Source organism: Streptomyces sp. NPDC031274, assembly GCF_055570235.1.
In genome coordinates this window covers 1-56,214 of the sequence record NZ_JBVIHP010000034.1, presented here as the reverse complement: position 1 = coordinate 56,214, position 56,214 = coordinate 1, and the positions used below count along the sequence as shown (strand labels likewise).

The window sequence follows — 56,214 nt, the reverse complement described above, 5'->3', positions numbered from 1 at the left end:
CACGGGCGCGGCCACGAAGAAGACCGCCGCCAAGAAGGCAGTGGCGAAGAAGGCGGCAGCCAAGAAAGCCGTCGCGAAGAAGGCGGTCGACATGGTCGCCGGCGCAGGCAAGAAGACAGCGGCCGAGGAGGACTCCGCCAAGGAGCCCGCCACGGCGAAGAAGGCCTCCGCGGCGAAGAAGGCTCCCGCGGCGAAGAAGGCGGCTGCCAAGAAGGGCACGGCCAAGAAGAGCACGGCCAAGAAGACGGCTGCGACAGCGGCCGAGGGTGCGGCTCAGGCCGCGGAGACGACGGGAGCCACGACAGTGGTCACGAAGAAGACTCCGGGCACGGCGACGGCAGCGAAGAAGCCGACGGCGGTGCCCAAGGCGCGTATCGCCGCCGCAGAGCCCGGTGAGCTCGCCGTACGGCCCGGCGAGGACCCCTGGACCCCGGAGGAGGTCGCGGAGGCCCGTGCGGAGCTCCAGAGCGAGGCGCTGCGGCTCGGAGCCGAGATCTCCGCCTCCGAGGACGCCCTGGCGGGTCTGATGCGCGACTCCGGGGACGGCGCGGGCGACGACGACGCGGACACCGGCACGAAGAACATCACGCGGGAGCACGAGATGTCCCTGGCCGCCAACGCGCGCGAGATGCTCGAGCAGACCGAGCGCGTCCTGGAGCGGCTGGACGCGGGAACGTACGGCATCTGCGAGAACTGCGGTAATCCCATCGGCAAGGCGCGGATGCAGGCGTTCCCGCGCGCGACCCTGTGCATGGACTGCAAGCAGAAGGAGGAGCGCCGCTACTGAAGGCGGCCTGACCACCTGCCACCGTACGTGTGTGCCGTACTCTCGTCCCCAGTCAGGTACCTAGGTTGAGGGACTCACGTGGCAGAGGCGGAGCGCATCATCGGTACGCCGGACATCCCTGAGGCGGCTGGGCAGGACGAGGCCGGCGAGCAGGCGTCGCCGGACGAGCAGCGGCCCAAGGGCAAGCGCAAGATCCTCGTCCTGTTCGCGGTCGCCGTGCTGGCGTACGCCCTGGACCTCGTCAGCAAGATGATCGTCGTCGCGAAGCTCGAGCACCACGCGCCGATCGAGATCATCGGCGACTGGCTCCAGTTCAACGCCATCCGGAACGCGGGCGCCGCCTTCGGGATCGGCGAGGCCTTCACCGTGATCTTCACCTGCATCGCGGCGGCCGTGATCGTGGTGATCGCCCGCCTGGCCCGCAAGCTCTACAGCCTGCCCTGGGCGATCGCCCTCGGCATGCTGCTCGGCGGCGCCCTGGGGAACCTCACCGACCGGATCTTCCGCGCCCCCGGAGTGTTCGAGGGAGCGGTGGTCGACTTCATCGCGCCGAAGGGCTTCGCGGTGTTCAACCTCGCGGACTCGGCGATCGTGTGCGGCGGCTTCCTGATCGTGATCCTGTCGTTCCGCGGTCTGGACCCGGACGGCACCGTCCACAAGGACTGACCAGGGGCTGACCAGGGCCTGAGCGGTGGCGGAGCCTCCCGCGGGGGCTCTCGTGGTGCGGGAGTGTCGGTGGCCTCCTGCATACTCAATGGGTGAGCACGATTCCCGAGATCCGTACCCTGCCCGTGCCGGACGGCCTGGAGGGCGAGCGCGTCGACGCCGCCATCTCGCGCATGTTCGGTTTTTCCCGCACGAAGGCCGCCGAGCTTGCGGCGGCAGGCAAGGTGATGGTCGACGGCAGCGTGGTCGGCAAGTCCGAGCGCGTGCACGGCGGCGCCTGGCTGGAGGTGGAGATGCCGCAGGCGCCCGCTCCGGTGCAGATCGTCGCCGAGCCCGTCGAGGGCATGGAGATCATCCATGACGACGACGACATCCTCGTGATCGTCAAGCCGGTGGGCGTGGCCGCGCACCCGAGCCCCGGCTGGACCGGCACCACGGTGATCGGCGGCCTCGCGGCCGCCGGGTATCGCATCTCGACCTCCGGAGCCGCCGAGCGCCAGGGCATCGTGCACCGCCTCGACGTGGGCACGTCCGGTCTCATGGCCGTCGCCAAGTCGGAGCGCGCGTACACCTCCCTGAAGCGGCAGTTCAAGGAGCGCACGGTCGACAAGCGCTACAACGCGCTGGTGCAGGGCCACCCCGACCCGATGAGCGGCACGATCGACGCCCCCATCGGACGCCACCCGCAGCACGACTACAAGTGGGCGGTCACGGCCGAGGGCAAGCCCTCCGTCACGCACTACGACCTCATCGAGGCGTTCCGCGCGGCCTCACTGCTCGACATCAAGCTGGAGACGGGGCGCACGCACCAGATCCGCGTGCACATGGCGGCCCACCGCCACCCGTGCGTCGGCGACCTGACGTACGGCGCCGATCCCACCATCGCCAAGCGGCTCGGCCTCACGCGCCAGTGGCTGCACGCGGTGCGGCTCGGCTTCGAGCACCCCGGCGACGGGCAGTGGGTGGAGTTCGAGAGCACGTACCCCGACGACCTTCAGCAGGCGCTCGACCGGGTGCGGGCAGAGAGTTCATGAGCGCGCGGTTCACCTGCCGGATCGCGGTCGGGGCCGACGACCTTGAGGCCTGCTTCCGGGTCCGCAAGGAAGTCTTCGTGGTCGAGCAGCAGGTCCCCGAGGACCTGGAGTACGACGCGTACGACGCCGACGCGGTGCACGTCCTCGCGGTCCGCGACGACGGCCTCCCGCTGGGCACGGGCCGTCTGCTCACCGGCGCGGCGGCCGCGGCCAAGAACGGCGGGGACAGCGAGGTGGGCGCGCTCGGCCGCCTCGCGGTGACACGGGAGGCGCGCGGACTGGGCGTCGGCGCGGCCCTGGTGCGGGCGATCGAGGACGCGGCACGCGCGCGTGGCCTCACCGCAGTCGACCTGCACGCACAGACGCAGGCCCTGGGGTTCTACGAACGCCTTGGCTACGTGGTCTACGGCCCCGAGTTCCCGGACGCGGGCATCCCGCACCGGGCGATGCGCAAGCCACTGGGCTGAGCGCCGGACAGCGGCAGCGGTGCCGGAGGGGCATCGGCCCGGTTCGTCGGAACGCGTGGCAGGGTTGAGGTCTTGATCGTCTGAGTCCCGGACCTTCTCGAACTGACCGACACCGCCGGAGGCCGCACCGTGGATCAACTGGCGCTGCTGCTCATTCTGCTGCTCGGCGCCGTGGTGACGGTGCCTCTCGGCGAGCGGCTCGGGCTGCCCGCGCCCGTCCTCATGACGCTGGCCGGGATCGTCCTCGCCTTCGTGAGCTGGGTCCCGAACGTCGAGCTTCCCCCCGACTACATCCTTCCGCTGGTCCTTCCGCCCCTGCTGTACGCGTCCGTCCAGCGCACCTCCTGGCGGCAGTTCGCCGCCAACAGACGCCCCATCTTCCTGCTCGCCGTCGCCCTCGTCTTCGTGACGACCGCGGCGGTCGCCGCGATCGCGAACTCGGTCGTCCCCGGGCTGCCGCTCGCCGCCGCCGTGGCGCTCGGCGCGCTCGTGGCGCCGCCCGACCCGGTCGCCGCGACCGCCGTGGCCGGGTCGCTCGGGCTGCCGCGGCGGCTCGTGTCGATCCTGGAGGGGGAGGGCCTCTTCAACGACGTCACGGCGATCGTGCTCTACCACGTGGCGATCGCGGCGGCCGTCAGCGGGACGTTCTCCTGGCCGTCGGCGGTGGGGCAGCTCGTGCTCTCCGCGGTGGTCGCCGTCGCCATGGGGATCGCGCTGGGCTGGATCACCAACAAGCTCATGGGGATCCTCGGCGAGGCCACCCTGCAGACCGGCCTGACGCTGCTCGTCCCGTTCGTGAGCTACGTCCTCGCCGAGGAGCTGATGGGCTCCGGCGTGCTCGCCGTACTGACCACCGCGCTCTACCTCGCGGAGCACGCCGCCGACGCCGACGACGTCCTCGGGCGGATCACCGGGCAGACGTTCTGGAGAATCGTCGACACACTGGTCACCGGCGTCGCCTTCGGGCTCATCGGGCTCGAACTGCACAACGTCTTCGGCACGGCGAGCGGCCGTGAGTGGCAGATGGTCGGCTGGGGCGCGGCGGTCGTCGCGGTCGTCGTCGGCGTACGACTGCTGTGGCTGCTGCCCGCGACCTATCTCGCCAAGCGGCTGCACAAGCTGCGCGACATCGACGAGGAGATCCCGACGACCTGGCGCGAGACCGTGGTCATGTGGTGGTCCGGGATGCGCGGCGTGGCGTCCGTCGCCCTCGCCCTCGCCATTCCGCTGAAGACGGACAACGGCGATCCTTTCCCGGCCCGGGACGAGATCATCTTCATCGCCTTCTGCGTCATCATGGCGACCCTCGTCGTCCAGGGGCTCACCCTGCCCTGGCTGGTGAAGAAGCTCGGGGTACGCGCGGACACCGACGTCGAGCGGGCCATCGAGCGGGATCTCGCCATCCGGGCGGCCAAGGCGGCCAAGCGCCGCCTCAAGGAGATCGAAGAGGTCGAGGAGCTGCCCGAGGACCTCTCGGAGCGGCTGCTGCGCGGGGCCTTCGACATCGGCGCCAGGATCAGCCCCGACATCGTCGACGACGAACGGCGCGAGCGGTACTCCAAGCGCGCCGTCCGTCTCAAGGCGGTCCAGCGCATCCAGCGCGACATGATGTCGGCCGCCCGCCACGAGATCCTCGCCGCGCGCAGCGAACCCGGCGCCGACCCCGAGATCGTCGACCGGGTCCTGCACCACCTCGACGTACGCAGCCTGCGGTCCTGACGGCTGACAGCTGACGGAGGGGCGCGGCTCAGCCCCGGCCGGTGCGCGGCACGACAGGCCGGGGCGGATGCGGCTGCTCGTCCTCCGGCGGCAGTTCGGCCCAGGCCGTGTTGACCCGCGGCAGCGCGTAGGCGTGGCGCTCGCTCAGCCAGCGGATCAGATGCTCGCGCACCGTGACCCGCACCGTCCAGATGTCGTCCGCGTCCTTGGCGGTGACCAGGGCGCGCACCTGGATCGTGTTCGGCGTCGTGTCCGTGACCGCGAGGCCCCAGTCCCTGCCGTCCCAGGCGGCGCACTCGCGCAGGACGTCCTGGAGCTTCTCGCGCATCTCGGCGATGGGCGCCGTGTGGTCGAGCTGGAAGAAGACCGTGCCGGTCATCTGGGAGCCGCCGCGCGACCAGTTCTCGAAGGGCTTCGAGACGAAGTACGACACCGGCATGGTGATCCGGCGCTCGTCCCAGGTGCGTACGGCCAGGAAGGTCAGGGTGATCTCGTCCACGGTGCCCCACTCGCCGTCCACGACGACCGTGTCGCCGATCCGCACCATGTCGCCGAAGGCGATCTGCAGCCCCGCGAAGAGATTGGAGAGCGTGGACTGGGCGGCGACGCCCGCGACGATGCCGAGCAGCCCCGCGGACGCGAGCAGTGACGTTCCGGCGGCCTGCATGGCGGGGAAGGTGAGCAGCATCGCTCCGACGGCCACGACGCCGACGATCGCGGTGACCACCCGCTGGATGAGCGTGACCTGGGTACGCACCCGGCGGACCCGGGCGGGATCGCGGTGGGCATTGGCGTAGCGCGCGTACGTGGACTCGACGATGGCCGTCGCGATGCGGACGAGGAGCCAGGCCACGGACCCGATGAGCACCAGGGTCAGAGTCTGCCCGATGCCCGACGAATGCTCTTTGGCGATCTGCGCCTGTTCGAAGGAGCCGCGCAGCAGGGCGGCACAGAGGACAAGTTGGAAGGGGAGTCGGCCGCGGCGCAGCAGACCCCACAGGGGGTTGTCGGGGTGGCGGTCGTCGGCCCGGCGCAGCAGCACATCGGCCAGCCACACCACGGCCAGCGTGATCACGACCGAGCCGCCGACCACGATCAACGGACGCAGTACGTTCTCCATGCCCCCGAGGGTAAGTGGCACGATGGCCTCATGAACATCATGCTTTTCCACTCGACGTACGGGCTTGTGCCCGCGGTGCACGCGGCGGCCGACCGGCTGCGCGCCGAGGGGCACGAGGTGTGGACACCCGATCTGTTCGACGGGCGCACTTTCGGCACCGTCGAGGAAGGCATGGCCTTCAAGGACGAGCTCGGCAAGGAAGAGCTCCTCAAGCGGGCGATCCTGGCCGCCGCGCCCTACTCCGAGCGGGGTCTCGTCTACGCCGGATTCTCGTTCGGCGCCGCCACCGCCCAGACCCTCGCCCTCGGCGACGACAAGGCGCGCGGTCTTCTGCTCCTGCACGGCACGTCCGACATCGCGGAGAACACGACGGTGGACGAGCTGCCGGTGCAGCTGCACGTCGCCGAGCCGGACCAGTTCGAGACGGACGACTGGCTGAGTGCGTGGTACCTGCAGATGGGACGGGCCGGCGCCGACGTCGAGGTGTACCGCTACGCGGGGGCGGGTCACATCTACACCGACCCCGACCTGGACGACTACGACGCCGAGGCGGCGGAGTCGACATGGCGGACGGCGATCGGCTTCCTGGAGTCCCTCTAGACCCCTCTAGCCCCCCTCTAGACCCGTCTGGGCATCTCCGGGCCCCTTCGGCCCTCTGGGACCGTAGAACGCCAAGAGCGGGCGGACCGTGAAAGGTTCGCCCGCTCTTCGGCTGAGTGCTTCGGCTGAGTGCTTCGGCCGGGTGCTTCAGCTAAGTGCTTCAGCCCTTCAGCGCCGCGGCGATGGCCGTCTTGTAGTCCTCGACCGTCGAAGGGGCGTTCTTCTTGTCGGGGCCGGTCAGCTTCTTGCCGTCCATGACGAAGGAGGGAGTGCCCTCGACGCCGTCCTTGTTGTCGTCGAACATCTTCGACATCTCAAGGGCCCAGCGGTCGTACGTGCCGTCCTTGACGTCCTTCGCGAAGGTCTTGCTCTTCTTGAGCTCGGGGACCTCGTTCGCGATCTTGGTCAGGAGCGCGTCGTCCTTGAACTTGTCCTCCGTCTCGGAGGGGTGGTTCTCCTTGGAGAACATGGCCTTCTTGTAGTCCAGGAAGGCCTGGTCGCTCACGTTCAGGGCGGCACCGAGCGCGCTGAGCGCGTTCTTGGAACCCTCACCGGTGAGGTTGCGGTCGAGGAACGTGGCACCGACGAACTGGATCTTGTACTTGCCGTCCTTCAGGTCCTTCTCGACCGTCGGGCCCACCGTCTGCTCGAAGCTGGCGCAGACCGGGCAGCGCGCGTCCTCGTAGACCTTGAGGGTCTTCTTGGCGCTGTCCTTGCCGATGACGACGGTCGTGCCGTCCTTGCCCGAGGTGTTCGCGGGCTTGACCAGCTTCTCGTCGGCGGCGGCTTCCCAGTGGCCGGGCTTGTTGGACTGCATGACGGCGTAGCCGATGCCGCCCGCGATCGCCAGGACCGCGACGACGGAGACGCCGACGATCAACGTCCGCTTCCGCTTCTGCCGCTTGCGCTCGGCTTCCTGCTGGGCGCGGATCCGCTCGCGGGCCGCCGACTTGGCCGCCTGGCTGTTGCGCTTGCTCATGATGATGTTCTCCGTAGGGGTGACATACGTGGGGACGGTCGCGCTCAGGCGAAGACGGCCGAGCAGGGCGGTCCACGCCGTCCCACGAAATGCACGAGAAGCCGCGAACGCGCGGTCCGTACCCGGCGCGCGGGGCGCGGGGCGCGGCGCACGGGCCGCATGCTGACGCTCACCGCGGCGACCGCGATGAGCAGCGGTCGGAAGGTGCACGCGGCCATGGCGCGCAGGACCTGGGCCAGGGCGCGCTCGCCGCGCCGCAGCCAGGCCGCCGCGAGCAGACCGACCCCGATGTGCGCGCCGAGCAGCAGCCAGGCGGCGCTCGGCTCGGCGTCGGCGAGCAGTACGGCGGCACGGTGACCGTCGCCGGTCATCCGGGCCAGCGGCGTGCCGACGCTGCCGCCGCCGCACAGCACGTCGAAGCCGACGGAGCGCAGCGGACCCGCGACGGGACCGCCCGCCTGGCCGTAACAGACGTGCTGCCCCGTGGTGAACACCGTGTCGGCGGCCAGTTCGAGGGGGATGAGCAGGGCGGCGATCCGGCCGTAGCCGCGCTCGCGCCCCGCCAGGGCGTAGGCGATGACGAAGACCGCGCCGGTGATCACGGCGACGGTGGTCAGCGGCAGCGGGGCGCGGGACAGCAGGACGTGCGACGCGGCGGAGAGCGTCACGACGAGCGTCGTGAAGAGGGCCGCGCGCACGGCTCTGAGCTGGGTTCCGGATATGTCCATCGCGCAGCCGAGTCTGTCATGTGGGCCCATAAGGCATCCCTAAAGGGTGCCTATGAGTTACACGATGGCCTGCAGACCCGGAATCCGACCGTTACGGAACAGGTCGACGAAGATCTGGTGGTCCTTGCGGGCGCGCGCCCCGTACTCATGGGCGAAGTCCACGAGCAGGTCCCCGAAGCCCTCCTCGTCCGCCGCGATGGCGGCGTCGATCGCGCGCTCCGTGGAGAACGGCACCAGGTCGGAGTGGCCGCTCTCGTCGTCAGCGGCGGCGTGCATCGTGGCGGTGGCGCGGCCCAGGTCGGCGATGACCGCGGCGATCTCGTCCCAGTCGTCGATGTCCGACCAGTCCAGGTCCACGGCGTACGGAGAGACCTCGGCGACCAGCTGGCCCGCGCCGTCCAGCTCGGTCCAGCCGAGCCAGGGGTCGGCGTGCGCCTGGAGCGCGCGCTGCGAGATGACCGTGCGGTGGCCCTCGTGCTGGAAGTAGTCACGGACCGCGCCGTCGGTGATGTGCCGCGAGACGGCCGGGGTCTGGGCCTGCTTGAGGTAGATCACGACGTCGTTCTCCAGGGCGTCGCTGTTGCCCTCGAGCAGGATGTTGTACGAGGGAAGCCCCGCGGAGCCGATGCCGATGCCGCGGCGCCCGACGACGTCCTTCACGCGGTACGAGTCGGGGCGGGTGAGCGAGGACTCGGGGAGCGTCTCCAGATAGCCGTCGAAGGCGGCGAGCACCTTGTAGCGGGTGGCCGCGTCGAGCTCGATCGAGCCGCCGCCCGGAGCGAAGCGGCGCTCGAAGTCGCGGATCTCCGTCATGGACTCCAGGAGCCCGAAGCGGGTCAGCGAGCGCGCGTCGCGCAGCGCGTCCAGGAGCGGGCCCTGGGCGGTGTCCAGGGTGAAGGGCGGCACCTCGTCGCTCTTGGCGCCGGTCGCCAGGTCGTGGATGCGCTCGCGGTACGCCGCCGCGTAGATCCGCACCAGGTCGGTGATCTGCTCGTCGCTGAGCGCCTTCGTGTACCCGATCAGGGCCACGGAGGCGGCGAAGCGCTTCAGGTCCCAGGTGAAGGGGCCGACGTACGCCTCGTCGAAGTCGTTCACGTTGAAGATCAGACGGCCCTGGGCGTCCATGTACGTGCCGAAGTTCTCCGCGTGCAGGTCGCCGTGAATCCACACCCGTCCCGTGCGCTCGTCCAGGTACGGACCGCCGTGCTGCTCGCGCTCCAGGTCCCCGTAGAAGAGGCAGGCCGTGCCGCGGTAGAACGCGAAGGCGGAGGCGGCCATCTTCCGGAACTTCACCTTGAAGGCGGCGGGGTCCGCGGCGAGCAGCTCGCCGAACGCGGTGTCGAAGACGGAGAGGATCTGCTCGCCGCGCTGATCAGCGGTGGGCTGCGGTTCCGACATCGCGGGGTGCCTCCTGGTACAGGTCGTGCATGACATGTGGGACGGGTGTTCAGAACATTTGGGACAGGCGTTCCGCTCTGTCCAACGCACGACGGTACCCCCGAGTGCCCGTCGCTCGTCAGTGCTCCGGACAGCCTTCCACGCTTGTCAGTGCTCAGGATTAGACTTCCACGCTGTCCCCCCAGACTGCCCGCAGCCTGTCACCGTTCGTTCTCCGGAGGCCTTCCACCGTGACCAAGCCGCCCTTTACGCACCTCCATGTCCACACCCAGTACTCGCTGCTGGACGGTGCCGCGCGGCTGAAGGACATGTTCAACGCCTGTAATGAGATGGGCATGACGCACATCGCCATGTCCGACCACGGCAACCTCCACGGGGCGTACGACTTCTTCCACTCCGCGCAGAAGGCGGGCGTCACGCCGATCATCGGCATCGAGGCGTATGTGGCGCCGGAGTCCCGCCGCAACAAGCGGAAGGTCAAGTGGGGTCAGCCGCACCAGAAGCGCGACGACGTGTCCGGTTCGGGTGGTTACACGCACAAGACGATCTGGGCGTCGAACAGCACCGGCCTGCACAACCTCTTCAAGCTCTCCTCGGACGCGTATGCCGAAGGCTGGCTCCAGAAGTGGCCGCGCATGGACAAGGAGACGATCTCCCAGTGGTCGGAGGGGCTCATCGCCTCCACCGGCTGCCCTTCCGGGGAGCTCCAGACCCGTCTGCGCCTCGGTCAGTACGACGAGGCCCGCAAGGCGGCGGGCGAGTACCAGGAGATCTTCGGCAAGGACCGCTACTTCCTGGAGCTGATGGACCACGGCATCGAGATCGAGCGCCGGGTCCGCGACGACCTCCTGAAGATCGGCAAGGAGCTGGGGATCCCGCCCCTGGTCACGAACGACTCGCACTACACGTACGCCCACGAGTCGACCGCGCACGACGCCCTGCTCTGCATCCAGACCGGCAAGAACCTCTCGGACCCGGACCGCTTCCGCTTCGACGGCACCGGCTATTACCTGAAGTCCACGGACGAGATGTACGCCGTCGACTCCTCGGACGCCTGGCAGGAGGGGTGCCGGAACACGCTTCTGGTGGCCGAGCAGATCGACACCACCGGGATGTTCGAGAAGCGCGACCTCATGCCCAAGTTCGAGATCCCGGACGGCTTCACCGAAGTCACCTGGTTCCAGGAGGAGGTCCGGGTCGGCATGGGCCGCCGCTACCCGGGCGGTGTCCCCGAGGACCGGCAGAAGCAGGCCGAGTACGAGATGGACATCATCATCCAGATGGGCTTCCCGGGGTACTTCCTCGTGGTCGCCGACTTCATCATGTGGGCCAAGAACAACGGCATCGCGGTGGGCCCGGGCCGAGGCTCGGCGGCCGGCTCGATCGTCGCGTACGCCATGGGCATCACCGACCTCGACCCCATCACGCACGGCCTGATCTTCGAGCGGTTCCTCAACCCCGAGCGCGTCTCCATGCCCGATGTCGACATCGACTTCGACGAGCGCAGGCGCGTGGAAGTCATCCGGTACGTGACCGAGAAGTACGGCGCCGACAAGGTCGCCATGATCGGCACGTACGGAAAGATCAAGGCGAAGAACGCCATCAAGGACTCCGCGCGCGTGCTCGGATATCCGTACGCGATGGGCGACCGCCTCACCAAGGCGATGCCCGCCGACGTCCTGGGCAAGGGCATCGACCTCTCCGGCATCACCGACACCAAGCACCCTCGTTACAGCGAGGCGGGCGAGATCCGGGGGATGTACGAGAACGAACCGGACGTGAAGAAGGTCATCGACACCGCCAAGGGCGTCGAGGGCCTGGTCCGGCAGATGGGTGTGCACGCGGCCGGCGTGATCATGTCCAGCGAGCCGATCGTCGACCACGCGCCGCTCTGGACGCGGCACACGGACGGCGTGACCATCACGCAGTGGGACTACCCCCAGTGCGAGTCGCTCGGCCTGCTCAAGATGGACTTCCTGGGCCTGCGCAACCTCACCATCATGGACGACGCCGTCAAGATGGTGCGGGCGGGCAAGGGCATCGACCTGGAGATGCTCTCGCTCCCGCTGGACGACCCCAAGACCTTCGAACTGCTCTGCCGCGGTGACACGCTGGGCGTCTTCCAGTTCGACGGCGGACCGATGCGTTCGCTGCTCCGCCAGATGCAGCCCGACAACTTCGAGGACATTTCCGCCGTCTCGGCCCTCTACCGGCCGGGCCCGATGGGCATGAACTCGCACATCAACTACGCGGAGCGCAAGAACGGCCGCCAGGAGATCACGCCGATCCACCCGGAGCTCGAAGAGCCCCTGAAGGAGACGCTCGGCCTGACCTACGGCCTCATCGTGTACCAGGAGCAGGTGCAGAAGGCCGCGCAGATCATCGCCGGTTACTCCCTCGGTGAAGCCGACATCCTGCGCCGCGTGATGGGCAAGAAGAAGCCCGACGAGCTGGCGAAGAACTTCGTCCTCTTCCAGGAGGGCGCGAAGAAGAACGGCTTCTCCGACGCCGCGATCCAGGCCCTGTGGGACGTCCTGGTCCCCTTCGCCGGATACGCGTTCAACAAGGCGCACTCATCGGCGTACGGCCTCGTCACGTACTGGACCGCCTACCTCAAGGCGAACTACCCCGCCGAGTACATGGCCGCGCTGCTCACCTCGGTGAAGGACGACAAGGACAAGTCGGCCATCTACCTCAACGAGTGCCGGCGCATGGGCATCAAGGTCCTTCCGCCCAACGTGAACGAGTCCGTGCACAACTTCGCCGCCCAGGGCGACGACGTGATCCTCTTCGGCCTTGAGGCGGTCCGCAACGTCGGTACGAACGTGGTCGAGTCGATCGTCCGCTCGCGCAAGGCCAAGGGGAAGTTCGCCTCCTTCCCCGACTACCTCGACAAGGTCGAGGCCGCCGCCTGCAACAAGCGCACCACGGAGTCGCTGATCAAGGCGGGCGCCTTCGACACCATGGGGCACACGCGCAAGGGACTCACCGCCCAGTACGAACCCATGATCGACAACGTGGTGCAGGTCAAGCGCAAGGAAGCGGAGGGGCAGTTCGACCTCTTCGGCGGCATGGGCGACGAGGGCGGCGGCGACGAGCCGGGCTTCGGGCTCGACGTGGAGTTCTCCACCGACGAGTGGGAGAAGACGTATCTGCTCGCCCAGGAGCGGGAGATGCTCGGTCTCTACGTCTCCGACCACCCGCTCTTCGGCCTGGAGCACGTCCTTTCCGACAAGGCCGACGCGGGCATCGGACAGCTCACCGGCGGTGACTACTCGGACGGCTCGATCGTCACCATCGGCGGCATCATCTCCGGCCTCCAGCGCAAGATGACCAAGCAGGGCAACGCCTGGGCGATCGCGACCGTCGAGGACCTCGCGGGCTCCATCGAGTGCATGTTCTTCCCGGCGACGTATCAGCTGGTGTCGACGCAACTCGTCGAGGACGCCGTGGTGTTCGTCAAGGGCCGCCTCGACAAGCGCGAGGACGTGCCGCGCCTGGTCTCGATGGAGATGCAGGTCCCCGACCTGTCGAACGCGGGTACCAACGCGCCCGTCCTGATCACCATCCCGACCGTGCGGGTGACCCCGCCGATGGTCAGCCGCCTCGGCGAGATCCTCAGTCACCACCGGGGCAACAGCGAGGTGCGGATCAAGCTCCAGGGCGCGCAGAAGACGACGGTGCTGCGGCTCGACCGCCACCGCGTGCAGCCGGATCCCGCCCTTTTCGGGGACCTGAAGGTGCTGCTCGGCGCGTCCTGTCTGGCCGGATAGGTCCAGGCTCGGCGCGGGCCCCCGGTCCGGGCCCGGTTCACGCTTGACGAAAGGGGCGCACCCGGAAGTCCGGGTGCGCCCCTTCACGCATATACGCCTGTGCGCGCGTCAGTTGTGGCCGAAGCGACGCTGATGCTTGCGGGCGACCTCGGCCGGGCTGCCCTGGGACTGAACCGCGGACTGGACCCGCTGCTCGGCCTGCTCCGCAGACGACTTGGCCTGCTCCTGCGCCTGCTCCGCGGCCGAGGCGCGGTTCTGGTCGTCGCCCTGCTTGCGGTTCTTGTTCTTGGCCATAGTGATCTTCCTCCTGAAGGAAATCTGGGGGCCAGGACGCGACCAGATTCACATATGCCGACAAGCTGCGCATTTCAGAGAATTACCGTGCGTAATAAGCCCTGTCACGGCCCTGTCGTAGCCCTGTGGAAGAGAGAAGTCGCGCTGCGCCACGCCGAAGATCGAGTTCCGGCCGTTAACCTCCGCAGGGTCGGGCAGACTCGAAGGAAACCCGAACCATTGCTTCCAGGGAATCTCCAGGGAAAGAGGGTGGATCGCGTGGACCGTTGCATCGTCCTGGTGGACGCCGGGTATCTGCTGGGTGCCGCCGCGAGTCTCCTCGCGGGCGAGCCGTCCCGGTCCCGGATCACCGTCGATCACACCGCCCTGATCCAGGGCATCCGTGAACGCGCCGAATCCGACACCGAGCGCCCCCTGCTGCGGATCTACTGGTTCGACGGCGCCCCCGACCGCGTACCGCAGCCCGAGCACCGAAGGCTGCGGGTCATGCCGCGCGTGACGGTCCGGCTCGGCGCGCTGACCCGGAGCGACGGACGGTGGGCGCAGAAGGGCGTCGACGCCGCCATGCACGCCGAGCTGACGGAGCTGGCCCGCAACCGCGCCTGCTCGGACATCGTGCTCGTCACCGGCGACGGGGATCTGCTGCCCGGCATGATGGCCGCCAAGGAACACGGCGTCGCCGTCCACCTGTGGGCCGTGCAGGCCGCCGACGGGGACTACAACCAGTCCGAGGACCTCGTGGCCGAGGCCGACGAGCGCCGCGTCCTCGACCGGACCTGGATCACCAAGGCGGTGCGCCCCAAGGAGCTCACCGGTGTCTGCGCGCCCTCTCCGATTCCGCGCCCCGAGATCGCCGCGATCCTCTCCGCGCCCCTGCCGGAGTCCGCCCTCGCGGCCAGCGCCCAGCGGGCCGCCGACGAGGCCGCGGGCGTGCACCACGGCCAGCACGGTCAGCACGCCGAGGCGGGGACCAACGGCGACAGCGGCAGCGCCCACCCCATCCCCCCGGGCAAGGGCGTGCCCACCCCCAAGGACCTGGCCGCCCTGCGCGGACCCGGCACACAGGCCGCACAGCACCCCACCAACGCCACGCTGCGCTGGTCATCGGACAAGGGCTGGGTCGAGCGCCCCGGCGGCGCCGCGGAGAGCCCTGAGGCCGCGGCCCTGCCGACGCTCGCCCAGGTGACGACGGCCGAGCAGCGCTGGGCCGACCGTGAGGAGGACATCACCACCGTCGGCGGTGACCCCTTTGAGGTCGGACAGGTGTTCGCGCGCCGCTGGATGGCCCGCCTGCCCGAACAGCACGACCTGCGGAAGCTCTCGACGATGTACCCGCGCATCCCGCACCGCGTCGACGGCGAGCTCCTGCGGTACGCGGCCCGCTTCGGCCTGCTCGCCCACAAGGACGACCAGATCGACGAACACGACCGGTACGCGATCAGGGCGGGCTTCTGGCGCGAGATCGACGTCCACACGGCGGTCGAGCACGCGCCGGTGGGCGACCGCTCCGGCGAGTGACCGAACGGATATGCGGGCGGGTGACGGAACGCGGGCGCGGATGACCGGGCAGATGACTGATACGGGGCGTACGGGGCGCCCCGGGCGTCGTAGTGGGCACCGGACCCCGTAGTCTCGTCCTTCGTGAGTACGCGCTCGGCACAGGCAGTCCGACAGGGGCTCCGACAGGGTCACGGCAGCGATGCCGTCTGCGCGGTGCGCGACCTCGTCAAGACGTATCCCGCCGCCCGTGGCAGGCGCGGCAGGCCCGCGACCCCCGAGGTGCGCGCCACCGACGGGATCAGCCTGGAGGTCAGGCGCGGCGAGATCTTCGGCCTCCTCGGACCCAACGGCGCCGGCAAGTCCACCCTCGTACGCCAGCTGACCGGCCTGATGCGGCCCGACAGCGGCAGCGTCGAGATCCTCGGGCACGACATCCTGCGCCACCCCGAGCGGGCCGCGCGGATCCTCGCGTATCTGGGCCAGGAGTCCACCGCGCTCGACGAGCTGACCGTCTCGCTCGCCGTCGAGACGACCGCGCGGCTGCGCGGCCTCGACGTGCGTGCGGCGCGGGCCGAGCGGGACGGCGTACTCGAAGAGCTCGCGCTCACCCCGCTCGCCTCGCGGCCCCTGAAGAAGCTCTCCGGCGGGCAGCGCAGGCTCGCCTGCTTCGCCACCGCACTGGTGGGGGAGCGGCCGCTGCTCGTCCTCGACGAGCCGACTACCGGCATGGACCCCATCGCGCGGCGCGCCGTCTGGGGCGCCGTCGACCGGCGCAGGGCCGAGCGCGGCACGACGGTGCTGCTGGTCACCCACAACGTCATCGAGGCCGAGACGGTCATGGACCGCGTCGCCGTCCTCGACCACGGCAAGGTCATCGCCTGCGACAGCCCCGTGGGGCTGAAGGAGCAGGTCGCTGGCGAGGTGCGGGTGGAGCTCGTCTGGCGGGAGCGGGCGCCGCTCGATGTCCCCGAGGTCGCCGCGCTGCGGTCGTCCGCCGTGGAGTCCGGGCGGCGGTGGTCCCTGCGGCTCGCCCCGGACGAGGCGCGGGCCGCTGTCGCGGCGGTCACCGGCGGGGCCGCCTTCGCCGCGTTGGACGACTTCACCTTGGCCACGCCCAGCCTGGAGGATGTGTACCTCGCCTTGGGCGGGAACGGGGAAGGGCTGGTGAAGGGGTGACCCTTTCTGCGGCTCGGTGGGGGCGGTCCCGGTCCGCCGCTTCGCGGCGGATGTATCCCGCCCACTCACCCGTCCGCCCCGCGTCGAGCAGTGGGCGTAGTGACACGAACATCAGCAGGAAGGGCGTCCGATGAGTGCGGTTCCTCTGGAAGCCGCGGTGCGGACCGACGACCGAGAGCGGCAGGCCGACGCCGCCGCGCCCCTGGGGCCCCGTGCGCGGCTGTTTCCCGCCCTCGCGGCCGTCTACCGGGCCCAGCTGTCCCGGGCGCGGGTCGCGCGGATTCCGCTGCTCTTCGTGGCGACCTTCCAGTCCGTCGGGATCATGATCCTGATGCGGGGCGTCGTCGACGGGGGCGGTGAGGCGCGTGCCGTCGTCGCCGGGTCCTCCGTGCTCGTCGTCGCGTTCGTCGCGCTCAACCTGCTCGCGCAGTACTTCGGGCAGCTGCGGGCCGACGGCGGCCTCGACCACTACGCCACGCTGCCCGTGCCGCCCGCCGCGGTGGTCCTGGGCGCCGCGGCCGCCTACGCCTCGTTCACCGTGCCGGGCACGCTCGTCACCGCGGTGGTCGGGTGCGGCCTCTTCGGGCTCCCGCTGGGGCACCTGTGGGTGCTCGTCGCGGTGATCCCGCTGGCCGGTGCCGCGCTCGCTGGGCTCGGTGCCGCCCTGGGACTGCTCGCACCCCGGCCCGAACTGGCCACACTTCTCGGCCAGTTGGGCATGTCGGCGGCGCTGCTCCTCGGGGTGCTCCCGGCCGAGCGGATGCCGGGCATCCTGCAGTACGCGCGTGATCTGCTCCCTTCGACGTACGGCGTCGAGGCGTTCGCCCGTACCTTCGGGCCGCATCCGGACTGGGCGGTCGTCGCCCTGGACCTCGCGGTCTGCGCGGGGGTCGGCGTCGCCTCGCTGGCCATCGCCACCTGGGCCTACCGCCGTGCGGCCGTGCGGTGACGCGGCGCTCGGTGACAAGGTGACGCGGCGCTCGGTGACAAGGTGACGCGGCGCTCGGTGACAAGAGGGGCGCGCGGCGTCTCCTTGAGGGGTGGCGGTCGGGCGACGGGTGGGCCTGGCACCATGTGTGGGTGACTGCACCGCTGACGCCCTCCCAGCCGCCCCACGACCAGCCCCCGCACGACGCCTGGCAGCAAGCCGCTCAGCCGTCCGGAGCCGTTCCCACGTCGGTGCATGAGGAGGACGGTCCTGGTATGAAGACCGAAGTGCGGCAGGCCGCAGTGGTCATGGTCGCGATGGCGGTCTGTGGCCTCCTGCTCGGGCTCCTGTGGATGTGGCTCGCGCCACGGGTCCCGCTGATCGCGAACAACGAGGCGGTGTACCTCTACGACACCGAGGGCGAGCAGGCGATCGGGGTCGACGGAACGTTCACTTTGCTCGCACTCGCGTTCGGCGCGGTGAGTGGCGCCGTGGTGTTCCTGCTGCGCAAGCAGGGCGGGATTCCGCTGGTCGTCGGGCTGACGGCCGGGGGGCTGCTGGCGGCCGTGGTCGCCTGGCGCTTCGGGATCTTCCTCGGGCCGGAGACGGATGTCGTCGCCCACGCGAAGTCGGTGGGCAAGGGCGTCGCGTTCGACGCGCCCCTCGAGCTCAAGGCGAAGGGCGCGTTGCTGGCCTGGCCGGTGGCCGCGCTGCTCGTGCACCTGGGGCTCACCGCGCTCTTCGGGCCGCGTGACCCCGACCCCTACCCCCTGCCCTACGGGGACCCCGGCCGGGGCGACGGGGGCCCGGACTCCACAGGGGCGTGAGGAAGCCCCGGACGCCGGTCGGCGCCCGGGGACCGAGGCCGGACGTCAGGCGGGGCGCCTCCCGTGGTTGGCCTTGCCCTTCTTCACCCGCCACTTCCTCTTGCGCGTCTTCTTCGACATGAGGGTGTAACTAGTCGACCCGACGCCCCGCGTCGAGGGCCTATTCACGCCCGATCGGGGCCAGTACCGCGCCCGTGAGACGCGCCAGGTCGCCGGGGGCCAGCTCCACTTCCAGGCCCCTGCGGCCCGCCGACACGCAGATCGTGGCGTGCGCCGATGCCGAGTCGTCCAGGACGGTGCGCAGCTTCTTGCGCTGGCCGAGGGGGGAGATGCCGCCCCGTACGTACCCCGTGGTGCGCTCGGCGGCCGCGGGGTCGGCCATCACCGCGCGCTTGCCGCGGACCGCCGTGGCCAGGGCCTTGAGGTCCAGGGTGCCCGCCACGGGGACCACGGCCACCGTCAGCTCGCCGTCGACCTCGGCGACCAGGGTCTTGAAGACCCGGTCGGGGGAGACGCCCATGGCCTGCGCCGCCTCTTCGCCGTACGAGGGGTGTGCGGGGTCGTGTTCGTACGCGTGGACGGTGTAGTCGGCGCCCGCCGCCGTGAGGGCGACCGTCGCGGGAGTGCCGCCCGCGCCCGACTGCTTCTGCTGTTTCTGCTTCTTCGCCACAGCGCTCGCGCCTTACGTCAGTTGAGACTGGTCGTGCCGCGCGTGAGGTCCGTCGCGGGCAACGACGGCAGATTACGGATGATCGCGGTCTCGGCGCGAAGGACTTTCAGCTCCTCGTGCAGGCGCGAAGCCGTGTCCGGCGCCTCCAGGAGCCGCTGCTTGGTGGGGGTGTCGAGGACGGCCGCGGCCGCGACCAGATACGACACCACGGACGGGTCGTCCGGCAGCTCGGCGCCGGTGGAGAGGGACCGTTCGCGCGCCCCCGCGAGGCGCTTCTGGTAGGCGCGGAACGCCCGCAGGACGCCTTCGGCCAGCGCTCCGGCCTCCTCGCCCGGATCCTCGGGCAGCTCCTCGACCTCCGCGGTCAGGAAGGCCCCGGACGCTTCGACCGAGTGCAGGCGTACGCGTGAGGTGCCGGTGGCGAGGACCTCGAAGCCGCCGTCGGCGCGCTCCCTGATCGTCGCCGCGTCGGCCACGCAGCCCACCGCGTGGAAGGCCTTGAGCGGGTCCTCGCCGAAGCCGGCGGTCGGCCCCTGCTCGGGCTGCGTGGTGGGGTCGGGGAGGCCGGGGGCGCTGGGCGCCACCTCGAGGCCGTCACGGATCGCGACGACCGCGAAGAGGCGCTGCTCCTCTTCGGGAGTCTTGAGCAGGTCGCGCATCATGGCGCGATAACGCTCCTCGAACACGTTCAGCGGGAGGACGAGCCCCGGGAACAGCACCGAGTTGAGCGGGAAGAGCGGAAGCCGGACGGTGGTCACGAGCCTGAAGCCTAATGGTCCTCGGAGCGCGCACGTCCGCGACCGGTGCGCAGCGGGGTCCTGGAGGCCACCTCGATGCGTACGCCGTCGCGCAGTTCCAGGAACTGGCCGAGCGGATCGTCGGACATGCGGTCCCAGGGGAAGGACGTCGCGTGGGGCCCGATGAGGTGCAGTTGTTCCAGGGCGTCGCTCCATCGCTCGAGGCGTACGAGGACGTACGTGAGGAGGTTGCGGACCTCGGCGGGCCAGGGATCCCCGGCCTCGTACTCCCGCGACGCGGCGATCCCGAGGTCGGCCGCCGCGTCCAGGCGCTCGCGCGGCACGCTCCCCGACGCGCTGGTGAGATACGCGAAAGCGGCCCGCGCGGGCAGCGCCTGGATCAGCGAGCCCGGCAGCGCGTCCCGCGCGGCCCGCTCGGCGAAGTCGAAGCACTGGCGGTGCGATCCGTACCAGTCGGCTGACAGGTACTGGAGTGCGGAGGCGTGGCAGCCGTAGTGGTGCGAGGCGCGGTGCACCGCCTCGGCCCGGATCGAGTCGAAGACCGACTGCGGGGCATGCGTGCCGCGCGCGTGGTCCAGGGCGATCCGCCAGGGCACGGGGTCGCGCGGGTCCGCGTCGGCGGCGGCGGTGATCAGGGGCGCTGTCTGGCGAAGCAGCTCGGCGCGGGCGGGCGACTCCCAGCCGCGGACGACCGCGAGTTCCGCCTTGACGAGCAGCGCGTCCGGATCGTGCGGCGCGGCGGACTGCCAGTCGTCGAACCACTCGGAGCGGGAGCGGGCGAAGGCGGCGAGGCGCGTCGTGTAGCGGTCGCGGTTCTCCCACTCGTTGCCCTCGCGGGTCATGGCGAGCAGCTTGGCCGCGGGGTCGTAGTCGCCGCGGCCCGCGGCGACGAGCGCGGGGCCGAGCCGGTCGTCGGGGGCGTCGAGGAGCACGTCGTCGTCGGGGGCGAGGCCGGTCGCCAGGAGCGGGGTGTTCCTGACCATGCGGGCGGTGCGGATCAGGGCGTGCAGGAATGCCATCGTGTGGATATTGAAAGCCGCAGGTCGGGGCAGGTGCCAGAGGGCGGCCGGTGAAGCTTTCGTATCGGCCGTTAGGTTGCCTGACGTATGGTCAAGGGCAGGTAAAATCTCCGCCCCGGGAATCCCTGGCCCGGGAATCCCTGCCCCGTGGATCGCTGACCGGGGGATCCCTGACCCCGGGGATCGGTCCCCGCGCCCCCTCAGTTCCTCCGCAGAAGTCGCGTCGCCCCCGCCGCGACCGTCGTCGCAAGGACCCACCCCAGCAGGATGAGGATCGCCGCGAACCACTGCCAGCCGCCGCGCAGCTGCCAGTAACTGTCCTGGCCGAGGTCGATGACCGGGAGCAGCAGGTCGAGGGAGAAGAGCGCGGGGTTCCAGTTCGGATGCTCGCCCGGCTTGATCGCCGGATGGTCGGAGTGCGAGAAGGCGACCGCGCTCACCGCCCAGAGCACCGCCATCCACAGGGCGGCCCGTCCAGGACGGTAGCCGTAGGCCACCGTCCAGTCCTGCGCGAAGCCCCAGAGCTTGGCCGCCAGGGGGAGGGTCTCGCGGCGTCGGCGCTGCTTGGCGAGCAGGACCTCGCGGGCGTCGGCGTCCTCGCCGCCGTTGCGCAGGACGGTCGCCAGCTTCTCGTACGGTTCGGGGTTGTACTCGGCGGTCGCGGCCGCCACCCAGGCCAGCCGCCGGGAGAGCGGGAAACTGCCCTGCGGGACGAGGTTCTCGTAGCTGAAGCCGCCCATCTGGAGGCCGCCGGGACCCGGCCAGCTGGTCGACTTGTCGATGAGGTTGACGACCTTCATGCCGGACAGGATGACCTTGCCGCGCTGCGGGGCCTCACCGAGGAAACGCAGCTCGGGGGTCTGGACGCGGCGCAGCGACACCTCCTGGTCGTTCTCCAGGACGAAGCGCGCCTGGGCCAGGTCGACGGCGTCACCGAAGCGCCCGTCGTCGAGCCGGATGCCGCCCTGGCACTCGAAGCGCTGGACGCGGGTGCCGCGCGGGGGAGTCGTGCCGCTGGTCATGGGGGGATCGCCGAGCGCGGCGGGCGTCATGTAGAGCGTGCGTTCCACGGTCATCTGCGGGGCGTTCAGCGCCCGCTGGCCGTACGGATTGGCGAGCTTGCTGCCGCGCAGGCTGAGGGAGACGCCGACCTTCGCGCCGCGCAGGCTCAGCTGGCCGTGCGACTCCATCATCTCGGCCTGCAGGTCCTGCCCGACCGAGAGCCCGTCGCCCATGATCGAGTTGCCGCGCCGGTCGCGGTAGATCACGGCCTGGTTGATCAGCAGGTCGGTGCCGATCTGGGCGTCCGTGAGCCGCATGCCGTTGTGGATCCGGCAGCGCGGCAGATGCAGATCGCCCTCCGTGTGCACGCGGGCCGCCTCCACGCGCGGGATCGAGCAGTTGACCAGGCGCAGGGTGGTGAACTTGGCCTCCGGGACGAGTACTTCCTTCTCGAAGCGGCAGTGCTTCAGCTCGGCGTAGGGAACGACCTCGCCGCCCGCCAGATCGAGCACGTCCGTGATCTGGAGGCCCGAGAGCTTCAGCGACGAGACCCGGCCCGAGAGCGCGGGCGGCCCTTCGAGGAGCAGCCAGCACACGATGCGCGCGCGCACGCTGCGTTCCGGGCCCCAGGGGTGGCCGCCGTGCGGATCGTCCGCCATCGCGTCCCCCGACCTGAGGTCATAGACGCTGCCGTTGCGGAAGGCCTGCCACATGCCGATCTCGGCGGCGGTCAGTCCGTCCGGCGGGTCACCGATGCCGGTGTCGTCGACCACTGCTGTTGCCCTCCCCGTACTGCGGTCCCGTACCGCGTTCTCGTACTGCGATGCGCGCTGGTCTCGTACACCTGTTTCATGCCCGCTCAGTGACGGGCTGAACGCTAGTGGTGAACGGGGTCTTACGGAAAGCGAGAGGCGACGCGGAGCGTTTCAAGTACGGCGGTGGTGGGTGACGCGCGGATCCATATCAGCCAGTGATACGGGCGTCCGGCCCGGAATCGGGGTCTGAGAGAATTGGGCACGTGATCTCCCGAATCGATCTGCGCGGCGACGCCCTCCCCGAGGGTCCCGCCCTGCGCGCCCTGCTGCCCCGTGCCGACTTCGACGTAGCGGCCGCCCTGGAAAAGGTGCGGCCCATCTGCGAGGACGTGCATCATCGTGGCGACGCGGCGCTGATCGAATACGCGGAGAAGTTCGACGGAGTGCGCCTGACGCAGGTCCGTGTCCCGGCGGCCGCCATCGCCGAAGCCCTCGCAGGCCTCGACCCCGTCGTGCGCGAGGCCCTCGAGGAATCGATCCGGCGCGCCCGCATCGTCCACCGCGAGCAGCGCCGCGCCCCGCACACGACCCAGGTCGTGCCCGGCGGCTCGGTCACCGAGAAGTGGGTGCCGGTCGAGCGCGTGGGGCTCTACGCACCGGGCGGACGCTCCGTCTACCCGTCCTCCGTGATCATGAACGCCGTCCCGGCACAGGAGGCCGGCGTCGAGTCGATGGCGCTCGCTTCCCCGCCGCAGAAGGACTTCGGCGGACTCCCGCACCCGACGATCCTCGCCGCCTGCGCCCTCCTCGGCATCGACGAGGTGTACGCGGTGGGCGGCGCCCAGGCCGTCGCGATGTTCGCGTACGGCACCGAGACCTGCGCCCCGGCCAACATGGTCACCGGGCCCGGCAACATCTGGGTCGCGGCCGCCAAGCGCTACTTCACGGGACGCATCGGCATCGACACCGAAGCGGGCCCGACCGAGATCGCGGTCCTCGCCGACGACACGGCCGACGCCGTGCACGTCGCGTCCGACCTGATCAGCCAGGCCGAGCACGACCCGCTCGCGGCCGCCGTCCTCGTCACCGACTCCCTGGCTCTGGCCGACGCGGTCGCCAAGGAGCTCGAGCCGCAGGTCGCGGCGACCAAGCACGTCGAGGACCGGATCGTCCCCGCCCTGAAGGGCAGGCAGTCCGCGATCGTCCTGGTCGACGGCCTGGAAGAGGGCCTGCGCGTCGTCGACGCGTACGGCGCCGAGCACCTGGAGATCCAGACCGCCGACGCCACGGCGGTCGCCGACCGGGTGAAGAACGCGGGTGCGATCTTCGTCGGCCCGTGGGCCCCCGTCTCGCTCGGCGACTACTGCGCGGGCTCCAACCACGTGCTCCCGACCGGCGGTTGCGCCTGCCACTCCTCGGGGCTCAGCGTCCAGTCCTTCCTGCGCGGCATCCACATCGTCGACTACACGCGCGACGCGCTCGCCGAGGTCGCCCACCACGTGGTGACGCTCGCCGAGGCCGAGGACCTGCCCGCGCACGGTGCGGCCGTCAAGGCGAGGTTCGGATGGAAGGTGCCGGAAACCAAGTGACCAACATCGACGACCTTCCCGTACGCGACGAACTGCGCGGCAAGTCCCCCTACGGCGCGCCCCAGCTCGACGTACCCGTGCGCCTGAACACGAACGAGAACCCCTACCCGCTCCCCGAGCCGCTCGTCGAGCGCATCGCCGAGCGCGTCCGCGAGGCGGCCCGCGACCTCAACCGCTACCCCGACCGCGACGCGGTCGAGCTGCGCACCGAGCTCGCGCGCTACCTCACGGACACCGGCGGCCACGAGGTCACCCTCGCCAACGTCTGGGCGGCCAACGGCTCGAACGAAGTCATCCAGCAGCTGCTGCAGACCTTCGGCGGGCCAGGACGCACCGCCATCGGCTTCGAGCCCTCGTACTCGATGCACGGCCTCATCGCGCGCGGCACCGGCACGGGCTGGATCTCAGGCCCCCGCACGGACGACTTCACCATCGACGTCGGGGCGGCCACGAAGGCCGTCGCCGAGAATCAGCCCGACGTCGTCTTCATCACCACGCCCAACAACCCCACGGGCAACGCGGTATCGGCCGACACGGTGATCGCGCTCTACGAAGCCGCGCAGGCCGCGAAGCCGTCGATGGTCGTGATCGACGAGGCGTACGTCGAGTTCAGCCACGGCGACTCGCTGCTCCCGCTGCTCGCGGGACGGCCGAACCTCGTCGTCTCGCGCACCATGTCGAAGGCCTTCGGCGCGGCCGGGCTCCGCCTCGGCTACCTCGCGGCCGACCCGGCGGTCGTCGACGCCGTACAGCTCGTACGCCTGCCGTACCACCTGTCGGCCGTCACCCAGGCCACCGCGCTCGCCGCCCTCGAGCACACCGACACGCTCCTGAAGTACGTCGAGCAGCTGAAGAGCGAGCGCGACCGTCTGGTGAGCGAGCTGCGGGCGATCGGCTACGAAGTGACCGACTCCGACGCCAACTTCGTCCAGTTCGGGCGATTCGAAGACTCCCACGCGGTCTGGCAGCGGATCCTCGACCGGGGCGTCCTGGTCCGGGACAACGGAGTGCCCGGCTGGCTGCGCGTCAGCGCCGGAACCCCCGAAGAGAACGACGCGTTCCTCGATGCGGTACGCGAACTGAAGAAGGAGCAGCAGGCATGAGCCGCGTTGGACGGGTCGAACGCACCACGAAGGAGACGTCGGTCCTCGTCGAGATCGATCTCGACGGCACCGGCAAGGTCGAGGTGTCGACGGGTGTCGGCTTCTACGACCACATGCTCGACCAGCTCGGCCGCCACGGGCTCTTCGACCTCACGGTCAAGACCGAGGGCGACCTGCACATCGACACGCACCACACCATCGAGGACACCGCCCTCGCCCTGGGCGCCGCCTTCAAGCAGGCGCTCGGCGACAAGGTCGGCATCTACCGCTTCGGCAACTGCACGGTCCCGCTCGACGAGTCGCTCGCCCAGGTGACCGTCGACCTGAGCGGCCGCCCCTACCTCGTGCACACCGAGCCCGAGACCATGGCGCCGATGATCGGCACGTACGACACGACGATGACCCGGCACATCCTGGAGTCCTTCGTCGCGCAGGCCCAGATCGCCCTGCACGTCCACGTGCCCTACGGCCGCAACGCCCACCACATCGTGGAGTGCCAGTTCAAGGCCCTCGCCCGCGCGCTGCGCTACGCGTCCGAGCACGACCCGCGCGCCGCCGGGATTCTCCCCTCCACGAAGGGCGCGCTGTAAAGCCATGACCGGTCTCAACACCATCCTGATCGTCGTCGGTCTCTTCCTGATCGGCGGCATCATCTCCTTCGTCAAGCAGGGGATGCCCAAGAGCCTGATCACGCTGCTCTCCATCGGCGCGGCCATGTGCATCGTCGCGGGTGTCATGCGGCTCGACTACTGGAACTGAGGGGAGCTGATCCACGTATGACCGCTCCTAAGAAGGTGACCGCTCCCAAGAAGGTCGTCGTCTTCGACTACGGCTTCGGGAACGTCCGTTCCGCCGAGCGCGCCCTGGCGCGCGCGGGCGCGGAGGTCGAGATCACCCGTGACTACGACAAGGCCATGAACGCCGAAGGCCTCCTGGTCCCCGGTGTCGGCGCCTTCGCCGCCTGCATGCAGGGGCTCAAGGAGGCGCGCGGCGACTGGATCGTGGGCCGCAGGCTCGCGGGCGGCCGTCCCGTGATGGGCATCTGCGTCGGCATGCAGATCCTCTTCGCGCGCGGCATCGAGCACGACGTGGAGGCCGAGGGCCTCGACGAGTGGCCCGGCACCGTCGAGCCGCTGAAGGCCGACGTCGTCCCGCACATGGGCTGGAACACGGTCGCCGCGCCCGAGGGCTCGCAGCTGTTCGCGGGCCTCGACGCCGATGCCCGCTACTACTTCGTGCACTCGTACGCCGTTCAGCAGTGGGACTTCGAGGCGGGCAACCCCGCCTTCCGCGCGCCCAAGGTCGCCTGGACCACGCACGGCGAGCCGTTCGTGTCCGCCGTCGAGAACGGCGCGCTGTGGGCCACGCAGTTCCACCCCGAGAAGTCCGGCGACGCCGGCGCCCAGCTCCTCACCAACTGGATCGGAACCCTCTAGCGATGTCAGGGATTTCTGTGAGCAAGCTCGAACTCCTCCCCGCCGTCGACGTCCGCGACGGCCAGGCCGTACGCCTCGTGCACGGCGAGTCCGGATCGGAGACCTCCTACGGCTCCCCGCTGGAGGCCGCCCTCTCCTGGCAGCGGTCGGGCGCCGAGTGGCTGCACCTGGTCGACCTGGACGCCGCGTTCGGCACCGGGGACAACCGCGCGCTCATCGCCGAGGTCGCGGACGCCATGGACATCAAGGTCGAGCTGTCCGGCGGCATCCGCGACGACGCGTCCCTGGAGGCCGCGCTCGCCACCGGCTGCACGCGCGTGAACCTCGGTACGGCCGCCCTGGAGACCCCGGAGTGGGTCGCCAAGATCATCGCGTCGCACGGCGACAAGATCGCGGTGGGCCTCGACGTCCGCGGCACCACTCTCCGTGGCCGCGGCTGGACCCGCGACGGCGGCGACCTCTACGAGACCCTGGCGCGCCTCGACTCCGAGGGCTGCGCCCGCTACGTCGTCACCGACATCGCCAAGGACGGCACGCTGCAGGGCCCGAACCTGGAGCTCCTGCGCAACGTCTGCGCGGCCACGGACCGGCCGGTCGTCGCATCCGGCGGCGTCTCGTCGCTCGACGACCTGCGCGCGATCGCCGAACTCGTCCCGCAGGGCGTCGAGGGCTCCATCGTCGGCAAGGCGCTGTACGCGAAGGCCTTCACGCTGGAGGAAGCGCTGGAGGCTGTGTCGCGATGAGCGGTGTACGACGAGTGCAGAGCGGCAGCCCCTGGGAGGAGGCCTTCGGCTTCGCCCGCGCCGTCGAGGCGGGCGACCGGGTCGTGGTCGGCGGCACCACCTCCTTCAAGGGCGACATCCTGTACGGCGAGGGCGACCCCTACGAACAGGCGCGGGTCGCCATGGGCAACGCGCTCGAAGCCATCGGCGAGCTCGGGCTCGGTCCCGAGTCCGTGATCCGCACACGGATCTTTCTGACCCACGCGCGGGACGTCGACGAGGTGGGCCGGGCCCACAAGGAGATCTTCGGCTCCGTGCGTCCGGTGACGACCATCGCGGTCGTCTCCGGCTTCGTCGACCCGCGCATCCTGGTCGAAGTGGAACTGGAAGCCTTCCGAGGAGCCCCCGCATGACCCTCGCGGTACGCGTGATTCCCTGCCTGGACGTGGACAACGGCCGGGTCGTCAAGGGCGTCAACTTCCAGAACCTGCGCGACGCGGGCGACCCCGTCGAGATGGCCAAGGTGTACGACGCCGAGGGCGCCGACGAGCTCACCTTCCTGGACATCACCGCGTCCTCCGGCAACCGCGAGACGACGTACGACGTGGTCCGCCGCACCGCCGAGCAGGTCTTCATCCCGCTCACGGTGGGCGGCGGCGTCCGCACCGCCGACGACGTCGACAAGCTCCTTCGCGCCGGTGCCGACAAGGTGGGCGTGAACACGGCCGCCATCGCGCGCCCCGAGCTGATCCGCGAGATCGCGGAGCGGTTCGGGCGCCAGGTGCTCGTCCTCTCGGTCGACGCCCGGCGTACGTCTTCCGGCTCCTTCGAGGTCACGACCCACGGCGGCCGCAAGTCCGCCGGGATCGACGCCGTCGAATGGGCGCACCAGGCCGCGGAGTTGGGCGCGGGCGAGATCCTGCTCAACTCGATGGACGCGGACGGCACGAAGGACGGCTACGACATCGAGATGATCGCGGCGGTACGCCGTCACGTCACCGTCCCGGTCATCGCGTCCGGCGGCGCGGGCCGCCTCGACCACTTCCCGCCCGCGATCGCGGCGGGCGCGGACGCGGTGCTCGCCGCGTCGGTCTTCCACTTCGGGGATCTGCGGATCGGCGAGGTCAAGGACACGTTGCGGGGGGCGGGGCACCCGGTTCGGTAGGCCTGCTCTCTCTGCCGCCACGGCCTTCGGGCCGTGGCGGCATTGTCTTGTCGTGATCGTCTTGTCGAGATGCGAAAGATCTGTTGCGCAATTTTCATTGCGCAATTTTTCTTTCGTATCTACGGTGGCGGTATGGAGAATCCCCGCCGCATCACCGACCTCGGCACGCTCAAGGCATTGGGGCACCCGCTGCGTCTGAGGGTCTACGGCGCTCTGCGGGTCTCGGGCCCGTCGACGGCCTCGCAGCTCGCCTCGCAGGTCGACGAGGCGGTCTCGCTCGTCAGTTACCACCTGCGCAAGCTCGCGGAGCACGGCCTCATCGAGGAGGCCGATGTGCAGAGCGAGGACGCGCGGGAGCGGTGGTGGCAGGCGGCGCAGGACACGCTGAGCTTCCGGCACGAGGACTTCAAGGACTCACCGGAGGGGGCGGCCACGCACGCGGCCGTCGTACGCAGCCTGATCTCGTACCGCCAGGAGCAGTACGAGACCTACCTGGACCAGCAGGAGGCGTGGGGCGCCGAGTGGCGCATCGCGGCGGACCAGTCGGACTTCCTCGCCCGTCTGAACCCCGCCGAACTCACGCGGCTCAACGCCGAGATCCACGCCCTGGTCAGGACGTACGAGGAGCAGGGCAAGGCCGCCGAGGCGGCGGGCGACACCGAGGGGCGCGAGAACGTCGCGCTGCATCTGGCCAGTTTTCCGTTCCGGATCTGAGAGGGCTTCCCGCCATGACCGCCACCGCCTTACCCACGGCCCCTGCCGTCGAGAGACCCGCGCACCGGGACGGCAACGTCCTGCGCTGGCTGAGCGCCTACACCGCCTCGATGATCGGCGACAGCGTCTACTTCGTCGCGCTCTCCTGGGCCGCGGCCCGTAGCGGCAGCCCCGCGCAGGCCGGTCTCGTCCTCGCCGTCGGCTCTGTGCCCCGCGCCGTGCTCATGCTGGGCGGCGGCGTGATCGCCGACCGCTTCGGGCCCCGCCGTGTGGTCATCGGGAGCGACGCGGTGCGCTGCGCGGTGATCCTCGCCGTGGCGGTGCTGCTCCTCGTCGCGACCCCCGGCATCTGGCTCCTGGTGCTCGTCGCCCTGGTCTTCGGCGCCGTCGACGCGCTGTTCCTGCCGAGCGTCGGCGCCCTGCCGCCGCGCATCACGGCCCCGGGGCAGCTCGGCCGGGTGCAGGGCATGCGGGGATTCGCGCAGCGCGTCGCCACGGTCGCCGCCGCACCGGTGGGCGGCCTCGCGGTGGCCGTGGGCGGGCCCGCGGCAGGGTTCGGTGTGGCGGGGGTGCTCTTCGCCGTCTCACTGGTGCTCCTGATGGCCGTACGCGTCCGGGAACCGGCCCCGGACGAGGAGGCGGGGACGGGTGAGAGCGCCCGGCGTCAACTCGTGGACGGGCTGCGGTACATCCGAGGACACCGGGTGCTCACCCCGCTGCTCCTGGTGGCCGCCGTGATGGAGCTGGGCTTCGCCGGACCCGCCAACATCGGCGTCGTGCTGCTCGCCGACGAGCGTGGCTGGGGCGCCGCCGGCATGGCGTGGACGGTGGGCGGCTTCGGCGTCGGCGCGGGCGCGGCGGCGCTGCTGCTCGCCGTGCGCGGGCGGGTGGCGCGGGCCGGAGCCGTGCAGTCCTGGGGAGTGGTGGTCGGCTCCGTGGCGCTGGCCGCGATCGGCTTCGCGCCGTCGGTGGGCGCCGCCGCGGTGGCCGGACTCTGCGTGGGCCTGTGCACCGGACTCGGAGGCGCGCTGATCGGAGCCCTTGTGCAGACCGTCACCGCGCCCGCCTACCTGGGGCGCGTCACCTCCGTGGCGACGCTGTTCACCGTGGGCATCGCCCCCATGACCTACCCCGTCGTCGGCGCGGCGATCGGCGCCTGGGGCATCGAGCCGGTCTTCGCGGCGAGCGCGGCGGTGAGTGCGGCGGGCGGGGTGCTCGGCCTCTGCTCCCGCGCCCTGCGCCAGGCCGAGCTGCCGCGCTGAGGCGACTACCCCGCGGACGCGTCCTGCATCAGCTGCACCAAGTTCCCCACCGTGTCGTCAAGCACCGCGGTGATCACAGGACCCTGCTCCTCGGGCCCCTGGGTGAACCGGACCCCGAGGCCGGTGAGCCGCTCGTGCTCGGCCCGCACATCGTCCACCCCGAAGACGATGCACGGGATCCCCGCCTCGTGCAGCGCCTTGCGGTAGGGCTCCGCGATGGGGCCCTCGCCCGGCTCCAGGAGCAGCTCCACATCGCCCTGACCGCCCGCCGCCCCGACGGTGACGAAGACCTGGCCGCCCACCATGTCCACGTGGTGCCGGGTCTCGAAGCCCAGGACGTCCCGGTAGAAGGCATGGGCTCTGGCCACGTCGTCGACGTACACGCCGGTCATGGCGATCTTGATCATCAGAGGCCCAGTTGCTTCGTCTCGTGCAGCCGGGCGATCGCGTCCTTGTCGCCGTCCAGTTCGACGTTGGCCGCGTCCTGCCGCCCGTGCGCGAACATCAGCAGCTCGGAGGGCTCTCCGGTGACCGTCACCACCGGCGTGCCGCGGTGCGCCACCGCCGTCTGGCCGTCGGGGCGCCGCAGGACCACGCCCACCGGCGCCTTGCGGCCCACCAGGCGGGCCATCCGTTCCAGGCGGGACCACAGGGCGTCCGCGAAGACCGGGTCGAGCTCGCGCGGCGTCCAGTCCGGCTGAGCGCGGCGCACGTCCTCGGTGTGGATGTAGAACTCGACGGCGTTCGACGCCTCGTCGATCTGCTTGAGGGCGAAGGGCGAGAAGCGCGGCGGTCCCGTCCTGATCAGCTGGATCAGTTCCTCGTACGGTTTCGCGGCGAACTCGGCCTGGACGCGCTCCAGGCGCGAGGCCAGCTGCTTGATCAGCAGCCCGCCCGCGGCGTCCGCGCGGCGCTCGCGGACCACCACGTGGGCCGCGAGATCACGGGTGTTCCAGCCCTCGCAGAGGGTGGGGGCATCGGGGCCCTCCGCCTCCAACAGGTCGGCGAGGAGAAGTCGTTCACGCTTGGCATGGGTCGACATGCGCTCCAGCCTACGGCTCGCCGACCGGCCCGCCCAGTGGACACGGCCCGGCCGCGTTCCCGAGGCGCGGCACAATGGGCCCATGACCGCCACGCCTCCGCCCAGCAGCCTCGACCCCGAGATCGCCGCCCGCATCAAGCGCGGCGCCGACGGACTCGTCCCCGCCATCGCCCAGCAGTACGACACCGGTGAGGTGCTCATGCTGGGCTGGATGGACGACGAGGCGCTGCATCGCACGCTCACCACGGGGCGCTGTACCTACTGGTCGCGCAGCCGCCAGGAGTACTGGGTCAAGGGCGACACGTCCGGGCACTTCCAGTACGTGAAGTCCGTCGCCCTCGACTGCGACGCGGACACCGTCCTGGTCCAGGTCGACCAGGTCGGCGCCGCCTGTCACACGGGCACGCGCACGTGCTTCGACGCCGACTCCCTGCCGGTCACCTTCACCGGCACAGGAATCACGGACACAGAGGCCACGGACACAGGAGTCACGGACGCAGGAATCACCGGCACCGGAGCGTGATCGTCTCGCCGTCCCGCAGCACGATGCGGGACGGGTCGCCGGCCTGCGGGCGCCCGCCGACAGCGGCGCCACACCTCTCCCGTACGCCGCTCACGCCCCACTCGGTCATGAACTGCCCCAGAGTGAAGTCCCGCCACCGCTCCGACTCCACATGCAGGGTGCCGGTCGTGTCGTGCGTGTGCAGCGGGCTGTAGCGGGGCTTGGGGCCCGAGCGGTCGATGCCGATGTCCGCGGGGACCGTGACGGGGCGGCCGCCGGAGTACACCTTCAGGGTGGTGTGGATGTGCATGTCCATCGCCTCGTTGTCGAGCATCTGGAGGCCCGCGGCCCGCACCCTCTCGGGTACGTCCTTGGGGGCGGGCCACACCACGGGGTCGGGCGCGGCGGCCGCGAACGCGGTCGAGGCGAGGACGAGGACAAGGGCGGGCAGCGTACGGCGGTTGGTCATCGTCCAGTTGTAGCGGCCGGCGTTTCGCCTGTCGGTCCGCGACACCGTCCGCCACCCGCACGGCCGTAAGCTCCTCCCATGGATGTCGAGACCTTCCGCAAGCTCGCGAGCGACCGCCGAGTGATCCCCGTCAGCCGCAAGCTCCTCGCGGACGGCGACACCCCCGTCGGGCTCTACCGCAAGCTCGCCGCAGAGCGGCCCGGCACGTTCCTCCTGGAGTCCGCCGAGAACGGTCGATCATGGTCTCGCTACTCCTTCGTCGGCGTCCGCAGCGCCGCCACCCTCACCACCCGCGACGGCGAGGCCCACTGGCTCGGCGCCCCGCCCGTCGGCGTGCCCACCTCCGGCGACCCGCTCGACGCCCTGCGCGCCACCGTCGAGGCCCTGCACACGCCCCGTGACCTGGCGTCCGGGATGCCGCCCTTCACGGGAGGGATGGTCGGGTACCTCGGCTACGACATCGTGCGGCGCCTGGAGAAGATCGGCCCCGGCGAGCGCGACGACCTCCAGCTGCCCGAGCTGACCATGCTGCTCACCAGCGATCTGGCGGTCCTCGACCACTGGGACGGATCCGTGCTGCTGATCGCCAACGCGATCAACCACAACGACCTGGGGACGGGCGTCGACGAGGCGTACGCCGACGCGGTCGCCCGCCTCGACGCCATGGAGGCCGACCTGTCGAAGGCCGTCTCCCAGCCCCCGGCCGCGCTGCCGCCGTCCGAGCTGCCGGAGTACACCGCGCTGTGGGGCGGCGAGCAGTTCCAGGAGACCGTCGAGGACATCAAGGAGCGCATCCGCGCGGGCGAGGCCTTCCAGGTGGTCCCCTCGCAGCGCTTCGAGACGTCCTGTGAAGCCGGCGCCCTCGACGTCTACCGCGTACTGCGGGCCACCAACCCGTCGCCGTACATGTACCTCTTCCGCTTCGACGGGTTCGACGTCGTCGGGTCGTCTCCCGAGGCCCTCGTCAAGGTCGAGGACGGGCGCGCCATGGTCCACCCCATCGCGGGCACCCGGCCGCGCGGCGCGACTCCGCAGGAGGACCAGGCGCTCGGCGACGAACTGCTCGCCGACCCCAAGGAGCGGGCCGAGCACCTGATGCTGGTCGACCTGGGCCGCAACGACCTGGGGCGCGTCTGCGAGCCCGGCTCGGTCGAGGTCGTCGACTTCATGTCCGTCGAGCGGTACTCCCACGTCATGCACATCGTGTCGACGGTCACCGGCCAGGTCGCCGAAGGGCGCACCGCCTTCGACGTCCTCACCGCCTGCTTCCCCGCGGGCACCCTCTCCGGCGCCCCCAAGCCCCGCGCGATGCAGATCATCGACGAGCTCGAACCCTCGAGGCGCGGTCTGTACGGCGGCTGTGTCGGATATCTCGACTTCGCGGGCGACTCCGACACCGCCATCGCCATCCGCACCGCGCTGCTGCGCGACGGCACGGCGTACGTCCAGGCGGGAGCCGGGGTCGTCGCCGACTCCGACCCGGTGGCCGAGGACACCGAGTGCCGCAACAAGGCGGCGGCGGTCCTGCGGGCCGTCCACACGGCGAACCGGCTGCGGCGTCCCGATGGACGTGAGGGATAGTGGAGAGGTGACTTCTGCCGTACCACCGCCCCGCACCCAGGCCGCCGACGCCTCCGAGGCCGACGCGGAGCCCGAGACCAGGGCTCAGCGCAGCGGTCGGCGCAGTATCGCCGTGGCCCTCCTGTTCGGCGCGGTCGGCGCGGCCCTCGCGCTGCTCGCGTCCCGCCAGACCTGGGCCAAAGGCACCGTCTCGGTGGCGGGCGGCGAACTGCCGCTGAGCGCCACGGGCAGCGACGTCACGGGCGTGCCCGCGGCCCTTGCGATAGTGGGTCTGGCCGCGCTCGTCGCCGTCTTCGCCGTCCGCAAGGCCGGGCGGATGCTCGTCTCGCTGCTGCTCGCGCTGAGCGGCGCGGGCACCGTGGCCGCCGCCCTGCTCGCCGCCGACGACAGCGGCGCGCTCGACGAGAAGGCCGCGGAGGCCTCCGGCGACGCCGCCGCCACGATCGGTGATCTCAGCCACACCGCCTGGCCGTACGCCGCCGCCGCCGCAGGCGCGCTGATCCTCGTCGCCGGGCTGCTCGCCCTGACGTACGGCAAGTCCTGGCCCGCGATGTCGGGACGCTACGAACGCGACGGCGCCCCGCGCCCGCGCAAGGCGCCGCCCACGGTGGACCCGGACCGGCCCGAAGACCTGTGGAAGGCCCTCGACCGCGGTGAGGACCCCACGCGGGAGACGTGACCCCGGGCTCAGGCACGCGCGCGCGTGCGGGACAATGGAGCGGTGAGCGTTCGGCTCACCCCATGCAGCACCAGCTCATGCACCATCACCACCACGCACACAGCAACGAGGAGCAAGCCATGTCGGGCAGCAGCCACGGACACACCCCGGCCGCCTGGACCGGTGTCATCATCGCCTTCATCGGTTTCTGCGTTTCGGGTGCCTTCATGGTGATGGCCAACCCGCTGGGCTTCTGGGCCGGCATGGTCATCATCGTCGCCGGTGGCGTCGTCGGCATGATCATGCGTGCCGCCGGCCTCGGCCAGGCGAAGCGCCGGCCGCAGCCGACGACGGGGCAGCTCGCGCACTCCGAGGGCTGAGTCCTCGACCGACGTACGTGGGAGGCGGTCCCGGCAGGTGTGCCGAGGCCGCCTCCTTCCGCGTTTCCCTGCCGGGCACAGGCCGCCGCCGGAGGGCACAATGCATCGGGTGAACGCTGAACCCGAGAGCGCGGCACCTCCCGTCGGCTCCGCACTGCGGCGGCTCGCGGTGCCCGTCGGTGTGCTCGGCTCGGTGATCGCCGCCTTCGCCTACGTCGGCACGGTCGACCCGAACGAGCCGGGCCACTACCCCACCTGCCCGCTGCTCAAGATCACCGGCGTGTTCTGCCCCGGCTGCGGCGGCCTGCGCAGCGCCCACGCCTTCATCCACGGCGACTTCACCACGGCACTCGGCGCCAACGCGCTCGCCGTCGCCGGGTACGTCGTCTTCGCGGTGCTCTGGACCCTCTGGGCGGCCCGTGCGGCGCGCGGGCGAGGGCTGCGCATCGATCTGGGTCCCGCACAGCTGTACGGGATCGGGGTCCTCATCGCCGTCTTCACCCTCGTACGCAATCTGCCGTTCGGGGCATGGCTGCATCCTTGACATATCGAGAAACCGCAGGCCGCAGGGGTGGCGGGTGTCCAGGTCGTGGGACTGGCGTCAACCGGATGCGGGGCCTTCGCCCTCCTGCGGATACCATCGCAGTGACCATCGGAATGCCGGATGAGGCAGCCGAACAGCTTGAGGTTCAAACAGCAGCTTCACCGTCAGGGAAGGGGGCCGCTCGCGTGAGTGTGCTCGACGAGATCATCGACGGAGTCCGTGCCGACCTCGCGGAACGGCAGGCGCGCGTCAGCCTCGACGAGCTCAAGGAGCGCGCGGCGAAGGCTCCTGCGGCCAAGGACGGGGCCGCCGCCCTGCGCGGCGACGGCGTCAAGGTCATCTGTGAGGTCAAGCGCTCAAGCCCGTCCAAGGGCGCGCTCGCCGCGATCGCCGACCCGGCAGGACTCGCCGCCGACTACGAGGCGGGCGGCGCCGCCGTCATCTCCGTGCTCACCGAGGAGCGCCGCTTCGGCGGCTCGCTCGCCGACCTGGAGGCCGTCCGGGCCAAGGTCGACATCCCGGTGCTCCGCAAGGACTTCATCGTCACCTCGTACCAGCTGTGGGAGGCACGGGCGTACGGCGCCGACCTCGCCCTGCTGATCGTGGCCGCCCTGGAGCAGCCCGCCCTGGAGTCGCTCATCGAGCGCGCCCATTCGATCGGCCTCACGCCGATCGTCGAGGTGCACGACGAGGACGAGGCCGAGCGGGCCGTGGACGCGGGAGCGCGGGTCATCGGCATCAACAACCGCGACCTCAAGACCCTGAAGGTCGACCGCTCCACCTTCGAGCGTGTCGCGCCCGAGCTGCCGGACAACGTAGTCAAGATCGCCGAGTCCGGTGTGCGCGGGCCGCACGACCTCATCGCGTTCGCCAACGCGGGCGCCGACGCGGTCCTTGTCGGGGAGTCCCTGGTCACCGGCCGCGACCCGAAGTCCGCGGTGTCCGACCTCGTCGCCGCGGGCGCACACCCCGCCCTGCGCCACGGCCGGAGCTGACCCCTCCCGATGACCGCCTTCGCCCGCCTCGCACCCGGCTGCCGCCCTCGCGGCTGCCGGGCGCCCGCGCGGCGCGTGCGGGGCCGCCGGGTCCGCTACCACATCGGCGCGGAGCCGGGCCAGATCCCCGGGATGCGATGGCGGGGCGGCGCTTCGAGCGCCGCGTGAGCTGAGGAGCGCCCCGTCAGGGGCGCGGGGAACTGCGCGATCAGCCGATGACAGGCTGTAGTCGCGACGGAACCGCAACCAGCAACGGCGCCGGAGCGCACGCTCGTGCCAGACGTCAACGCCAGTCCTAGCGAGGATCCGTCATGCCCAGTGACTACTTCATCCCCGACCCCGAGGGTCAAGTCCCCACAGCCGAAGGCTACTTCGGCGCGTTCGGCGGCAAGTTCATCCCGGAGGCCCTCGTCGCCGCCGTCGACGAGGTCGCCGTCGAGTACGACAAGGCCAAGAGCGACCCCGAGTTCGCCCGCGAGCTCGACGACCTCCTGGTCAACTACACCGGCCGCCCCAGCAGCCTCACCGAAGTGCCCCGGTTCGCCGAACACGCCGGTGGCGCACGGGTCTTCCTCAAGCGCGAGGACCTGAACCACACCGGCTCGCACAAGATCAACAACGTGCTCGGCCAGGCCCTGCTCACCAAGCGCATGGGCAAGACCCGCGTCATCGCGGAGACCGGCGCGGGCCAGCACGGCGTCGCCACCGCCACCGCCTGCGCGCTCTTCGGCCTCGAATGCACCATCTACATGGGTGAGATCGACACCGAGCGCCAGGCCCTGAACGTGGCCCGCATGCGCATGCTCGGCGCCGAGGTCATCGCCGTGAAGTCCGGCAGCCGCACTCTGAAGGACGCCATCAACGAGGCGTTCCGCGACTGGGTCGCCAATGTGGACCGCACGCACTACCTCTTCGGGACCGTGGCGGGCCCGCACCCCTTCCCCGCCATGGTGCGCGACTTCCACCGCGTCATCGGCGTGGAGGCCCGGCGCCAGATCATCGAGCGCGCGGGCCGTCTCCCCGACGCCGCCGTCGCGTGTGTGGGCGGCGGCTCCAACGCCATCGGCCTCTTCCACGCCTTCATCCCGGACGCCGGTGTCCGCCTCATCGGGTGCGAGCCCGCGGGCCACGGCATCGAGACCGGCGAGCACGCGGCCACGCTGACCGCCGGTGAGCCGGGCATCCTGCACGGCTCCCGGTCGTACGTCCTCCAGGACGAGGAAGGGCAGATCACCGAGCCCTACTCGATCTCGGCCGGACTCGACTACCCCGGCATCGGCCCCGAGCACGCCTACCTCAAGGACAGCGGCCGCGGCGAGTACCGCGCGGTCACCGACGACGCGGCCATGCAGGCCCTGCGTCTCCTGTCCCGCACCGAGGGCATCATCCCGGCCATCGAGAGCGCCCACGCGCTCGCCGGGGCGCTCGACATCGGCAAGGAGCTGGGCAAGGACGGGCTGCTGATCATCAACCTGTCCGGGCGCGGCGACAAGGACATGGACACGGCCGCCCGCTACTTCGGCCTGTACGACACGGACGCCGCCGTCGAGGCGGACGCGGCCGGCACCGGCGCGGAGATCGAGGGAGACGCCAAGTGAGCGGCAACATCAGTCTGCTGGACGACACCCTCGCGGCCGCCAAGGCCGAGGGGCGCTCCGCCCTCATCGCCTACCTCCCGGCCGGCTTCCCGACCGTGGACGGCGGCATCGCGGCCATCAAGGCCGTCTTCGACGGCGGCGCCGACGTCGTGGAGGTCGGTCTCCCGCACAGCGACCCCGTCCTCGACGGCCCGGTCATCCAGACCGCCGACGACATCGCGCTCAAGGCGGGCCTGAAGATCGCCGACGTGATGCGCACGGTGCGCGAGGCCCACGAGGCGACCGGCAAGCCGGTGCTGATCATGACGTACTGGAATCCGATCGACCGCTACGGCATCGAGCGCTTCACCGCCGAGCTCGCCGACGCGGGCGGCGCCGGGTGCATCCTGCCCGACCTGCCCGTCCAGGAGTCGGCGACCTGGAGGGAGCACGCCGAGAAGCACGGCCTCGCGACCGTCTTCGTCGTCGCGCCGAGCAGCAAGGACGAGCGGCTTGCCACCATCACGGCGGCCGGTTCCGGCTTCGTCTACGCGGCGTCGCTGATGGGCGTCACGGGTACCCGTGCGTCGGTGGGGGAGCAGGCGCAGGAGCTGGTGCGGCGCACCAAGGCCACCACCGACCTGCCGGTCTGTGTCGGCCTCGGCGTCTCCAACGCCCACCAGGCCGCCGAGGTCGCGGGCTTCGCCGACGGCGTGATCGTCGGCTCCGCCTTCGTACAGCGGATGTTGGACGCGGAGGACGAGGCCGCGGGCCTTGCCGCCGTCCGTGCGCTCGCCGGTGATCTCGCCGAGGGAGTTCGCGGCAACGCGTAACTCGTATGGGTGGACCTGGGACCGGGGAGGCACGCTCGTGCCTCCCCGGTTCGTTGGCCGGGTGTGAGCGAGAAGAACCGTGAGGGAAAGCGCGCGGCCCGCGACCGGCTGGCGGAAGAGCGAGAGCGGCAGAAGTCGCGGGACAAGCAGCGCAGAGTGTTGATCGTGAGTGCCGCCGTCGTGGGCGTCCTCGCGCTCGCCGCCGTGGTCGGCCTGGTCGCCGCCAACTCGGGTGACGACAAGGACACTTCGGGCGGCCCCTTGTCCGCCCCCAAGGGCGCGAACGGCGAGGACCAACTCTCGATCCCCGTCGGCAAGGACAGCGCCAAGTCCACACTCACCATCTGGGAGGACTTCCGCTGCCCCGCCTGCAAGCAGTTCGAGGACACGTATCGCAAGACGATCCACGAGCTCACCGACAAGGGCCAGCTCAAGGTCGAGTACCACCTGGCGACGATCATCGACGGGAACATGGGCGGCAGCGGCTCCCTGCGCGCGGCCAACGCGGCGGCCTGCGCCCAGGACGACGGGAAGTTCACCGAGTACCACGACGTGCTGTACGAGAACCAGCCCGCGGAGGCGGACGACGCGTTCAGCAAGAACAGCAAGCTGATCGACCTCGCGGGCAAGGTGGACGGCCTCGTCACCGACCCCTTCAAGAAGTGCGTGGACGACGGCAAGCACGACAGCTGGGCAGCCAAGTCGAACAAGGCGTTCCAGGAGTCGGGCATGAGGGGCACGCCGAGCGTGCTGCTCGACGGCAAGAACATCTTCGGTGACCAGAAGAACCCGCTGACCCCGGCGAAGCTGAAGGCGAAGGTGGAGGCGGCGAACAGGGGCTAGCCAGGGGCCGACCGCGCCCTCGACCGCGCCCTCGGGCGGGCCTCGGGCGGGGACCTGTTATGGAGACGTAGCCAGGCTGGTTGTCCTGGGTACCGCCCGGCACGATAGCGTCGGACCTGCCATGGACCTTGCCTTCATTCCCAGCCCGTCGCGCGGTGTGGTCGAACTCGGACCCATTCCGTTGCGCGGCTACGCGTTCTGCATCATCATCGGCGTCTTCGTCGCCGTCTGGCTCGGCAACAAGCGGTGGATCGCTCGCGGGGGCCGCCCAGGCACCGTGGCCGACATCTCCGTCTGGGCCGTGCCGTTCGGCCTCGTCGGCGGGCGTCTGTACCACGTGATCACGGACTACCAGCTGTACTTCAGCGAGGGCCGTGACTGGGTGGACGCCTTCAAGATCTGGGAGGGCGGCCTCGGCATCTGGGGCGCGATCGCGTTCGGCGCGGTCGGCGCCTGGATCGGCTGTCGCCGGCGCGGCATCCCGCTGCCCGCCTGGGCCGACGCCCTCGCCCCCGGTATCGCCTTCGCCCAGGCGATCGGCCGCTGGGGCAACTGGTTCAACCAGGAGTTGTACGGCAAGGCCACGGATCTGCCGTGGGCGCTGAAGATCACGTCGGCGGAGGACGGCCGGGTCCCCGGCACGTACCACCCGACGTTCCTCTACGAATCCCTCTGGTGCATCGGCGTCGGCTTCCTGGTCATCTGGGCCGACCGCCGCTTCAAGCTGGGACACGGCCGGGCGTTCGCGCTGTACGTCGCGTCGTACTGCGCGGGCCGCGGCTGGATCGAGTACATGCGGGTCGACGACGCGCACCACATCCTCGGCGTTCGCCTCAACGTCTGGACCGCCATCGCGGTGTTCGTCCTCGCCGTCGTCTACTTCGTGCTCTCGGCGAAGAAGCGCCCCGGTCGCGAGGAGATCGTCGAGCCCGTGCCCGCCGACGAGGAAGCCTCGGACGGCGAGAACGCGAAGCCGTCCAAGTCCACGGACGCCGACGCGTCCAAGGACGCGGAGGACGCGGAGGACGCGGGAGACAAGGAAGCGGACAAGGAAGTGGAAAAGGAAGCGGATAAGGACGGAGCTGCCGAGTCCGCCAAGAAGGGCTGACACGCTCTTCGCTCAGTACGTCCGCTCAGCACGTCTGCTCAATACGTCTGTTTCGTACGTCTGCTTCGTACGTCGATGGGGCCGCCGGATCACCGATCCGGCGGCCCCATCGCTATGGGCGCCGCCGCGCGAGATGGAGGACCCGCCGCGCGCCCTCCACCACGGCCTTGTCCACGAACGTGCCGTCCGGGAGAGCCAGGGCACCGGCCTCCGTCGTGGCCGCCTTGACGATCTGCTCGGCGTGGTCGATCTCCTCCGGGGTGGGGAGGTAGGCGCGTTCGATGGCGGGGAGCTGGCGGGGGTGGATCGCGGCGCGGCCCAGGAAGCCCAGGGAACGGCCGTGCGCGCAGGACGCCGTCAGGCCCGCGGTGTCACGGATGTCCGCGTACACCGACTGCGCGGGCGGTGCCAGACCCGCCGCCCGCGCGGCCACCACCACGCGCGCACGGGACCAGTCGAGGCCCGCGTCGTCACGTACGCCCAGGTCCGCGCGGAGATCCGCCTCGCCGATGGAGAGCCCGTGCAGGGCCGGGTGCGCGGTGGCGATGGCGAAGGCGTGCTCCAGGCCGACGGCCGATTCGATGAGGGCGTGCAGGGCGGGAGCGCCGCCGTCCGCGGGGGCCGACCGCTCCGCGACGCGAACGACGTCGGCGGGACAGGTCACCTTGGGCAGGCGCAGGCCGAAGACCCCGGGGAGGTGCGCGATCGCCCGGAGGTCGGCATCGGCCAGCGGGCTGTCCAGGGCGTTCACGCGGACGTGGACCGGGACGGCGGGGATCTCGGAGAGCAGCTCGGCCGTCGCCGCTCGCGCGTACTCCTTGCGGTCGGGGCCGACCGCGTCCTCCAGGTCGATGATGACGGCGTCGGCGCCCGCGAGCAGAGCCTTCGCCACCACGGGCGGCCGGTCTCCGGGAGCGTACAGCCAGGTCAGAGGCGTGTCCTTCACAGCGCGCCCGCCTCGCGCAGGTCGGCGATCTCCCGTTCCGTCAGGCCCAGTTCGGTCAGCACGTCGTCCGTGTCCGCTCCGTGAGGGCGGCCCGCCCAGCCGATCGAGCCGGGTGTCTCGGAGAGCCGGAAGAGGACGTTCTGCATGCGCAGCGGGCCGAGCTCCGGGTCGTCGACCGTGGTGACGGTGTCCAGGGCCGCGTACTGGGGATCCGTCATGACATCACGTACGTCCTGGATGGGGGCGACCGCCGCCTCCGCCTTCTCGAAGGCCTCGATCACCTCCGTGCGGGTGTGCCGGGCGATCCAGCCGCCGACGGCCCCGTCGAGCACGTCCGCGTGGGCCGCGCGGTCCGCGCCCGTCGCGAACCACGGCTCGGAGATCAGCTCCGGGCGGCCCACCAGACGCATCACGCGCTCCGCGATCGACTGGGCCGACGTGGAGACGGCGACCCAACTGCCGTCCGCCGTGCGGTAGGTGTTGCGGGGCGCGTTGTTGGTGGAGCGGTTGCCGGTGCGGGGCTGCACATGGCCCAGCTGGTCGTACCAGAGCGGCTGCGGGCCAAGGACCGTGAGGATCGGCTCGATGATCGCCATGTCCACCACCTGACCTCTGCCCGTCCGGTCGCGGCCGGCGAGCGCCGTCATCACCGCGTACGCCGTCGCGAGCCCCGCGATCGAGTCGGCGAGGCCGAAGGGCGGCAGGGTCGGCGGCCCGTCCGGTTCGCCGGTGATCGCGGCGAAGCCGCTCATCGCCTCCGCGAGCGTGCCGAAGCCGGGGCGCCGTGAGTACGGGCCGAACTGGCCGAAGCCCGTGACGCGGGTCAGGACGAGACGGGGATTCACCTCGCTCAGCTCTTCCCAGCCCAGGTCCCACTTCTCCAGGGTTCCCGGACGGAAGTTCTCGACGACCACGTCCGCCGTCGCGGCCAGGCGCAGGAGGGTCTCGCGACCGCCCGGCGTGGAGAGGTCGAGCGTCATCGTGCGCTTGTTGCGGCCGAGCAGCTTCCACCAGAGGCCGACGCCGTCCTTCGACGGGCCGTGCCCCCGGGACGGGTCGGGCCTGCGCGGGTGCTCGACCTTGATGACCTCCGCGCCGAAGTCGCCGAGCATCGTGGCGGCGAGCGGCCCCGCGAAGAGCGTCGCCAGGTCGAGGACGCGGAGGCCGGTGAGGGGCGCCGTCATGAGGTCGCCCCGTTCACCTGGGTATCGATCTCGGAGCGGAACGGCATGGACGACGATGCTCCTGTGCGCTGTACGGAGAGCGCCGCCGCCGACGCCGCCCAGGCGAGTGCGTCCGGCACGGAACGGCCTTCCGCGAGCGCCACCGCCAGGGTTCCGACGAGCGTGTCGCCCGCGCCCGTCGTGTCCACGGCGGTGACCTGCGGGGCCGCCACCAGGACAGGCTCGGCGCCTCGGGCCGCGTACAGGCTGCCGCGCGCGCCGAGCGTGACGACGACCTCGGGGACCTGGGAGAGGAGCGAACGGGCGGCGTCGTGCGCGTCGGGCAGTCCGGTGAGCGTGGCCGACTCGTGCTCGTTCGGCACCAACAGGTCGATGGAGGCGAGGAGTTCGGGGGAGAGGGGCTGCGCGGGCGCCGGGGTGAGGATGGTGCGTACGCCGTGTCTACGGGCGGCCTGTGCGGCGGCGAGCACCCCGTCGACGGGGATCTCCAGCTGGAGCAGGAGTGCGTCGGCGGAGGCGATCAGGCCCTCGTCGCCGGGGGCGAGCGCGGTGAGCGTGGCGTTGGCGCCGGGGATGACGACGATCGCGTTGCCGCCCTCGTCGTCGACGACGATGTGCGCGGTGCCGGTGGCGGCCTCGACGGTGCGCAGCAGGTCGGTGTCGACGCCGGAGTGTTCGAGTGCGGCGCGCAGCTGGGTGCCGTAGGCGTCGTTGCCGACCGCGCCGATCATCGACACGGCGTCGGCGCCCGCGCGGGCCGCGGCGACGGCCTGGTTGGCTCCCTTGCCGCCGGGAAGCGTACGGAACTCGCGCCCGGTGACGGTCTCTCCGCGCTGCGGGGCCTTGGCGACGTACGCGACGAGGTCCATGTTCGTGCTGCCGAGCACGGCGATGTGGGTCATGGGTGGGGTCTCTCCTGGGCGAGTTCGGTGGTGAGGTCCGCGAGGGTGTCGAAGCCGGTGCCGTCGAAGCCCGGGACGGTGCTGGCGACGCGGTTCTTCAGCGGGGCCGTCCAGCGCTCTTCCAGCGCGTCGGGGTGGCCAGCGAGCAGTCCCGCGATCGAGCCCGCTGTCGCGCCGTTCGAGTCGGTGTCCCAGCCGCCGGAGACGGCGCGGGTGATGGAGCCGGTGAAGTCGCCGTCGGCGTGGGTGAGGGCGGCGGACAGGAGGGCGGCGTTGGGGATGACGTGGACCCAGTGGTGGTGGCCGTAGGCGGCGTGCAGATCGTCCACCACGTGGTCGAAGGTCCTTGTGCGGGAGGCCAGTTGAATGCCGTGCCGGACCGCGCGGGCCAGGCGTGAGTCCGGCGGTACGACGGTCAGGCCCGTGCGGAGACAGTGGTGGACGTCCCCGGCGCCTGCCGCGGCCTCGGCGATGGTGGCCGCCGCGAACATCGCGCCGTACACGCCGTTGGCGGTGTGGGTCAGGCGCGCGTCGCGGTAGGCGCTGTCGGCTGCGGCCGTGGGGGCGCCGGGGTTGGTCCAGCCGTGGACATCGGCGCGGATCAGAGCGCCGATCCACTCGCGGAACGGGTTGTGGTGGGTGGCGGTGTGCGGAGGTTCGATGCCGTTGAGGAGATTGCGGTAGGCGACGCGTTCGGCGGTGAAGGTGCGGGCGGCGGGCAGCTCGTCCAGCCAGAGCCTGGCCACGTCCGCGGTGGTGAAGTCCCGTCCGTGGCGTTGGAGGAGACAGAGGTTGAGGAGGGGGTAGTTGAGGTCGTCGTCCTCGGGCATGCCGTCGATGTTCTCGGCGAGGGAGGTGGGCGCGGAGCGTTTGTTCCAGGGGTACGTCTCTTTCAGTTCCCTGGGTACGCCCCTCTCCGTGAACCAGGTGTTCAGGGGCCAGTTGCCTGTTGCCCGGGCGAGGCTCCTGATGCCTTCCAGCGGGAGCTTCTCCACCGGTTTGCCCAGGAGGCAGCCTGCGGCTCTGCCCAGCCAGGCGGCGTGGAGGCGGTGGCGCAGGCCGGGTGCGGGTGACGTCGACGGCTTCGCACTCGGTGCTGGTGCCGGTGCCGGTGCCGGTGCTGGTGCCGGTGCGTGGTGCCCACCCTTCCCCAGGTTCTCGGCTTCGTCCGAGCAGGGGAGACCCCACTCGCCCTGCGGAACGCCTGCCCGCGACGGCGTGGACAGTTCGTCCAAGAGCTGTAGAGCCAGCGCCCGTAGGTGTGGGGACGGCGGGGCCGGGGACGCGCCCGCTCTGGGCGGGGCCAGGTGGCCGCCCGCCGCGAGCCAGCGGGCCTGGATCGCCCGGACGTCCTTGCCCTCCTCCTCCGCCTGGCGGAGTTCGTGGCCCACCAGGTCCTCCGGCTGGACCCAGGTGAGGCGGATCATGGGGTGGCCGTCAGGGCCGCGTACGCCGACTCGTGGGCGCGACGGCGGCGTACGTCGCGGGTGAAGATCTCCTGGGCGACCTCGGCGAGCGTCGCCGCGGGGGCGTGCAGGTCGAGGCGGCTCGCCTCCGCGACCGTCTTGGACCACTCGGGCGGGGCGACCGAGCCCAGGGCGCCGGCGATCGCGCCGCTCATGGTCGCGATGGAGTCGCAGTCACGGCCGTAGTTGACCGAGCCGAGCACTGTGTGGCGGTAGTCGCCGTCGCCCACCAGGAGCATGCCGAGCGCGACGGGGAGTTCCTCGATGGCGTGCAGGCGGGAGGGGCGGCGGGCGCCGAGTGACGGGGCGCGGTAGTCGGGGCCGACCGTGTCGAAGGGGGTGACCGCGGTGCGGAGCGGGGTCAGCGCCGACTCGAAGTCCTGGTGATGGGCGGCCACTTCGACCACTGATTCGATCGCGGCCCGCGTTCCGTCCTTCGCGAGACCGAGGGCGGTGTCGATCACCGAGGTCGGCGTCGCACCCGGTGCGCACGCCGCCGCCACCGCCGCCGCGAAGACCGCGGCCGCCTCACGTCCGTACGACGACTGGTGCGCGCCCGCGATGTCGAGGGCCTCGGCGTACGCGCCCTTCGGGTTCGCCGCGTTGACCAGGCCGACCGGCGCCATGTACATCGCCGCACCGCAGTTGACGATGTTCCCGGTGCCCGCCTCGCGCGGGTCGACGTGGCCGTAGTGGAGGCGGGCGACGATCCACTTCTCGGCGAGGAAGAGGCGGTGCAGGGGGATGGCCTCCGCTTCCAGCTCCGGGATCCAGCGCGGGGTCGTCATGAGGTCGGGGACCAGGTGGTCGGCGACCGCGTAGGCGTCCAGGTGGTCGCGGACGGACGCGTACACGCGGATGAGCGCGTGCGTCATCAAGGTGTCGTCGGTGACGTGTCCGTCGCCCTTGTGGTACGGCGCGATGGGGCGGGCGGTGCGCCAGTGGTCGCCGTTCCAGGGGCCGACGATGCCGTGTACGCGACCGCCGTGCCGTTCGACGATCTGCTCGGGGGAGTAGCCCTCGACCGGGCCGCCGATCGCGACGCCGACGGCTGCTCCCACCAGGCAGGCGGTGATGCGTTCAGGGAGATCCGGTCCCGTTGGTTCCATTGATGACGTCATGCCGGGATTGTCCTCCCGGAGCGGTCAGTTCCGTGGCTGCCAGGTGCCCGGCGAGTTCCACCAGGTCGGTGCCCGCGAGACGGGGGAGCGCGCAGCCGGAGAGGGTGCGGCAGGCGTCGCGCCAGGCCTCGGGGATGGCGGCGGCCGTGCCGAGCACGCCGGTCAGCGCACCGGCGAGGGCGGGCGCGGAGTCGGCGACACGGGAGAGGCAGGCGGCGGCGGGCACCGCGTCGCGGATACGGCCGCGGGCCGCGGTGGTCAGGGCGAGGGCGACCGGGACGGTCTCCGCGGCGGCGATGCCGTAGCTGTAGACGTGGTCGACGATCTGGTGCTCCAGGAGGGGTACGAGGCCGAACGCGCCGTCCTCCTGCGCCTGGGTGCGGGCGAGTTTGACGGCGTGCCAGGCGTTGCGGCCGATCTCGGTGTGCTCGGGGAGCTGGGCGAGAGCGGCGTCCACGGTCGTGTCGACGTCCGCGCCACCGATCGCCGCGGCGATCGCCGCGGCCATGGCCCGTGCGCCGTGCACGCCGTCGCCGTCCTGGGTGTAGCGGGCGTCGAACTCGGCGAGGTCGGCGGCCTGTTCGGGGTCGCCCGGATGGACCAGGGCCAGGACGCAGGCGCGTACGCAGCCCGCGTCGTCGAAGAAGTGGGGGTTGTCATGGCCGGTGGCGGGTGGACGCAGGCCCGCGGCGAGGTTGCCGAGCCCCGCGCGTACGGAGATGCGGGCGCGCAGGGGGAGTACCGCGGACTCGACCTCGGGGGCGCGGGCAGCCGCCGCGGCGATCTCGCTCGCGAGGGTGTTCCAGGCGAGGTCGAGTGCGGCGCGGACCCGGCGGTCCGGGGACAGCCGGGGGTCGAGGGTCCCGTCCGCCGCGCGGAGGAGCGACTCGGCGGTGAAGGCGGCCCATTCGGCGTCGTCCGAGGGGCCGAGGCGGAGGGGTTCCGGCGGCTGGTTGAGCGCGATGGGGACGGGGAGGGTGGTGGTGGCGTTCTGCTCGGCGAAGGTGTCCAGCTCGCGGGTGAGCCTGCGGGTCCACTCGGGCATGCGGCTCGCTCTGTGCCGGGCCGCGGGCCACCCCGCGGCGTCACCCGCCGCGAGTCCGAGGAGCAGACCCGCGATCTGCGCTCCGGGCGCTTCGTTTCGGTGGACGCCACTTCCAGCGGCGCCCGGCGCAAAGGGCTGTGCCCACCCGTCCCGCCCTGCGGAACGCCTGCCCACAGCGGGGACGACTGCGGCGGGCTTGTCGGCGGTCACGAGGCCTCCCCGTCCGGGACGAGCAACTCCGCCACATCCAGTACGTGATGCCCCCGCATAGAGGGAAGACAGCTCCCCCGCGCAGGGCCGATCGCGGCCGCCCACGCCGGGGGAATCGCCGAAGGCCCGCACGACGCCCCGGCCAGCGCCCCGGCGACCGCCGCCGTCGTGTCCGCGTCCCGCCCCATATTGACGGCGGTCAGCACCGCGTCCGGGAAGTGGCCGGAGGCCGCCGCGTACGCCCCGAACGCGAGCCCCACCGCCTCAGGGGCGAGGTCGGTCCACGGATAGCCGCCGATCACCACCGCGGAGCGGACCGCGCGTTCGCCCCGGTGCGCCACCGCCACCGCCCGCCGCAGCGAACGGGACGTCCAGCAGTCCTCCGGGATGACGGACAGGGCGGCGTCCACCACCGCGTCCACCGGAGCCCCGCCCATCGCAGCCGAGACCCCCGCCGCCACCGCCTGCCCGCCGTAGATGCCCTCGCCGTCATGGCTGACCGAGCCGTCGATCGCGACGAGCCGGGCCGCTTCGGCGGGCCGCCCGGCGGCGAAGACCCCGAACGGGGCGGCCCGCATCGCGAGCCCGTCGCTCCACGCGTGCCGGTGCTGCGCCGAGATGGGCGCGGCGAGACCACGGCGCAGGTTCTCAAGGGTGCCGCGCTCGCTGAAGCCCGCGCCCCGGAAGGGACCCTCGTCCAGGTCCGCGATCCACTCGTGCCAGGCCGCCTCGACATGCGCGACGGTGAGGGCCGAGCCGTGCCGGGCGAGCAGGAGCCCCGAGAAGATCGCGTACTCGGTGTCGTCCGTGCCCGACGGATGTTCGGCGACGTACCCGGTGATGCGTCCCCAGCGGCGGCGGATCTCCGAAGGCTTCATGTTCTCGGCGGGTGCGCCGAGGGCGTCGCCGACCGCGAGACCGAGAAGCGCGCCCCGCGCCCGCTCTCGCAGGCCCATCGACCCGGTCGCTCCGGTCACTCCTGCCACACCGGTCAAGCCCGTCATGCTGTGCCTCCCTGGTGCCGAGACGTGTGGCTGTATCCCTCCCACGCGGCACCCCTGACGCGAGCATCCGGGACGCCGACATCACCCCTCCGCCCCATGCGATCACCGGTTCGAGAGACCCCTGTTCGCGCCTGCGCAAGGGCAGGTAAGTACGGCCTTCCTTGCTGGCGAGAGCGATTTTTCGCGCGTACTTTCGAGATCGTCCAAGTACTGAGGGGGCCCACGATGGCGATCATCGAGACCGAAGCGACGCTGCACGAAGCGCACCGCGACAACCACACCCACCGCGACGTGAACGGCGGCTGGCTGCGCCCCGCCGTCTTCGGCGCGATGGACGGCCTGGTGTCCAACCTGGCCCTGATGACCGGTGTCGCGGGCGGATCCGTGTCGCAGCAGACCATCGTCGTCACGGGCCTGGTCGGCCTCGCCGCCGGCGCCTTCTCCATGGCGGCGGGCGAGTACACCTCCGTCGCCTCGCAGCGAGAGCTCGTCCAGGCCGAACTCGACGTGGAACGGCGGGAGTTGCGCAAGCACCCGGCGGACGAGGAGAAGGAGCTCGCCGCGCTGTACGAGTCGCGCGGCGTCGAGCCGGAGCTCGCCCGTGAGGTCGCCAAGCAGCTTTCCAAGGACCCCGAGCAGGCCCTGGAGATCCACGCGCGCGAGGAACTGGGCATCGACCCCGGCGATCTGCCGTCGCCGACCGTCGCCGCGGTCTCCTCCTTCGGCGCCTTCGCGCTCGGCGCCCTGCTCCCCGTGCTGCCGTATCTGCTCGGTGCGGGCACGTTCTGGCCCGCGCTCCTTCTCGCTCTGATCGGGCTCTTCGCCTGCGGTGCGGTTGTGGCGAAGGTGACGGCGCGATCCTGGTGGTTCAGCGGACTTCGGCAGCTGGCGCTCGGCGGAGCGGCGGCGGGTGTGACGTACGCCCTGGGCAGCTTGTTCGGTAGCGCCGTAGGATGAACTCTTGCAGTCCTATGCGGGACCTTGCATAAGTAGTCGTTACTCGGCGGTTTCGAGTCGTTAACCACCGGGCATGAGGTGAAAGCGCTGCGGGCAATGAGGCTCGCGCCGCTTTCGGGCCTACGGCCATAGATCTGTCCGCATAGGCCCCCCTTCTGATCGCTCTCCACACTTATGAGCGGTGTCCACATGGTGGAATGAGCTATCCGCTTTTCGAGAAGCGTTCCATCATGTAACCTGCACGAAATTTCGCCTGGGCCAACGTCGTCCCTCGCTTATTGCATATGCCACGACGACGACGGGAGAGCCAATGCGTACGCACGCCTGGTCGCCCATGGACGGTCGCCCCGCCCCTCAGGGCATGTACGACCCCCGTAACGAGCACGACGCCTGTGGTGTCGGGTTCGTGGCCACCCTCACCGGTGTAGCCAGCCATGAGCTGGTCGAACAGGCGCTGACCGTACTGCGCAATCTCGAACACCGTGGTGCCACCGGTTCCGAGCCGGACTCCGGCGACGGCGCGGGCATCCTGCTCCAGGTGCCGGACGCCTTCCTGCGCGAGGTCGCGGGATTCGCACTCCCCGATGCCGGTGCCTACGCCGTCGGCATCGCCTTCCTGCCGGTCGACACCGCGGGCACCACCGACGCCGCCGTCTCACAGATCGAGACGATCGCCTCGGAGGAAGGCCTGACGGTCCTGGGCTGGCGCGACGTTCCCGTCGCCCCCGAGCTGCTCGGTGCCACCGCCCGCTCGACGATGCCGGTCTTCCGGCAGATCTTCGTGGCCGACGGCGAGAGCTCCGGCATCGCGCTCGACCGCAAGGCCTTCGTGCTGCGCAAGCGCGCCGAGCGTGAGGCGGGGACGTACTTCCCCTCGCTCTCCGCCCGCACCATCGTCTACAAGGGCATGCTGACCACCGGCCAGCTGGAGCCGTTCTTCCCCGACCTGTCCGACCGCCGTTTCGCCACGGCCGTCTCGCTCGTCCACTCGCGCTTCTCCACGAACACGTTCCCGAGCTGGCCGCTCGCACACCCGTACCGCTTCGTCGCGCACAACGGCGAGATCAACACGGTCAAGGGCAACCGGAACTGGATGCGGGCGCGTGAGTCGCAGCTCGCCTCCAGCCTGTTCGCCTCCGCGGGCGAGCGCAGCACCGACAAGCTCGACCGTGTCTTCCCGATCTGCACCCCGGACGCGTCCGACTCGGCGTCCTTCGACGAGGTGCTCGAACTCCTCCACCTCGGTGGACGTTCGCTTCCGCACTCCGTCCTGATGATGATCCCCGAGGCGTGGGAGAACCACGGCTCGATGGACCCGGCCCGCCGCGCCTTCTACCAGTACCACTCCACGATGATGGAGCCCTGGGACGGCCCGGCCTGTGTCACCTTCACCGACGGCATCCAGGTCGGCGCCGTTCTCGACCGCAACGGTCTGCGCCCCGGCCGCTACTGGGTCACCGACGACGGCCTCGTCGTCCTCGGCTCCGAGGTCGGCGTCCTCGACATCGACCCCGCGAAGGTCGTCCGCAAGGGCCGCCTGCAGCCCGGCAAGATGTTCCTCGTCGACACCGCCGAGCACCGCATCGTCGAGGACGACGAGATCAAGGCCGGGCTCGCCGCCGAGAACCCGTACCAGGACTGGCTGGAAGCCGGCGAGATCGAGCTCTCCGACCTGCCCGAGCGCGAGCACATCGTGCACACGCACGCCTCCGTCACGCGCCGCCAGCAGACCTTCGGCTACACCGAGGAAGAGCTGCGCGTCATCCTCGCGCCGATGGCCAAGACCGGTGGCGAGCCGCTCGGCTCCATGGGCACGGACACCCCGATCGCGGCACTCTCCGAGCGCCCGCGGCTGATCTTCGACTACTTCACGCAGCTGTTCGCGCAGGTCACCAACCCGCCGCTTGACGCCATCCGTGAAGAGCTCGTCACCTCGCTGCACTCCTCGCTGGGCCCGCAGGGCAACATCCTGGAGCCGTCCGCCGCGACCTGTCGCAGCGTCACGCTGCCCTTCCCGGTGATCGACAACGACGAGCTCGCCAAGCTCATCCACATCAACGCCGACGGCGACATGCCCGGCATGACGGCCGCGACCCTCTCCGGTCTCTACCGCGTCAGCGGCGGCGGCGACGCCCTCGCCGCCCGCATCGAGGAGATCTGCACCGAGGCCGACGCCGCCATAGAGGCCGGCGCCCGCCTGATCGTGCTCTCCGACCGGCACTCCGACGCCGAGCACGCGCCGATCCCCTCGCTGCTGCTCACCGCGGCCGTCCACCACCACCTCATCCGTACGAAGCAGCGCACCCAGGTGGGCCTGCTCGTCGAGGCGGGCGACGTCCGCGAGGTCCACCACGTGGCCCTCCTCATCGGCTACGGCGCCGCGGCCGTCAACCCCTACCTCGCGATGGAGTCCGTCGAGGACCTCGTCCGCGCGGGTACGTTCCTGCCCGGTATGGACGCCGAGCAGGCCATCCGGAACCTGATCTACGGTCTCGGCAAGGGCGTCCTGAAGGTCATGTCCAAGATGGGCATCTCGACCGTCGCCTCCTACCGCGGCGCGCAGGTCTTCGAGGCCATCGGCCTCCAGGAGGACTTCGTCGCGAAGTACTTCGTCGGCACGACGTCCAAGATCGGCGGAGTCGGCATCGACGTCGTCGCACAGGAGGTCGCCGCCCGGCACGCCAAGGCGTACCCGGTCTCCGGCGTGGCCTCCGCGCACCGCGCGCTCGACATAGGCGGTGAGTACCAGTGGCGCCGCGAGGGCGAGCCGCACCTCTTCGACCCGGAGACGGTCTTCCGCCTGCAGCACTCCGCGCGCACCCGCCGCTACGACATCTTCAAGAAGTACACGGACCGCGTGAACGAGCAGTCCGAGCGCCTGATGACGCTGCGCGGCCTGTTCAACCTGAAGTCGGACCGCCCCTCGATCTCCATCGACGAGGTCGAGCCCGCCGCCGACATCGTCAAGCGGTTCTCGACCGGCGCCATGTCGTACGGCTCGATCTCGCAGGAAGCCCACGAGACCATGGCCATCGCCATGAACCAGCTGGGCGGCAAGTCCAACACCGGTGAGGGCGGCGAGGACGCGGAGCGGCTGTACGACCCGGCCCGCCGCTCGTCCATCAAGCAGGTCGCGTCCGGCCGCTTCGGTGTGACCTCCGAGTACCTGGTCAACGCGGACGACATCCAGATCAAGATGGCGCAGGGCGCCAAGCCCGGCGAGGGCGGCCAGCTGCCCGGACACAAGGTCTACCCGTGGGTCGCCAAGACGCGTCACTCCACGCCGGGCGTGGGCCTGATCTCCCCGCCGCCGCATCACGACATCTACTCCATCGAGGACCTCGCCCAGCTGATCCACGACCTGAAGAACGCGAACCCGCAGGCGCGGATTCACGTGAAGCTGGTCTCCGAGGTCGGCGTCGGCACGGTCGCCGCGGGTGTCTCCAAGGCGCACGCGGACGTCGTCCTGATCTCAGGACACGACGGCGGTACGGGCGCGTCCCCGCTCACCTCGCTCAAGCACGCGGGCGGTCCCTGGGAGCTCGGCCTCGCCGAGACCCAGCAGACGCTGCTCCTCAACGGCCTGCGCGACCGCATCGTGGTCCAGACGGACGGCCAGCTCAAGACCGGCCGTGACGTCGTCATCGCCGCGCTGCTCGGCGCCGAGGAGTTCGGTTTCGCGACCGCGCCGCTCGTCGTCTCCGGCTGCGTCATGATGCGCGTCTGCCACCTGGACACCTGCCCGGTCGGCATCGCCACGCAGAACCCGGCGCTGCGCGAGCGCTTCTCCGGCAAGGCCGAGTACATCGTCAACTTCTTCGAGTTCATCGCCGAAGAGGTCCGCGAGATCCTGGCCGAGCTCGGCTTCCGCACCGTCGAGGAGGCCGTCGGCCACGCCGAGTTCCTCGACACCGAGCGGGCCGTCAACCACTGGAAGGCGCAGGGCCTGGACCTGGAGCCGCTCTTCCACGTGCCGTCCCTGCCCGAGGGCGCCGCGCGCCACCAGACCGCGGTCCAGGACCACGCCCTGGAGAAGGCGCTCGACAACGAGCTGATCAAGCTCGCCGCCGACGCGCTCTCCGCCTCCGGCGCGACCGACGCACAGCCGGTCCGCGCACAGGTCGCGATCCGCAACATCAACCGCACGGTCGGCACCATGCTCGGCCACGAGGTGACGAAGAAGTTCGGCGGCGCGGGCCTGCCCGACGACACCATCGACATCACCTTCACCGGCTCGGCGGGCCAGTCGTTCGGCGCGTTCGTGCCGCGCGGTGTGACGCTGCGCCTGGAGGGCGACGCCAACGACTACGTCGGCAAGGGCCTCTCCGGCGGGCGCGTCATCGTCCGCCCGGACCGCGGCGCCGACCACCTCGCCGAGTACTCGACGATCGCGGGCAACACCATCGCGTACGGCGCCACTGGCGGCGAGCTGTTCCTCCGTGGCCGCACGGGCGAGCGGTTCTGCGTCCGCAACTCCGGTGCGACGGTCGTGTCCGAGGGCGTGGGCGACCACGGCTGCGAGTACATGACCGGTGGCCACGCGGTGGTCCTCGGCGAGACGGGCCGTAACTTCGCGGCCGGTATGTCGGGCGGTATCGCGTACGTCGTCGACCTCGACCGGGACAACGTCAACCCCGGCAACCTTCAAGCCGTCGAGGCCCTGGACGACTCCGACAAGAAGTGGCTGCACGACGTCGTGCGCCGCCACCAGGAGGAGACGGGCTCGACCGTCGCCGAGAAGATGCTCGCCGAGTGGGACACCACCGTGGAGCGCTTCAGCAGGATCATCCCCAGCACGTACAAGGCAGTGCTCGCCGCCAAGGACGCCGCCGAGCGAGACGGTCTCTCCGAGAACGAGATCACCGAGAAGATGATGGAGGCGGCGACCAATGGCTGATCCCAAGGGCTTTTTGAACCATGGCCGTGAGGTCGCGCAGACCCGCCCGGTCGGCGAGCGCGTCCAGGACTGGAACGAGGTCTACGTTCCCGGTTCCCTCCTGCCGATCATCTCCAAGCAGGCGTCGCGCTGCATGGACTGCGGTATCCCGTTCTGTCACCAGGGCTGTCCGCTGGGGAACCTGATCCCCGAGTGGAACGACTTCGCGTACCGCGAGGACTGGTCGGCCGCTTCCGAGCGGCTGCACGCCACGAACAACTTCCCGGAGTTCACCGGCCGCCTCTGCCCGGCGCCCTGCGAGTCGGCGTGCGTGCTCGGCATCAACCAGCCCGCCGTCACCATCAAGAACGTCGAAGTCTCGATCATCGACAAGGCGTGGGACGCGAACGACGTGCTTCCCCAGGCGCCCGACCGCCTCTCCGGCAAGACGGTCGCCGTCATCGGCTCGGGCCCGGCGGGTCTCGCCGCGGCGCAGCAGCTGACGCGGGCGGGCCACACGGTCGCCGTCTACGAGCGCGCCGACCGCATCGGCGGCCTGCTCCGGTACGGCATCCCCGAGTTCAAGATGGAGAAGCGCCACATCAACCGCCGCATCGAGCAGATGCGCGCGGAGGGCACCAAGTTCCGTACGGGCGTGGAGATCGGCCGCGACATCGACGCGAAGAAGCTGCGCAAGCGGTACGACGCTGTGGTCATCGCCGCCGGCGCCACGATCTCCCGCGACCTGCCGGTGCCGGGCCGTGAGCTGAACGGCATCCACTTCGCCATGGAGTACCTGCCGCTCGCCAACAAGGTCCAGGAGGGCGACTTCGTGGCGCCCCCGATCACCGCCGAGGGCAAGCACGTCGTGGTCATCGGCGGCGGCGACACCGGCGCGGACTGCGTGGGCACGGCCCACCGCCAGGGCGCGGCCTCGGTCACCCAGCTGGAGATCATGCCGCGCCCGGGCGAGGACCGCAGCGCCAACCAGCCGTGGCCGACCTTCCCCATGCTCTACAAGGTCACCTCCGCGCACGAGGAGGGCGGCGAGCGGGTCTACTCCGTCTCGACCACGCACTTCGAGGGCGACGAGGACGGGAACGTACAGTTCCTGCACCTCACCGAGATCGAGTTCATCGACGGCAAGCTGACCCCGAAGCCGGGCACGGAGCGCAAGATCCCCGCCCAGCTGGTCACCCTCGCCATGGGCTTCACGGGTACGGACCGCGAGAACGGTCTGGTGGACCAGTTCGCCCTGGACCTCGACGAGCGCGGGAACGTCGCGCGCGACGGCGAGTTCCAGACCAACGTGCCCGGCGTCTTCGTCGCCGGTGACGCGGGCCGCGGTCAGTCGCTCATCGTCTGGGCGATCGCCGAGGGCCGCTCGGCCGCACAGGGCGTGGACCGCTTCCTGACCGGCGCGAGCGACTTGCCGTCCCCGATTCGACCCACGGACCGATCTCTGATGGTCTGATCCCTTCAGCACAACCCCCTATACGTCCCGTACAACGGCGTACGGAACTGATGCGGCGCCCGCCTTGTCCCCGACCGGACTGGGGCGGGCGCCGTGGCGTTTGCGGCGGGGCCCGGGGAGCGGGGCTGCTTGCTGTCGCGGATGGGGCGTCATGGCAGACGACGGGGGAGGTCGCGGGGCCGCGCTGATGACGGGGGCGCGTCAGTGGGGGGGGCCTGGGGTGTGGGGGTTGCCGTTTGGGGAGTGGTGGTGGGCCGGTGTTGGTGGGGTTGCCGGGGCCGTCCGGTGGTCCGGAGTTTGGCGGTT

The 56,214-nt window shown here is 70.8% G+C and carries 55 protein-coding genes (1 of these 55 only partly in view); 35 read left to right on the top strand and 20 right to left on the bottom strand.

Features of this window, described 5'->3' with window-relative positions:
* The 5 genes from ACZ5CR_RS38260 to ACZ5CR_RS38240 form a co-directional block, all read left to right on the top strand.
* Positions 1–787: the 3' portion of a TraR/DksA family transcriptional regulator gene (locus ACZ5CR_RS38260; protein WP_468866436.1), read on the top strand. 47 nt of this gene lie to the left of the window's left edge; only the last 787 of its 834 coding nucleotides appear in the window; its start codon lies off the left edge, out of view; the stop codon is at positions 785–787.
* Between the two features lie 78 nt (positions 788–865).
* Positions 866–1,453, top strand: coding sequence for a signal peptidase II (gene lspA / locus ACZ5CR_RS38255; RefSeq protein WP_468866435.1), 588 nt, complete (start codon positions 866–868; stop codon positions 1,451–1,453).
* Between the two features lie 92 nt (positions 1,454–1,545).
* A complete protein-coding gene (locus ACZ5CR_RS38250) occupies positions 1,546–2,487 on the top strand; it encodes an RluA family pseudouridine synthase (RefSeq protein ID WP_468866433.1) in 942 nt (313 codons plus the stop codon).
* Positions 2,484–2,954 carry a GNAT family N-acetyltransferase gene (locus tag ACZ5CR_RS38245; RefSeq protein WP_468866431.1) on the top strand — a complete coding sequence of 157 codons (471 nt, stop codon included), beginning with the start codon at positions 2,484–2,486 and terminating at the stop codon, positions 2,952–2,954. Before ACZ5CR_RS38250 ends, ACZ5CR_RS38245 begins: the two co-directional genes overlap by 4 nt.
* A gap of 129 nt (positions 2,955–3,083) precedes the next feature.
* Complete coding sequence (locus tag ACZ5CR_RS38240; RefSeq protein ID WP_468866429.1) at positions 3,084–4,673, top strand: Na+/H+ antiporter; 1,590 nt, start codon at positions 3,084–3,086, stop codon at positions 4,671–4,673.
* Between the two features lie 28 nt (positions 4,674–4,701).
* Here the strand turns inward: ACZ5CR_RS38240 and ACZ5CR_RS38235 are convergent, their stop codons facing one another.
* Positions 4,702–5,793 (bottom strand): mechanosensitive ion channel family protein, encoded by a 1,092-nt coding sequence (locus ACZ5CR_RS38235; RefSeq protein ID WP_468866426.1) that lies wholly within the window; start codon positions 5,791–5,793, stop codon positions 4,702–4,704.
* Between the two features lie 30 nt (positions 5,794–5,823).
* Between ACZ5CR_RS38235 and ACZ5CR_RS38230 the strand changes: the two genes are divergently transcribed.
* Complete coding sequence (locus ACZ5CR_RS38230) at positions 5,824–6,393, top strand: dienelactone hydrolase family protein (protein ID WP_389914351.1); 570 nt, start codon at positions 5,824–5,826, stop codon at positions 6,391–6,393.
* Positions 6,394–6,553: 160 nt separating this feature from the next.
* On the opposite strand, the gene ACZ5CR_RS38225 is transcribed toward ACZ5CR_RS38230, so the two are convergent.
* Genes ACZ5CR_RS38225 through ACZ5CR_RS38215 form a run of 3 tightly spaced genes read right to left on the bottom strand, consistent with a single transcriptional unit; the run spans position 6,554 to position 9,498 of the window.
* Positions 6,554–7,372: a thioredoxin domain-containing protein gene (locus ACZ5CR_RS38225; protein ID WP_468866423.1), complete on the bottom strand. Its 819-nt coding sequence runs from the start codon at positions 7,370–7,372 to the stop codon at positions 6,554–6,556.
* A gap of 44 nt (positions 7,373–7,416) precedes the next feature.
* A complete protein-coding gene (locus ACZ5CR_RS38220) occupies positions 7,417–8,100 on the bottom strand; it encodes a hypothetical protein (protein WP_468866421.1) in 684 nt (227 codons plus the stop codon).
* Between the two features lie 57 nt (positions 8,101–8,157).
* Positions 8,158–9,498, bottom strand: coding sequence for a DUF2252 domain-containing protein (locus tag ACZ5CR_RS38215; protein ID WP_468866419.1), 1,341 nt, complete (start codon positions 9,496–9,498; stop codon positions 8,158–8,160).
* A 230-nt stretch (positions 9,499–9,728) separates the two neighbouring features.
* Between ACZ5CR_RS38215 and dnaE the strand changes: the two genes are divergently transcribed.
* Positions 9,729–13,271, top strand: coding sequence for a DNA polymerase III subunit alpha (dnaE, locus tag ACZ5CR_RS38210; RefSeq protein ID WP_468866417.1), 3,543 nt, complete (start codon positions 9,729–9,731; stop codon positions 13,269–13,271).
* A gap of 108 nt (positions 13,272–13,379) precedes the next feature.
* Here dnaE and ACZ5CR_RS38205 read toward each other — a convergent pair whose 3' ends face one another.
* Positions 13,380–13,565, bottom strand: coding sequence for a hypothetical protein (locus ACZ5CR_RS38205; protein ID WP_383271199.1), 186 nt, complete (start codon positions 13,563–13,565; stop codon positions 13,380–13,382).
* 258 nt (positions 13,566–13,823) lie between these two features.
* Here ACZ5CR_RS38205 and ACZ5CR_RS38200 point away from each other — a divergent pair, with 258 nt between their 5' ends.
* The 4 genes from ACZ5CR_RS38200 (at position 13,824) to ACZ5CR_RS38185 (ending at position 17,996) form a co-directional block, all read left to right on the top strand.
* Complete coding sequence (locus ACZ5CR_RS38200) at positions 13,824–15,083, top strand: NYN domain-containing protein (protein WP_468866414.1); 1,260 nt, start codon at positions 13,824–13,826, stop codon at positions 15,081–15,083.
* Between the two features lie 195 nt (positions 15,084–15,278).
* Entirely contained in the window at positions 15,279–16,241 is a 963-nt protein-coding gene (locus ACZ5CR_RS38195) for an ABC transporter ATP-binding protein (protein WP_468866412.1), read from the top strand.
* A 130-nt stretch (positions 16,242–16,371) separates the two neighbouring features.
* Positions 16,372–17,190, top strand: a complete 819-nt coding sequence (locus tag ACZ5CR_RS38190) for an ABC transporter permease (RefSeq protein WP_468866410.1) — start codon at positions 16,372–16,374, stop codon at positions 17,188–17,190.
* Between the two features lie 131 nt (positions 17,191–17,321).
* The gene (locus ACZ5CR_RS38185; protein WP_468866408.1) at positions 17,322–17,996 is read left to right on the top strand and encodes a DUF2567 domain-containing protein; all 675 of its coding nucleotides are present in this window, start codon (positions 17,322–17,324) and stop codon (positions 17,994–17,996) included.
* 45 nt (positions 17,997–18,041) lie between these two features.
* Here ACZ5CR_RS38185 and ACZ5CR_RS38180 read toward each other — a convergent pair whose 3' ends face one another.
* From ACZ5CR_RS38180 to ACZ5CR_RS38160, 5 genes are all read right to left on the bottom strand, one after another.
* Positions 18,042–18,116 carry a hypothetical protein gene (locus ACZ5CR_RS38180; RefSeq protein WP_468866518.1) on the bottom strand — a complete coding sequence of 25 codons (75 nt, stop codon included), beginning with the start codon at positions 18,114–18,116 and terminating at the stop codon, positions 18,042–18,044.
* A 40-nt stretch (positions 18,117–18,156) separates the two neighbouring features.
* The gene (ybaK, locus tag ACZ5CR_RS38175; protein WP_468866406.1) at positions 18,157–18,666 is read right to left on the bottom strand and encodes a Cys-tRNA(Pro) deacylase; all 510 of its coding nucleotides are present in this window, start codon (positions 18,664–18,666) and stop codon (positions 18,157–18,159) included.
* Between the two features lie 17 nt (positions 18,667–18,683).
* Positions 18,684–19,424, bottom strand: a complete 741-nt coding sequence (locus ACZ5CR_RS38170; protein WP_468866404.1) for an LON peptidase substrate-binding domain-containing protein — start codon at positions 19,422–19,424, stop codon at positions 18,684–18,686.
* Between the two features lie 11 nt (positions 19,425–19,435).
* Positions 19,436–20,443, bottom strand: a complete 1,008-nt coding sequence (locus ACZ5CR_RS38165) for a hypothetical protein (protein WP_468866402.1) — start codon at positions 20,441–20,443, stop codon at positions 19,436–19,438.
* Positions 20,444–20,643: 200 nt separating this feature from the next.
* A complete protein-coding gene (locus tag ACZ5CR_RS38160) occupies positions 20,644–22,158 on the bottom strand; it encodes an oxidoreductase (protein WP_468866516.1) in 1,515 nt (504 codons plus the stop codon).
* 305 nt (positions 22,159–22,463) lie between these two features.
* On the opposite strand from ACZ5CR_RS38160, the gene hisD reads away from it, so the two are divergent.
* From hisD to ACZ5CR_RS38110, 10 genes are all read left to right on the top strand, one after another.
* Positions 22,464–23,789 (top strand): histidinol dehydrogenase, encoded by a 1,326-nt coding sequence (gene hisD, locus ACZ5CR_RS38155; protein ID WP_468866401.1) that lies wholly within the window; start codon positions 22,464–22,466, stop codon positions 23,787–23,789.
* Positions 23,786–24,892, top strand: a complete 1,107-nt coding sequence (locus ACZ5CR_RS38150; RefSeq protein WP_468866398.1) for a histidinol-phosphate transaminase — start codon at positions 23,786–23,788, stop codon at positions 24,890–24,892. Before hisD ends, ACZ5CR_RS38150 begins: the two co-directional genes overlap by 4 nt.
* Complete coding sequence (hisB, locus tag ACZ5CR_RS38145; RefSeq protein WP_383327903.1) at positions 24,889–25,482, top strand: imidazoleglycerol-phosphate dehydratase HisB; 594 nt, start codon at positions 24,889–24,891, stop codon at positions 25,480–25,482. Before ACZ5CR_RS38150 ends, hisB begins: the two co-directional genes overlap by 4 nt.
* 4 nt (positions 25,483–25,486) lie before the next feature.
* Positions 25,487–25,651: a hypothetical protein gene (locus ACZ5CR_RS38140; protein ID WP_202121127.1), complete on the top strand. Its 165-nt coding sequence runs from the start codon at positions 25,487–25,489 to the stop codon at positions 25,649–25,651.
* Between the two features lie 17 nt (positions 25,652–25,668).
* Positions 25,669–26,328, top strand: coding sequence for an imidazole glycerol phosphate synthase subunit HisH (gene hisH / locus ACZ5CR_RS38135; protein ID WP_468866395.1), 660 nt, complete (start codon positions 25,669–25,671; stop codon positions 26,326–26,328).
* A 17-nt stretch (positions 26,329–26,345) separates the two neighbouring features.
* Positions 26,346–27,071: a bifunctional 1-(5-phosphoribosyl)-5-((5-phosphoribosylamino)methylideneamino)imidazole-4-carboxamide isomerase/phosphoribosylanthranilate isomerase PriA gene (gene priA / locus ACZ5CR_RS38130; RefSeq protein WP_468866514.1), complete on the top strand. Its 726-nt coding sequence runs from the start codon at positions 26,346–26,348 to the stop codon at positions 27,069–27,071.
* Positions 27,068–27,463 carry a RidA family protein gene (locus tag ACZ5CR_RS38125; protein ID WP_468866392.1) on the top strand — a complete coding sequence of 132 codons (396 nt, stop codon included), beginning with the start codon at positions 27,068–27,070 and terminating at the stop codon, positions 27,461–27,463. The genes priA and ACZ5CR_RS38125 overlap by 4 nt, the downstream gene beginning before the upstream one ends.
* Positions 27,460–28,215 (top strand): imidazole glycerol phosphate synthase subunit HisF, encoded by a 756-nt coding sequence (gene hisF / locus ACZ5CR_RS38120; protein WP_468866390.1) that lies wholly within the window; start codon positions 27,460–27,462, stop codon positions 28,213–28,215. The genes ACZ5CR_RS38125 and hisF overlap by 4 nt, the downstream gene beginning before the upstream one ends.
* Before the next feature lie 132 nt (positions 28,216–28,347).
* Positions 28,348–28,929, top strand: coding sequence for an ArsR/SmtB family transcription factor (locus ACZ5CR_RS38115; RefSeq protein ID WP_468866388.1), 582 nt, complete (start codon positions 28,348–28,350; stop codon positions 28,927–28,929).
* Between the two features lie 14 nt (positions 28,930–28,943).
* A complete protein-coding gene (locus tag ACZ5CR_RS38110; RefSeq protein ID WP_468866387.1) occupies positions 28,944–30,191 on the top strand; it encodes an MFS transporter in 1,248 nt (415 codons plus the stop codon).
* A 5-nt stretch (positions 30,192–30,196) separates the two neighbouring features.
* Here the strand turns inward: ACZ5CR_RS38110 and ACZ5CR_RS38105 are convergent, their stop codons facing one another.
* Together ACZ5CR_RS38105 and ACZ5CR_RS38100 are read right to left on the bottom strand one after the other, a co-directional pair.
* Positions 30,197–30,598: a VOC family protein gene (locus tag ACZ5CR_RS38105; protein WP_468866385.1), complete on the bottom strand. Its 402-nt coding sequence runs from the start codon at positions 30,596–30,598 to the stop codon at positions 30,197–30,199.
* Entirely contained in the window at positions 30,598–31,233 is a 636-nt protein-coding gene (locus ACZ5CR_RS38100) for a TIGR03085 family metal-binding protein (RefSeq protein WP_468866384.1), read from the bottom strand. The genes ACZ5CR_RS38105 and ACZ5CR_RS38100 overlap by 1 nt, the downstream gene beginning before the upstream one ends.
* A gap of 82 nt (positions 31,234–31,315) precedes the next feature.
* On the opposite strand from ACZ5CR_RS38100, the gene hisI reads away from it, so the two are divergent.
* Positions 31,316–31,756 (top strand): phosphoribosyl-AMP cyclohydrolase, encoded by a 441-nt coding sequence (gene hisI, locus ACZ5CR_RS38095; RefSeq protein WP_468866382.1) that lies wholly within the window; start codon positions 31,316–31,318, stop codon positions 31,754–31,756.
* Here hisI and ACZ5CR_RS38090 read toward each other — a convergent pair.
* Positions 31,737–32,204 carry a hypothetical protein gene (locus ACZ5CR_RS38090; protein WP_468866380.1) on the bottom strand — a complete coding sequence of 156 codons (468 nt, stop codon included), beginning with the start codon at positions 32,202–32,204 and terminating at the stop codon, positions 31,737–31,739. The genes hisI and ACZ5CR_RS38090 overlap by 20 nt on opposite strands.
* Positions 32,205–32,282: 78 nt before the next feature.
* Here ACZ5CR_RS38090 and ACZ5CR_RS38085 point away from each other — a divergent pair, with 78 nt between their 5' ends.
* The 10 genes from ACZ5CR_RS38085 (at position 32,283) to lgt (ending at position 40,723) form a co-directional block, all read left to right on the top strand.
* Entirely contained in the window at positions 32,283–33,785 is a 1,503-nt protein-coding gene (locus ACZ5CR_RS38085) for an anthranilate synthase component I (RefSeq protein WP_468866378.1), read from the top strand.
* Positions 33,769–34,464, top strand: coding sequence for a TIGR02234 family membrane protein (locus ACZ5CR_RS38080; RefSeq protein WP_468866376.1), 696 nt, complete (start codon positions 33,769–33,771; stop codon positions 34,462–34,464). Before ACZ5CR_RS38085 ends, ACZ5CR_RS38080 begins: the two co-directional genes overlap by 17 nt.
* Before the next feature lie 119 nt (positions 34,465–34,583).
* Positions 34,584–34,823 (top strand): HGxxPAAW family protein, encoded by a 240-nt coding sequence (locus tag ACZ5CR_RS38075; RefSeq protein WP_468866512.1) that lies wholly within the window; start codon positions 34,584–34,586, stop codon positions 34,821–34,823.
* A 100-nt stretch (positions 34,824–34,923) separates the two neighbouring features.
* On the top strand, positions 34,924–35,367 hold the full coding sequence (locus ACZ5CR_RS38070) for a DUF2752 domain-containing protein (RefSeq protein WP_468866374.1): 444 nt from the start codon (positions 34,924–34,926) through the stop codon (positions 35,365–35,367).
* A gap of 185 nt (positions 35,368–35,552) precedes the next feature.
* On the top strand, positions 35,553–36,362 hold the full coding sequence (trpC, locus tag ACZ5CR_RS38065; protein WP_389914428.1) for an indole-3-glycerol phosphate synthase TrpC: 810 nt from the start codon (positions 35,553–35,555) through the stop codon (positions 36,360–36,362).
* Positions 36,363–36,371: 9 nt separating this feature from the next.
* Positions 36,372–36,530, top strand: coding sequence for a tryptophan biosynthesis modulator TrpM (gene trpM, locus ACZ5CR_RS38060; RefSeq protein ID WP_468866372.1), 159 nt, complete (start codon positions 36,372–36,374; stop codon positions 36,528–36,530).
* Between the two features lie 143 nt (positions 36,531–36,673).
* Complete coding sequence (gene trpB, locus ACZ5CR_RS38055; protein WP_468866370.1) at positions 36,674–37,960, top strand: tryptophan synthase subunit beta; 1,287 nt, start codon at positions 36,674–36,676, stop codon at positions 37,958–37,960.
* Positions 37,957–38,772, top strand: a complete 816-nt coding sequence (trpA, locus tag ACZ5CR_RS38050) for a tryptophan synthase subunit alpha (RefSeq protein WP_468866368.1) — start codon at positions 37,957–37,959, stop codon at positions 38,770–38,772. Before trpB ends, trpA begins: the two co-directional genes overlap by 4 nt.
* A gap of 63 nt (positions 38,773–38,835) precedes the next feature.
* On the top strand, positions 38,836–39,615 hold the full coding sequence (locus tag ACZ5CR_RS38045; RefSeq protein WP_468866366.1) for a DsbA family protein: 780 nt from the start codon (positions 38,836–38,838) through the stop codon (positions 39,613–39,615).
* Between the two features lie 121 nt (positions 39,616–39,736).
* Positions 39,737–40,723: a prolipoprotein diacylglyceryl transferase gene (lgt, locus tag ACZ5CR_RS38040; protein WP_468866364.1), complete on the top strand. Its 987-nt coding sequence runs from the start codon at positions 39,737–39,739 to the stop codon at positions 40,721–40,723.
* A 112-nt stretch (positions 40,724–40,835) separates the two neighbouring features.
* Here lgt and ACZ5CR_RS38035 read toward each other — a convergent pair whose 3' ends face one another.
* From ACZ5CR_RS38035 to ACZ5CR_RS38005, 7 genes are read right to left on the bottom strand one after another with little or no spacing between them, the layout of a single operon-like run.
* Positions 40,836–41,669: an HpcH/HpaI aldolase/citrate lyase family protein gene (locus ACZ5CR_RS38035; RefSeq protein WP_468866361.1), complete on the bottom strand. Its 834-nt coding sequence runs from the start codon at positions 41,667–41,669 to the stop codon at positions 40,836–40,838.
* Positions 41,666–42,853, bottom strand: coding sequence for a CaiB/BaiF CoA transferase family protein (locus tag ACZ5CR_RS38030; protein ID WP_468866359.1), 1,188 nt, complete (start codon positions 42,851–42,853; stop codon positions 41,666–41,668). The genes ACZ5CR_RS38035 and ACZ5CR_RS38030 overlap by 4 nt, the downstream gene beginning before the upstream one ends.
* Entirely contained in the window at positions 42,850–43,755 is a 906-nt protein-coding gene (gene rbsK, locus ACZ5CR_RS38025; protein ID WP_468866357.1) for a ribokinase, read from the bottom strand. The genes ACZ5CR_RS38030 and rbsK overlap by 4 nt, the downstream gene beginning before the upstream one ends.
* Positions 43,752–45,182 (bottom strand): ADP-ribosylglycohydrolase family protein, encoded by a 1,431-nt coding sequence (locus tag ACZ5CR_RS38020; RefSeq protein WP_468866354.1) that lies wholly within the window; start codon positions 45,180–45,182, stop codon positions 43,752–43,754. Before ACZ5CR_RS38020 ends, rbsK begins: the two co-directional genes overlap by 4 nt.
* Positions 45,179–46,342, bottom strand: a complete 1,164-nt coding sequence (locus ACZ5CR_RS38015; RefSeq protein ID WP_468866353.1) for an ADP-ribosylglycohydrolase family protein — start codon at positions 46,340–46,342, stop codon at positions 45,179–45,181. The genes ACZ5CR_RS38020 and ACZ5CR_RS38015 overlap by 4 nt, the downstream gene beginning before the upstream one ends.
* Positions 46,302–47,597, bottom strand: coding sequence for an ADP-ribosylglycohydrolase family protein (locus tag ACZ5CR_RS38010; protein ID WP_468866352.1), 1,296 nt, complete (start codon positions 47,595–47,597; stop codon positions 46,302–46,304). The genes ACZ5CR_RS38015 and ACZ5CR_RS38010 overlap by 41 nt, the downstream gene beginning before the upstream one ends.
* Complete coding sequence (locus ACZ5CR_RS38005) at positions 47,594–48,601, bottom strand: ADP-ribosylglycohydrolase family protein (RefSeq protein WP_468866351.1); 1,008 nt, start codon at positions 48,599–48,601, stop codon at positions 47,594–47,596. The genes ACZ5CR_RS38010 and ACZ5CR_RS38005 overlap by 4 nt, the downstream gene beginning before the upstream one ends.
* A gap of 225 nt (positions 48,602–48,826) precedes the next feature.
* Between ACZ5CR_RS38005 and ACZ5CR_RS38000 the strand changes: the two genes are divergently transcribed.
* From ACZ5CR_RS38000 to ACZ5CR_RS37990, 3 genes are all read left to right on the top strand, one after another.
* On the top strand, positions 48,827–49,558 hold the full coding sequence (locus ACZ5CR_RS38000; protein WP_468866348.1) for a VIT1/CCC1 transporter family protein: 732 nt from the start codon (positions 48,827–48,829) through the stop codon (positions 49,556–49,558).
* Positions 49,559–49,868: 310 nt separating this feature from the next.
* The gene (gltB, locus tag ACZ5CR_RS37995) at positions 49,869–54,455 is read left to right on the top strand and encodes a glutamate synthase large subunit (protein ID WP_468866346.1); all 4,587 of its coding nucleotides are present in this window, start codon (positions 49,869–49,871) and stop codon (positions 54,453–54,455) included.
* Positions 54,448–55,908, top strand: coding sequence for a glutamate synthase subunit beta (locus tag ACZ5CR_RS37990; RefSeq protein ID WP_468866343.1), 1,461 nt, complete (start codon positions 54,448–54,450; stop codon positions 55,906–55,908). The genes gltB and ACZ5CR_RS37990 overlap by 8 nt, the downstream gene beginning before the upstream one ends.
* Positions 55,909–56,214 lie beyond the last annotated feature (306 nt).

Coding starts and splice junctions, on each gene's coding strand:
- ACZ5CR_RS38245 (WP_468866431.1), top strand. CDS start 2,484: ATGAGCGCGCGGTTCACCTGCCGGATCGCGGTCGGGGCCGACGACCTT.
- ACZ5CR_RS38235 (WP_468866426.1), bottom strand. CDS start 5,793: ATGGAGAACGTACTGCGTCCGTTGATCGTGGTCGGCGGCTCGGTCGTG.
- ACZ5CR_RS38230 (WP_389914351.1), top strand. CDS start 5,824: ATGAACATCATGCTTTTCCACTCGACGTACGGGCTTGTGCCCGCGGTG.
- ACZ5CR_RS38225 (WP_468866423.1), bottom strand. CDS start 7,372: ATGAGCAAGCGCAACAGCCAGGCGGCCAAGTCGGCGGCCCGCGAGCGG.
- ACZ5CR_RS38220 (WP_468866421.1), bottom strand. CDS start 8,100: ATGGACATATCCGGAACCCAGCTCAGAGCCGTGCGCGCGGCCCTCTTC.
- ACZ5CR_RS38215 (WP_468866419.1), bottom strand. CDS start 9,498: ATGTCGGAACCGCAGCCCACCGCTGATCAGCGCGGCGAGCAGATCCTC.
- ACZ5CR_RS38205 (WP_383271199.1), bottom strand. CDS start 13,565: ATGGCCAAGAACAAGAACCGCAAGCAGGGCGACGACCAGAACCGCGCC.
- ACZ5CR_RS38190 (WP_468866410.1), top strand. CDS start 16,372: ATGAGTGCGGTTCCTCTGGAAGCCGCGGTGCGGACCGACGACCGAGAG.
- ACZ5CR_RS38165 (WP_468866402.1), bottom strand. CDS start 20,443: ATGGCATTCCTGCACGCCCTGATCCGCACCGCCCGCATGGTCAGGAAC.
- ACZ5CR_RS38160 (WP_468866516.1), bottom strand. CDS start 22,158: ATGTGGCAGGCCTTCCGCAACGGCAGCGTCTATGACCTCAGGTCGGGG.
- hisB (WP_383327903.1), top strand. CDS start 24,889: ATGAGCCGCGTTGGACGGGTCGAACGCACCACGAAGGAGACGTCGGTC.
- ACZ5CR_RS38140 (WP_202121127.1), top strand. CDS start 25,487: ATGACCGGTCTCAACACCATCCTGATCGTCGTCGGTCTCTTCCTGATC.
- hisH (WP_468866395.1), top strand. CDS start 25,669: ATGACCGCTCCTAAGAAGGTGACCGCTCCCAAGAAGGTCGTCGTCTTC.
- ACZ5CR_RS38125 (WP_468866392.1), top strand. CDS start 27,068: ATGAGCGGTGTACGACGAGTGCAGAGCGGCAGCCCCTGGGAGGAGGCC.
- hisF (WP_468866390.1), top strand. CDS start 27,460: ATGACCCTCGCGGTACGCGTGATTCCCTGCCTGGACGTGGACAACGGC.
- ACZ5CR_RS38115 (WP_468866388.1), top strand. CDS start 28,348: ATGGAGAATCCCCGCCGCATCACCGACCTCGGCACGCTCAAGGCATTG.
- ACZ5CR_RS38110 (WP_468866387.1), top strand. CDS start 28,944: ATGACCGCCACCGCCTTACCCACGGCCCCTGCCGTCGAGAGACCCGCG.
- ACZ5CR_RS38105 (WP_468866385.1), bottom strand. CDS start 30,598: ATGATCAAGATCGCCATGACCGGCGTGTACGTCGACGACGTGGCCAGA.
- ACZ5CR_RS38100 (WP_468866384.1), bottom strand. CDS start 31,233: ATGTCGACCCATGCCAAGCGTGAACGACTTCTCCTCGCCGACCTGTTG.
- hisI (WP_468866382.1), top strand. CDS start 31,316: ATGACCGCCACGCCTCCGCCCAGCAGCCTCGACCCCGAGATCGCCGCC.
- ACZ5CR_RS38090 (WP_468866380.1), bottom strand. CDS start 32,204: ATGACCAACCGCCGTACGCTGCCCGCCCTTGTCCTCGTCCTCGCCTCG.
- ACZ5CR_RS38085 (WP_468866378.1), top strand. CDS start 32,283: ATGGATGTCGAGACCTTCCGCAAGCTCGCGAGCGACCGCCGAGTGATC.
- ACZ5CR_RS38080 (WP_468866376.1), top strand. CDS start 33,769: ATGGACGTGAGGGATAGTGGAGAGGTGACTTCTGCCGTACCACCGCCC.
- ACZ5CR_RS38075 (WP_468866512.1), top strand. CDS start 34,584: ATGTCGGGCAGCAGCCACGGACACACCCCGGCCGCCTGGACCGGTGTC.
- ACZ5CR_RS38070 (WP_468866374.1), top strand. CDS start 34,924: ATGCATCGGGTGAACGCTGAACCCGAGAGCGCGGCACCTCCCGTCGGC.
- trpM (WP_468866372.1), top strand. CDS start 36,372: ATGACCGCCTTCGCCCGCCTCGCACCCGGCTGCCGCCCTCGCGGCTGC.
- trpB (WP_468866370.1), top strand. CDS start 36,674: ATGCCCAGTGACTACTTCATCCCCGACCCCGAGGGTCAAGTCCCCACA.
- lgt (WP_468866364.1), top strand. CDS start 39,737: ATGGACCTTGCCTTCATTCCCAGCCCGTCGCGCGGTGTGGTCGAACTC.
- ACZ5CR_RS38030 (WP_468866359.1), bottom strand. CDS start 42,853: ATGACGGCGCCCCTCACCGGCCTCCGCGTCCTCGACCTGGCGACGCTC.
- rbsK (WP_468866357.1), bottom strand. CDS start 43,755: ATGACCCACATCGCCGTGCTCGGCAGCACGAACATGGACCTCGTCGCG.
- ACZ5CR_RS38020 (WP_468866354.1), bottom strand. CDS start 45,182: ATGATCCGCCTCACCTGGGTCCAGCCGGAGGACCTGGTGGGCCACGAA.
- ACZ5CR_RS38015 (WP_468866353.1), bottom strand. CDS start 46,342: ATGACGTCATCAATGGAACCAACGGGACCGGATCTCCCTGAACGCATC.
- ACZ5CR_RS38005 (WP_468866351.1), bottom strand. CDS start 48,601: ATGACGGGCTTGACCGGTGTGGCAGGAGTGACCGGAGCGACCGGGTCG.
- ACZ5CR_RS38000 (WP_468866348.1), top strand. CDS start 48,827: ATGGCGATCATCGAGACCGAAGCGACGCTGCACGAAGCGCACCGCGAC.
- gltB (WP_468866346.1), top strand. CDS start 49,869: ATGCGTACGCACGCCTGGTCGCCCATGGACGGTCGCCCCGCCCCTCAG.
- ACZ5CR_RS37990 (WP_468866343.1), top strand. CDS start 54,448: ATGGCTGATCCCAAGGGCTTTTTGAACCATGGCCGTGAGGTCGCGCAG.